Annotated in this window: 69 protein-coding genes, 1 other RNA gene and 1 riboswitch; of the genes, 65 read left to right on the top strand and 5 right to left on the bottom strand. The window is 40.9% G+C overall.

Features of this window, described 5'->3' with window-relative positions; all coding sequences use genetic code 11:
* Nucleotides 1-103 precede the first annotated feature (103 nt).
* A riboswitch (TPP riboswitch) is annotated at nucleotides 104-203 on the top strand.
* A 223-nt stretch (nucleotides 204-426) separates the two neighbouring features.
* From PG418_RS11715 to PG418_RS11635, 17 genes are all read left to right on the top strand, one after another.
* On the top strand, nucleotides 427-1,101 hold the full coding sequence (locus tag PG418_RS11715; protein WP_498837431.1) for a TenA family protein: 675 nt from the start codon (nucleotides 427-429) through the stop codon (nucleotides 1,099-1,101).
* Nucleotides 1,098-1,901, top strand: a complete 804-nt coding sequence (thiD, locus tag PG418_RS11710; RefSeq protein WP_055200142.1) for a bifunctional hydroxymethylpyrimidine kinase/phosphomethylpyrimidine kinase — start codon at nucleotides 1,098-1,100, stop codon at nucleotides 1,899-1,901. The genes PG418_RS11715 and thiD overlap by 4 nt, the downstream gene beginning before the upstream one ends.
* 11 nt (nucleotides 1,902-1,912) lie before the next feature.
* Nucleotides 1,913-2,554 (top strand): thiamine phosphate synthase, encoded by a 642-nt coding sequence (gene thiE, locus PG418_RS11705; RefSeq protein ID WP_055200143.1) that lies wholly within the window; start codon nucleotides 1,913-1,915, stop codon nucleotides 2,552-2,554.
* Entirely contained in the window at nucleotides 2,544-3,200 is a 657-nt protein-coding gene (locus PG418_RS11700; RefSeq protein ID WP_005361145.1) for an HAD family hydrolase, read from the top strand. Before thiE ends, PG418_RS11700 begins: the two co-directional genes overlap by 11 nt.
* A gap of 2 nt (nucleotides 3,201-3,202) precedes the next feature.
* Complete coding sequence (locus PG418_RS11695) at nucleotides 3,203-3,688, top strand: NUDIX hydrolase (protein ID WP_223385983.1); 486 nt, start codon at nucleotides 3,203-3,205, stop codon at nucleotides 3,686-3,688.
* 834 nt (nucleotides 3,689-4,522) lie between these two features.
* A complete protein-coding gene (locus PG418_RS11690; protein ID WP_498837430.1) occupies nucleotides 4,523-6,871 on the top strand; it encodes an ABC transporter permease in 2,349 nt (782 codons plus the stop codon).
* An 86-nt stretch (nucleotides 6,872-6,957) separates the two neighbouring features.
* Nucleotides 6,958-7,650, top strand: a complete 693-nt coding sequence (locus tag PG418_RS11685) for a response regulator transcription factor (protein WP_005361153.1) — start codon at nucleotides 6,958-6,960, stop codon at nucleotides 7,648-7,650.
* The gene (locus PG418_RS11680) at nucleotides 7,647-8,678 is read left to right on the top strand and encodes a sensor histidine kinase (RefSeq protein ID WP_005361155.1); all 1,032 of its coding nucleotides are present in this window, start codon (nucleotides 7,647-7,649) and stop codon (nucleotides 8,676-8,678) included. Before PG418_RS11685 ends, PG418_RS11680 begins: the two co-directional genes overlap by 4 nt.
* A 27-nt stretch (nucleotides 8,679-8,705) precedes the next feature.
* Complete coding sequence (locus PG418_RS11675) at nucleotides 8,706-9,122, top strand: hypothetical protein (protein ID WP_004611616.1); 417 nt, start codon at nucleotides 8,706-8,708, stop codon at nucleotides 9,120-9,122.
* 182 nt (nucleotides 9,123-9,304) lie between these two features.
* Nucleotides 9,305-9,565 (top strand): hypothetical protein, encoded by a 261-nt coding sequence (locus PG418_RS11670; protein ID WP_498837429.1) that lies wholly within the window; start codon nucleotides 9,305-9,307, stop codon nucleotides 9,563-9,565.
* Between the two features lie 5 nt (nucleotides 9,566-9,570).
* Nucleotides 9,571-10,236: an ABC transporter ATP-binding protein gene (locus tag PG418_RS11665; protein WP_002586598.1), complete on the top strand. Its 666-nt coding sequence runs from the start codon at nucleotides 9,571-9,573 to the stop codon at nucleotides 10,234-10,236.
* Nucleotides 10,237-10,250: 14 nt separating this feature from the next.
* Entirely contained in the window at nucleotides 10,251-12,635 is a 2,385-nt protein-coding gene (locus PG418_RS11660; RefSeq protein ID WP_498837428.1) for an ABC transporter permease, read from the top strand.
* Nucleotides 12,636-12,822: 187 nt separating this feature from the next.
* A complete protein-coding gene (locus PG418_RS11655; protein WP_055201459.1) occupies nucleotides 12,823-13,593 on the top strand; it encodes a response regulator in 771 nt (256 codons plus the stop codon).
* 124 nt (nucleotides 13,594-13,717) lie between these two features.
* The gene (locus PG418_RS11650; RefSeq protein WP_055158478.1) at nucleotides 13,718-14,110 is read left to right on the top strand and encodes a winged helix-turn-helix domain-containing protein; all 393 of its coding nucleotides are present in this window, start codon (nucleotides 13,718-13,720) and stop codon (nucleotides 14,108-14,110) included.
* Nucleotides 14,111-14,614: 504 nt separating this feature from the next.
* On the top strand, nucleotides 14,615-15,037 hold the full coding sequence (locus PG418_RS11645) for a hypothetical protein (RefSeq protein WP_015542925.1): 423 nt from the start codon (nucleotides 14,615-14,617) through the stop codon (nucleotides 15,035-15,037).
* A gap of 320 nt (nucleotides 15,038-15,357) precedes the next feature.
* On the top strand, nucleotides 15,358-15,573 hold the full coding sequence (locus PG418_RS11640) for a hypothetical protein (protein ID WP_158564484.1): 216 nt from the start codon (nucleotides 15,358-15,360) through the stop codon (nucleotides 15,571-15,573).
* Between the two features lie 64 nt (nucleotides 15,574-15,637).
* A complete protein-coding gene (locus PG418_RS11635; RefSeq protein WP_005361189.1) occupies nucleotides 15,638-15,853 on the top strand; it encodes a DUF6870 family protein in 216 nt (71 codons plus the stop codon).
* 109 nt (nucleotides 15,854-15,962) lie between these two features.
* Here the strand turns inward: PG418_RS11635 and PG418_RS11630 are convergent, their stop codons facing one another.
* Nucleotides 15,963-17,351 (bottom strand): ISNCY family transposase, encoded by a 1,389-nt coding sequence (locus PG418_RS11630; protein ID WP_498837427.1) that lies wholly within the window; start codon nucleotides 17,349-17,351, stop codon nucleotides 15,963-15,965.
* A gap of 256 nt (nucleotides 17,352-17,607) precedes the next feature.
* Between PG418_RS11630 and PG418_RS11625 the strand changes: the two genes are divergently transcribed.
* The 3 genes from PG418_RS11625 to PG418_RS11615 are packed head-to-tail and all read left to right on the top strand — an operon-like array spanning nucleotide 17,608 to nucleotide 22,412.
* The gene (locus PG418_RS11625; RefSeq protein ID WP_117995169.1) at nucleotides 17,608-19,236 is read left to right on the top strand and encodes a recombinase family protein; all 1,629 of its coding nucleotides are present in this window, start codon (nucleotides 17,608-17,610) and stop codon (nucleotides 19,234-19,236) included.
* Nucleotides 19,237-20,886 (top strand): recombinase family protein, encoded by a 1,650-nt coding sequence (locus PG418_RS11620; RefSeq protein ID WP_117995171.1) that lies wholly within the window; start codon nucleotides 19,237-19,239, stop codon nucleotides 20,884-20,886.
* Nucleotides 20,871-22,412 (top strand): recombinase family protein, encoded by a 1,542-nt coding sequence (locus PG418_RS11615; RefSeq protein ID WP_055156925.1) that lies wholly within the window; start codon nucleotides 20,871-20,873, stop codon nucleotides 22,410-22,412. Before PG418_RS11620 ends, PG418_RS11615 begins: the two co-directional genes overlap by 16 nt.
* Before the next feature lie 33 nt (nucleotides 22,413-22,445).
* Here PG418_RS11615 and PG418_RS11610 read toward each other — a convergent pair whose 3' ends face one another.
* A complete protein-coding gene (locus tag PG418_RS11610) occupies nucleotides 22,446-23,615 on the bottom strand; it encodes a site-specific integrase (protein WP_498837426.1) in 1,170 nt (389 codons plus the stop codon).
* A 332-nt stretch (nucleotides 23,616-23,947) separates the two neighbouring features.
* Entirely contained in the window at nucleotides 23,948-24,583 is a 636-nt protein-coding gene (locus PG418_RS11605; RefSeq protein WP_498837425.1) for a hypothetical protein, read from the bottom strand.
* A 49-nt stretch (nucleotides 24,584-24,632) separates the two neighbouring features.
* Here PG418_RS11605 and PG418_RS11600 point away from each other — a divergent pair, with 49 nt between their 5' ends.
* Nucleotides 24,633-24,830: a helix-turn-helix domain-containing protein gene (locus tag PG418_RS11600; protein ID WP_498837424.1), complete on the top strand. Its 198-nt coding sequence runs from the start codon at nucleotides 24,633-24,635 to the stop codon at nucleotides 24,828-24,830.
* A gap of 293 nt (nucleotides 24,831-25,123) precedes the next feature.
* Here PG418_RS11600 and PG418_RS11595 read toward each other — a convergent pair whose 3' ends face one another.
* Nucleotides 25,124-25,492, bottom strand: coding sequence for a helix-turn-helix domain-containing protein (locus tag PG418_RS11595; RefSeq protein ID WP_173816984.1), 369 nt, complete (start codon nucleotides 25,490-25,492; stop codon nucleotides 25,124-25,126).
* Between the two features lie 541 nt (nucleotides 25,493-26,033).
* Between PG418_RS11595 and PG418_RS11590 the strand changes: the two genes are divergently transcribed.
* The 3 genes from PG418_RS11590 to PG418_RS11580 all read left to right on the top strand — a co-directional run bounded on the left by PG418_RS11590 (nucleotide 26,034) and on the right by PG418_RS11580 (nucleotide 26,550).
* Nucleotides 26,034-26,225, top strand: coding sequence for a hypothetical protein (locus PG418_RS11590; RefSeq protein ID WP_498837423.1), 192 nt, complete (start codon nucleotides 26,034-26,036; stop codon nucleotides 26,223-26,225).
* Nucleotides 26,225-26,291: hammerhead ribozyme type II (locus tag PG418_RS11585), an RNA gene on the top strand. The genes PG418_RS11590 and PG418_RS11585 overlap by 1 nt, the downstream gene beginning before the upstream one ends.
* A 16-nt stretch (nucleotides 26,292-26,307) precedes the next feature.
* The gene (locus PG418_RS11580; protein ID WP_498837422.1) at nucleotides 26,308-26,550 is read left to right on the top strand and encodes a hypothetical protein; all 243 of its coding nucleotides are present in this window, start codon (nucleotides 26,308-26,310) and stop codon (nucleotides 26,548-26,550) included.
* Here PG418_RS11580 and PG418_RS11575 read toward each other — a convergent pair.
* Nucleotides 26,540-26,794 (bottom strand): hypothetical protein, encoded by a 255-nt coding sequence (locus PG418_RS11575; protein ID WP_179960934.1) that lies wholly within the window; start codon nucleotides 26,792-26,794, stop codon nucleotides 26,540-26,542. The two genes, PG418_RS11580 and PG418_RS11575, sit on opposite strands and share 11 nt — an antisense overlap.
* Nucleotides 26,795-26,851: 57 nt before the next feature.
* Between PG418_RS11575 and PG418_RS11570 the strand changes: the two genes are divergently transcribed.
* The 41 genes from PG418_RS11570 to PG418_RS11370 all read left to right on the top strand — a co-directional run.
* A complete protein-coding gene (locus PG418_RS11570) occupies nucleotides 26,852-27,013 on the top strand; it encodes a hypothetical protein (protein WP_498837421.1) in 162 nt (53 codons plus the stop codon).
* Nucleotides 26,991-27,716 carry a phage antirepressor KilAC domain-containing protein gene (locus tag PG418_RS11565; RefSeq protein WP_498837420.1) on the top strand — a complete coding sequence of 242 codons (726 nt, stop codon included), beginning with the start codon at nucleotides 26,991-26,993 and terminating at the stop codon, nucleotides 27,714-27,716. The genes PG418_RS11570 and PG418_RS11565 overlap by 23 nt, the downstream gene beginning before the upstream one ends.
* A gap of 85 nt (nucleotides 27,717-27,801) precedes the next feature.
* Nucleotides 27,802-28,005, top strand: coding sequence for a hypothetical protein (locus PG418_RS11560; protein WP_498837419.1), 204 nt, complete (start codon nucleotides 27,802-27,804; stop codon nucleotides 28,003-28,005).
* The gene (locus PG418_RS11555) at nucleotides 28,005-28,430 is read left to right on the top strand and encodes a helix-turn-helix domain-containing protein (RefSeq protein ID WP_498837418.1); all 426 of its coding nucleotides are present in this window, start codon (nucleotides 28,005-28,007) and stop codon (nucleotides 28,428-28,430) included. Before PG418_RS11560 ends, PG418_RS11555 begins: the two co-directional genes overlap by 1 nt.
* Nucleotides 28,423-28,797, top strand: a complete 375-nt coding sequence (locus PG418_RS11550) for a hypothetical protein (RefSeq protein WP_498837417.1) — start codon at nucleotides 28,423-28,425, stop codon at nucleotides 28,795-28,797. The genes PG418_RS11555 and PG418_RS11550 overlap by 8 nt, the downstream gene beginning before the upstream one ends.
* Nucleotides 28,798-28,801: 4 nt before the next feature.
* On the top strand, nucleotides 28,802-29,491 hold the full coding sequence (locus PG418_RS11545; RefSeq protein WP_498837416.1) for a hypothetical protein: 690 nt from the start codon (nucleotides 28,802-28,804) through the stop codon (nucleotides 29,489-29,491).
* On the top strand, nucleotides 29,491-30,840 hold the full coding sequence (locus PG418_RS11540; RefSeq protein WP_498837415.1) for an SNF2-related protein: 1,350 nt from the start codon (nucleotides 29,491-29,493) through the stop codon (nucleotides 30,838-30,840). The genes PG418_RS11545 and PG418_RS11540 overlap by 1 nt, the downstream gene beginning before the upstream one ends.
* A gap of 254 nt (nucleotides 30,841-31,094) precedes the next feature.
* Nucleotides 31,095-31,457, top strand: a complete 363-nt coding sequence (locus tag PG418_RS11535; protein ID WP_498837414.1) for a VRR-NUC domain-containing protein — start codon at nucleotides 31,095-31,097, stop codon at nucleotides 31,455-31,457.
* 1 nt (nucleotide 31,458) lies between these two features.
* On the top strand, nucleotides 31,459-32,130 hold the full coding sequence (locus PG418_RS11530) for an HD domain-containing protein (protein WP_498837413.1): 672 nt from the start codon (nucleotides 31,459-31,461) through the stop codon (nucleotides 32,128-32,130).
* The gene (locus tag PG418_RS11525) at nucleotides 32,130-32,279 is read left to right on the top strand and encodes a hypothetical protein (protein ID WP_173816964.1); all 150 of its coding nucleotides are present in this window, start codon (nucleotides 32,130-32,132) and stop codon (nucleotides 32,277-32,279) included. Before PG418_RS11530 ends, PG418_RS11525 begins: the two co-directional genes overlap by 1 nt.
* A complete protein-coding gene (locus tag PG418_RS11520) occupies nucleotides 32,272-32,448 on the top strand; it encodes a hypothetical protein (protein ID WP_498837412.1) in 177 nt (58 codons plus the stop codon). The genes PG418_RS11525 and PG418_RS11520 overlap by 8 nt, the downstream gene beginning before the upstream one ends.
* Before the next feature lie 2 nt (nucleotides 32,449-32,450).
* Entirely contained in the window at nucleotides 32,451-33,740 is a 1,290-nt protein-coding gene (locus PG418_RS11515; protein WP_498837411.1) for a DEAD/DEAH box helicase family protein, read from the top strand.
* Nucleotides 33,740-33,880, top strand: a complete 141-nt coding sequence (locus tag PG418_RS11510) for a hypothetical protein (protein ID WP_498837410.1) — start codon at nucleotides 33,740-33,742, stop codon at nucleotides 33,878-33,880. Before PG418_RS11515 ends, PG418_RS11510 begins: the two co-directional genes overlap by 1 nt.
* 23 nt (nucleotides 33,881-33,903) lie before the next feature.
* Nucleotides 33,904-34,368 carry a DUF669 domain-containing protein gene (locus PG418_RS11505; protein WP_498837409.1) on the top strand — a complete coding sequence of 155 codons (465 nt, stop codon included), beginning with the start codon at nucleotides 33,904-33,906 and terminating at the stop codon, nucleotides 34,366-34,368.
* Nucleotides 34,369-34,449: 81 nt separating this feature from the next.
* On the top strand, nucleotides 34,450-36,357 hold the full coding sequence (locus PG418_RS11500) for a hypothetical protein (protein ID WP_498837408.1): 1,908 nt from the start codon (nucleotides 34,450-34,452) through the stop codon (nucleotides 36,355-36,357).
* A gap of 18 nt (nucleotides 36,358-36,375) precedes the next feature.
* The gene (locus PG418_RS11495; protein WP_432333714.1) at nucleotides 36,376-36,840 is read left to right on the top strand and encodes a hypothetical protein; all 465 of its coding nucleotides are present in this window, start codon (nucleotides 36,376-36,378) and stop codon (nucleotides 36,838-36,840) included.
* Between the two features lie 16 nt (nucleotides 36,841-36,856).
* Nucleotides 36,857-38,755, top strand: a complete 1,899-nt coding sequence (locus PG418_RS11490; RefSeq protein WP_498837407.1) for a phage/plasmid primase, P4 family — start codon at nucleotides 36,857-36,859, stop codon at nucleotides 38,753-38,755.
* A gap of 4 nt (nucleotides 38,756-38,759) precedes the next feature.
* Nucleotides 38,760-38,894: a hypothetical protein gene (locus PG418_RS11485; protein ID WP_498837406.1), complete on the top strand. Its 135-nt coding sequence runs from the start codon at nucleotides 38,760-38,762 to the stop codon at nucleotides 38,892-38,894.
* Between the two features lie 145 nt (nucleotides 38,895-39,039).
* Entirely contained in the window at nucleotides 39,040-39,243 is a 204-nt protein-coding gene (locus PG418_RS11480; protein WP_432333708.1) for a hypothetical protein, read from the top strand.
* Between the two features lie 309 nt (nucleotides 39,244-39,552).
* A complete protein-coding gene (locus PG418_RS11475; protein WP_498837405.1) occupies nucleotides 39,553-40,002 on the top strand; it encodes a hypothetical protein in 450 nt (149 codons plus the stop codon).
* Between the two features lie 198 nt (nucleotides 40,003-40,200).
* Nucleotides 40,201-40,710: a terminase small subunit gene (locus PG418_RS11470; RefSeq protein WP_498837404.1), complete on the top strand. Its 510-nt coding sequence runs from the start codon at nucleotides 40,201-40,203 to the stop codon at nucleotides 40,708-40,710.
* Nucleotides 40,700-42,037: a PBSX family phage terminase large subunit gene (locus PG418_RS11465; protein WP_498837403.1), complete on the top strand. Its 1,338-nt coding sequence runs from the start codon at nucleotides 40,700-40,702 to the stop codon at nucleotides 42,035-42,037. The genes PG418_RS11470 and PG418_RS11465 overlap by 11 nt, the downstream gene beginning before the upstream one ends.
* Nucleotides 42,038-42,053: 16 nt before the next feature.
* The gene (locus PG418_RS11460) at nucleotides 42,054-42,368 is read left to right on the top strand and encodes a hypothetical protein (protein ID WP_498837402.1); all 315 of its coding nucleotides are present in this window, start codon (nucleotides 42,054-42,056) and stop codon (nucleotides 42,366-42,368) included.
* 18 nt (nucleotides 42,369-42,386) lie between these two features.
* Nucleotides 42,387-43,889, top strand: coding sequence for a phage portal protein (locus PG418_RS11455; RefSeq protein ID WP_498837401.1), 1,503 nt, complete (start codon nucleotides 42,387-42,389; stop codon nucleotides 43,887-43,889).
* Complete coding sequence (locus tag PG418_RS11450) at nucleotides 43,849-45,477, top strand: phage minor head protein (protein WP_498837400.1); 1,629 nt, start codon at nucleotides 43,849-43,851, stop codon at nucleotides 45,475-45,477. The genes PG418_RS11455 and PG418_RS11450 overlap by 41 nt, the downstream gene beginning before the upstream one ends.
* Nucleotides 45,467-45,679, top strand: a complete 213-nt coding sequence (locus PG418_RS11445; protein WP_498837399.1) for a DUF7675 family protein — start codon at nucleotides 45,467-45,469, stop codon at nucleotides 45,677-45,679. Before PG418_RS11450 ends, PG418_RS11445 begins: the two co-directional genes overlap by 11 nt.
* A gap of 322 nt (nucleotides 45,680-46,001) precedes the next feature.
* Nucleotides 46,002-46,673, top strand: coding sequence for a phage scaffolding protein (locus tag PG418_RS11440; protein WP_441914048.1), 672 nt, complete (start codon nucleotides 46,002-46,004; stop codon nucleotides 46,671-46,673).
* Nucleotides 46,674-46,696: 23 nt separating this feature from the next.
* Entirely contained in the window at nucleotides 46,697-47,719 is a 1,023-nt protein-coding gene (locus PG418_RS11435) for a hypothetical protein (RefSeq protein ID WP_118427120.1), read from the top strand.
* 14 nt (nucleotides 47,720-47,733) lie between these two features.
* The gene (locus tag PG418_RS11430) at nucleotides 47,734-48,258 is read left to right on the top strand and encodes a hypothetical protein (RefSeq protein WP_498837398.1); all 525 of its coding nucleotides are present in this window, start codon (nucleotides 47,734-47,736) and stop codon (nucleotides 48,256-48,258) included.
* Between the two features lie 4 nt (nucleotides 48,259-48,262).
* Complete coding sequence (locus PG418_RS11425; RefSeq protein WP_498837397.1) at nucleotides 48,263-48,679, top strand: hypothetical protein; 417 nt, start codon at nucleotides 48,263-48,265, stop codon at nucleotides 48,677-48,679.
* Between the two features lies 1 nt (nucleotide 48,680).
* Nucleotides 48,681-49,103 (top strand): HK97 gp10 family phage protein, encoded by a 423-nt coding sequence (locus PG418_RS11420; RefSeq protein WP_498837396.1) that lies wholly within the window; start codon nucleotides 48,681-48,683, stop codon nucleotides 49,101-49,103.
* Between the two features lie 2 nt (nucleotides 49,104-49,105).
* The gene (locus PG418_RS11415) at nucleotides 49,106-49,471 is read left to right on the top strand and encodes a hypothetical protein (protein WP_118177839.1); all 366 of its coding nucleotides are present in this window, start codon (nucleotides 49,106-49,108) and stop codon (nucleotides 49,469-49,471) included.
* A gap of 4 nt (nucleotides 49,472-49,475) precedes the next feature.
* On the top strand, nucleotides 49,476-50,060 hold the full coding sequence (locus PG418_RS11410; RefSeq protein ID WP_118427124.1) for a hypothetical protein: 585 nt from the start codon (nucleotides 49,476-49,478) through the stop codon (nucleotides 50,058-50,060).
* Nucleotides 50,061-50,074: 14 nt separating this feature from the next.
* Complete coding sequence (locus PG418_RS11405) at nucleotides 50,075-50,392, top strand: hypothetical protein (protein WP_498837395.1); 318 nt, start codon at nucleotides 50,075-50,077, stop codon at nucleotides 50,390-50,392.
* Nucleotides 50,393-50,394: 2 nt separating this feature from the next.
* Nucleotides 50,395-50,841 (top strand): hypothetical protein, encoded by a 447-nt coding sequence (locus PG418_RS11400; protein WP_498837394.1) that lies wholly within the window; start codon nucleotides 50,395-50,397, stop codon nucleotides 50,839-50,841.
* A 152-nt stretch (nucleotides 50,842-50,993) separates the two neighbouring features.
* Nucleotides 50,994-51,128 carry a hypothetical protein gene (locus tag PG418_RS11395; protein ID WP_441914041.1) on the top strand — a complete coding sequence of 45 codons (135 nt, stop codon included), beginning with the start codon at nucleotides 50,994-50,996 and terminating at the stop codon, nucleotides 51,126-51,128.
* A gap of 3 nt (nucleotides 51,129-51,131) precedes the next feature.
* Nucleotides 51,132-53,246, top strand: a complete 2,115-nt coding sequence (locus PG418_RS11390; RefSeq protein WP_498837393.1) for a phage tail protein — start codon at nucleotides 51,132-51,134, stop codon at nucleotides 53,244-53,246.
* On the top strand, nucleotides 53,239-54,069 hold the full coding sequence (locus PG418_RS11385; RefSeq protein WP_498837392.1) for a hypothetical protein: 831 nt from the start codon (nucleotides 53,239-53,241) through the stop codon (nucleotides 54,067-54,069). The genes PG418_RS11390 and PG418_RS11385 overlap by 8 nt, the downstream gene beginning before the upstream one ends.
* A complete protein-coding gene (locus PG418_RS11380; RefSeq protein WP_498837391.1) occupies nucleotides 54,060-55,028 on the top strand; it encodes a hypothetical protein in 969 nt (322 codons plus the stop codon). The genes PG418_RS11385 and PG418_RS11380 overlap by 10 nt, the downstream gene beginning before the upstream one ends.
* 2 nt (nucleotides 55,029-55,030) lie before the next feature.
* Entirely contained in the window at nucleotides 55,031-55,930 is a 900-nt protein-coding gene (locus PG418_RS11375; protein ID WP_498837390.1) for a hypothetical protein, read from the top strand.
* 93 nt (nucleotides 55,931-56,023) lie between these two features.
* Nucleotides 56,024-56,366, top strand: a 343-nt coding sequence (locus PG418_RS11370) for a hypothetical protein (protein ID WP_498837389.1), incomplete at its 3' end; no start/stop codon positions are given.

The following is a 56,366-nucleotide window of genomic DNA, read 5'->3' as shown; positions in this document are numbered from 1 at the left end:
TTCCCCACCACAACCGCAGCGCAGCACAGAAAAATCCCGTCAATAAGGTTTGCTAACTTGAATTCTATAGACCTTGACTTTCCGGGACTTCTTAACTATAATAATACTCAAGCAGGGGGACTACCTTGTAGTTGAGAAGGTTAAAACCTGACCCTTTGAACCTGTTGGCTAATACCAACGCAGGGAGCTAAAGAATACAGATTCGTATTTTTTGGACATTCTCTGTTTTGGGAATGTCCTTTTTAATTGAATAAGATATGATATGTGTTTGCGAGGGAACTGAACAAGTTGAAAAAGGTAAGACCTGACCTCTGGACCTGTCGGCTAATACCGGCGTAGGGAAGCAATTTCTTACGCTCGTATTGCGTCTGAAAGAGCTTCTAATTGTTTTAGAGGCTCTATTTTTTTATTTTAGGAGGAACAAACATGGCATTTATGAAAGACATTTTAACCCGCAACATCCCCATTTGGGAAGAATGTGCAGCTACCCCATTTGTGCAGGAAGTGCAAACTGGAAAGCTACCTCTTGAAAAGTTCAAGAGATATATGATTCAGGATAGTATCTATCTGAAAAACTATGCCCGTATATACGGCAAGGCAATTTTTCATGCTGATACATTAAGAGAAATTCAGCTTTACTATTCCATGCTGAATTTTGTAAATGATACGGAATCAGAAGTGCGTCTGGATTATCTAAAGCAATTTTGCATGACGGATAATGATATTGAACTGATCGCTCCTCTGCCTGAAAATCAAAATTACATTGATTTCATGTTTGAGATTGCGTCACATGGAAAGAATGAAGAAATTTTAATGGCGGTTCTTCCCTGTATGCTAAGTTACAGCTATATATTCCGCAAATTGGCGGCTGTTCCTACAAGCAGACAGTCAAGATATTGGGACTTTATCAGAGATTATGCGGATGAACAATATGCAGAAAGCTGCAAAGAATGGTCTGCTTTTGCAGAGCATAAATGTGCCGGGTTATCAGTAGCAAATAAAAAGTATCTGGCTGATATTTTTGAAAAAGCAAGTTTGTTAGAGCTTGCTTTTTGGAAGATGGCCTATCGGAACGAGAGAATGGAGGAAAATGCAAAATGAAAAAAGTATTGTCCATTGCCGGATCAGATTGCAGCGGAGGTGCAGGTATTCAGGCTGATTTGAAAACTTTTTCTGCTCACGGTGTATTTGGAATGAGTGTTATTGTTTCTGTTGTTGCAGAGAACACCAGCCGTGTTATCGACATCCAAGATATTACCCCGGATATGATTGAAAAACAGATTGACGCCGTATTTGAAGATATTGAAGTGGACGCAGTAAAAATCGGTATGCTTTCTACACCAGAATGTATGAAAGCGGTGGCAAAGAAACTATTACAATATAAGCCCCAAAATGTCGTAATCGACCCGGTTATGTATGCCAAAAATGGCTGCCCATTGATGAATCCTACGGCGGTTTCCACCTTGATAGACACAGTAATTCCACTGGCCGATGTACTTACTCCGAATATTCCAGAGGCAGAGAAAATAGCAGATATGCAGATTTCCACAGTTTCAGATATGGAGGCTGCCGCAAGAAAAATATATGCCATGGGTTGTAAGGCGATTGTTGTCAAGGGTGGACATCATATAGGAAATGCTGTTGATGTCCTATTTAATGGAGAAAATTTCTACCATTTTGAAACATCCCGCATTGATACGAAAAATACTCATGGGACAGGCTGTACCTTTTCTTCTGCAATCGCTTCCCAGCTTGCAAAGGGAAAAAGTGTTCCGCTTGCAGTCGAATCTGCAAAGGCTTATGTCACAATGGCAATCGAACACTCTCTTGCGATTGGAAAAGGCTGTGGCCCAACGCACCATTTCTACGAATTGTATCAGCATGGTTTATCTAAAGAATAGGCAGGTGCAAAATGAACTTTGATTATACACTTTATCTTGTTACTGATCGTCAACTAATGAGCTGCGATAGCCTGACAGAAGCGGTAGAACAGGCAATTTTAGGAGGCTGCACAATGATACAACTCCGAGAAAAAGAATTGTCCTCATTAGAATTTTACAATCAGGCTGTTGCCGTGAAACAGGTTACGGATAAATACCATATTCCCCTTATCATAAACGACCGGATAGATATTGCAATGGCTGTGCAGGCTACGGGGGTACATATTGGACAGCATGATTTACCTGCGGCTGCCGTCCGCAAAGTAATTGGGGAAAATATGCTGTTGGGAGTATCTGCATCTTCCATTGCAGAAGCAATACAGGCACAACAGGATGGTGCAGATTATTTGGGAGTTGGCGCAATGTTCCCTACTGGAACTAAAACCGACGCTGATTCTGTATCAATGGAGGAATTACAGAAAATCCGCACAGCCGTTTCTTTGCCGATCGTTGTTATTGGCGGTATCAATAAAGGAAATACAGGGCGTTTCAAGCCCATGGGAATTGACGGGCTGGCTGTTGTATCTGCCATCATAGCGCAGTCCGATATAAAAGCTGCTGCTGCGGAACTGAAAGATTTATTTTGCGGAAAGGAAAAGAAACATGGATTTTAATGCGGCAATCTTTGATTTAGATGGAACAATTCTGGATTCAATGGATGTATGGGAGCATATAGATATTCAGTTTTTGAAAAAGAGAAATCTTCCTGTCCCGGAAAATTATGTAACTGAAATATGTGCAAGGAGTTTTGAGGAAGCCGCACAATATACCATTGATCTTTTTGGATTGCAGGAAACGGTAGAGGGAATTATTGAGGAATGGAATAATATGGCGGTCGAGGAATACAGTAACCATGTCGGTCTGCTGCCCCATGCCCTTGATTATCTTCTGCGCTTAAAAGAACATGGAATAAAACTTGCAGTTGCTACGGGGTTGCCGGAAAAGCTCTATATTCCATGCTTAAAGAACAATTCTATTTTAGAATTATTTGACGCTCTATGTTCAACAGATGAGGTTCAGCGGGGAAAAGAATATTCGGATGTCTTTGAATTGGCCGCAAGAAAATTAGGGGTTGCACCTGAACACTGTATTGTGTTTGATGATGTGCTTCCAGCAATTAAAAGCGCAAAGGCAGCCCGTATGTTAGCAGGCGGGATTTATGATAAGTATTCCGCAGATCAGCGTACAGAAATAGAAAGGATTGCGGATATTTACTTACTTGATTTTCGGCAAGCACCGATCCCACACAAAGAGGTATGAAAATGGAAAAATGGGATTTATATAATGCAAAACGGGAAAAGTCTGGAATAACAGTGTGCCGTGGAGAAATCATACCCAAAGGGCTGTATCATTTATCTGTGAGTGTATGGATCGTCAACCAGCAGGGGCAGTATCTTTTATCACAGCGGCATCCGAAAAAGCAATACCCTCTTTATTGGGAATGTACGGGTGGTTCTGTACTTTCCGGGGAAACCAGTTTACAAGGAGCAATCCGAGAGGTAAAAGAAGAATTAGGAATACTGCTTACTCCCGGAAGTGAAAAATTGATTTATCAGAGCAGACGGGAAAATGTGCAGGATTTTTACGATGTTTGGCTATTTCATAAGGATATAAAGATTGAAGAAATGCGTTTACAGGAAACAGAAGTTGTGGATGTTCAATGGGTAAATCCAGATAAGTTATTTGAGATGTTTCGCCTGAAACATCTGCACCCTCTAATTACCTATGTAGATCAGCTAATAGGCTGAAAAAGCGCCGGGCGCATAGGTATCAAAGCCTCTGCATCTGGCGCTTCTTTTTTGTCCTTTTTCCCGCATTTAGAACCCCGTTTTGCAGGGAACAGGATAACTTTATCCACCTGCCTGCCGGCCATGCGGAAAAACCCTTGATTTCCGTGGACTTTTAACGCCCTAAATGCGTAGACAAGGAGGTATCTTTTCCGCTGGCGCTCAGCCTTTTAATTCCGTGTTGCACATGAGGCGGAAATCTTACTGCACCAGACAGCGAAGAATCATTTTGACGAACTGGGAATCAAAAAGCTCCCCTCTGTCAAATCTCTCCGAGAGGAATACACCGATCTTCTGGAACAAAAACGGAAAGCCTATTCTGCTTTCCCCACCACAACCGCAGCGCAGCACAGAAAAATCCCGTCAATAAGATTTGTCTGCTTTTGGTTTTCAGCGTTCCAACGGAACGCGCAGCCATTGCCACCGGCAATGATCTCAGGGGTTTGGGGATATGTCACCAACAAGCATTAGCAGGAATTCCGGAAACGGGATTTCTGCTAAATACGCAATCTTACGTAAGATTGCATTGCTTGCCAGTAGTTTTAAGAGTCTTTGGCAGAGGATCTGTTTACAGTTGCCGCATTGATAAACCTTTGATAACTGCCTATAATAGAATTGTTATTTTGAGTTGCTACAACAGAAAAATGCAAAAAATTAAAATTTTCCGTCCGCTGTAACATTTCGCGGACATTTGAGGTTTACAATGGCCTTATCAAATATGGAGGTGATACAACTATGACATGGCCTTTTGAGAATGACACCAGCGCCATTGTAAAAAAATTAGCAGACCGGAGCATGAAAGCGGATAAAAGACGCAATGCGTTTATTATCATAACGATTGCTTTTGCAGTTAGTTTGATGATGGTATTAGCACTATATAATCTCGGAACAGACCGTGAAAATAGGCTTTATCTGCAAGGACGCTACCAGAGCAGCTTTATTAACAGTACCAGTGCCGTCTTTGAAAAACTGGAACATAACAACCAGATTGAAGCAGTCGGCAAAGAGGCTGCAATGGGAACGAGCCGTATCAATGACTACACTTTGGATGTGTATTACAGAGATCAAAATGCACTTGAACTAAAAGGCGTTACTGACTTGCTGGGAAAAATGCCGGAGGCAGAAAATGAAATCATTGTGGAACAGTCCTATTTGGAGCATTTAGGGCTGCCGGTTCAACTGGATCAGACCGTTACACTGGATATGCCTTTTGGAGAAAATCAGACATATCATGTTTGCGGCATTATTCAAAGCAGAAATGCGTCCCGTATTTATCAAGTCATTGTATCGAATGGCTTATATAGCCGGTATGGAAAAGCAAACTGTTACGATCTTTTGGTTCGCGTGAAAAATACCGAAAATATGGACAGAGAAACTTTGAAACTGCTGATAAACGAAATTGCGGAACAAAGCGGTGTACCTGAACAGTATGTTATGTATAGCTCTACCTACTTTGGATTGGCAGAAGAAAAATCCACGCAGGAGCTATTGGTGATTATCGGAGCAAGCAGTCTAATTGTACTGGCCTGTTCTTTGGTTATTTACAGCCTGTTCTACATTTCTGTTATCGGGAAAACACATGAGTATGGCAGACTGCGTGTGCTGGGGGCTACATCTGTTCAGATCAAGCGTATCGTGCGAAAAGAAAGTTTTTTGTTATCCTGTGCTGCAATTCCTATCGGCGTTGTATTGGGAAGTGTTTTGGGCTATTGTTTCGTGCCGGACGGCTGGCATTGGATGACTACACTGGAATGTGCCGTTGTGATTGCCCTTGTTACAGAAATTGCTTTGAAAATTGCTGTCCATACCCCTGTAAAGAAAGCCTCTATGGTATCGCCTATTGAGGCGCTGCGAATCAATACGACTGATACACCGGCGACAGAAAAAACGCGGATCGAACATCGAAAAATTACGCCATCTTCGCTTGCCCGAATGAGCTTTGCCCGGAACAAGAAAAAAGCTATACTAACCGTATTGTCTTTGGGATTTGCCGGAGTTTTACTGATGTGTGCCGCCACCTACCTTAATTCAACTGATGTAGAAAGCATGGCAAAACAGCAATTTGCAAATGGCGACATTGTACTTTCCCTTGATCCCGCCAACACAAATGCGGAAGATCGCCCCGCCGGGATCAATGCACTTCAAACGAAAAATCCATTGGATGAAGTTTTGGAAGAAACGATTTCAGATATGGATGGCGTAAAGAATATTGAATTTATACAGGGCTGTGTTTCAAATATGGAATTTCCCACTCCTTTCAAGGATGGTAACAGCCATTTCTTTACCCAAATTGGAATCCCCGAAAATCAGTACGAGGCCTTTTCACAAGGACTAATTGAGGGAACCGCAGACCGCCAGAAACTTATCAACGGAAAAGGAGTTATCGTAGATAATTCCGCCAAGCTGTTAAGCGACTATTATAATTACACTCCTCAAATTGGCGATATAGTCAAAGTGGAAACAGCGGATGGACAATGGGAAGAATTTACTGTAATGGGGATTGGGAAAGCTCCTAATCTCGGTGGGGATTCAGCTTCTTTCTATTTTCCGCAGGAACTCTTACCTATGATGAAAGAAAATGTTTCCAACTTCAACATAACCTGCATTGTAGATGTGGAAAGAGATCAGCTTACAGAAGTTGAGAATAAGATTTTCCAGTTGGCGGAAAATCGTGGAGGTATAGAAGTTTTCAGTATCAGCGATATTATTACTTATCTGCAAGAGGAAATGGATAACATAAAAATGCCGTTATACGGATTGGTATTTTTCATTGCTGTTTTTGGGCTAATCAGCCTTAGCAACACGCTAATGACAAACATTATATCAAGACAGCAGGAATTTGGTATTTTACAGTCTGTGGGATTGAGCAGTAAGCAATTCTCCAAAATGCTGCAAACAGAATGTTTCTATTATGTTTCTGGTACGGCTATTTTAACTTTAACGATTGGAACTTTAACAGGATTTGTACTTTGCAAAGTTTTCAATCAGGTTGGGACATTCGGGACATTGACTTATCATTTTCCAGTTTTAGAAATAAGCATATATTTTGTAGCGCTTTTCTTCATACTGGCCGCTTACTCCGTTTTCTCTGTACGATATAGCAAAAGACATCCTGTGATCGAGCGCATTAAAACAATGGAGTAAATTTTCCTTTATCAGAAAATTGTGTTTTCTGCAACAAAGGACATTTGCCTGTTATACTATCTACAAAAAGCAAAGGAAGTGAGGATATGAAGCAGATTTTAATTGTCGAGGACGACAGTTTTTTGAATAAGATGGTGGCCTATAACCTGACCGCAGACGGCTACGGCGTGACTTCTGCCCTAAACGCCAGAACCGCAGCCGAAGCCATACGCCAGCGGGAATTTGACTTAGTGCTGCTGGACATCAACCTGCCGGACGGCAACGGTTTTGAGCTGTGCAAACTGATAAAGCCCCAGCACCCGGACACCATTGTGATTTTCCTGACCGCTAACGATCAGGAGAGCGACCAGATACGGGGCTATGAGGTGGGCGCGGTGGACTACATCACAAAGCCCTTTGTGATCGGGGCCTTGCAGCGAAAAATCAAAGCCATGTTCGCCATGCTGGAACACCACAAACCGGCCAAGGACATTTACGACGACGGGCGGCTGTTTCTGGACTTCTCGGAGCAGACGGCTTCCTTAAACGGCAAGCCCCTGACCCTATCCCCGATGGAGTACAAAATGCTGAACCTGTTCCGTAAAAATCCCCGGCAAGTGCTGACCCGTGGGCAGCTTTTGGAAAAGCTGTGGGATATAGACGAGAAGTTTGTGGACGAACACACCCTGACAACCTCCATCAGCCGGATTCGGAGTAAGATCGAATCCGACGGCGGCGCGCCCTACATCAAAACTGTTTACGGCATGGGCTATCAATGGACGGGAGGCGAGGCAAAATGAAGTTGCAAAACCTCTCGGTAAAGCGGCTGTTTGGCCGGGTAGCAATGGGGCTTGTCCTTTCCATGTCCGGGATCACCATAGCCCTGTTTCTTGTGACAAAACAGACGGCGGTGCTGCTGACGGGCGGGGCGCTGCTGCTGTGCGCCCTTGTGGGGATTTTTGTACTGACGCAGGCGTTTGGAAAGCGGCTGTCGCAGTTTACCGCTGACCTATGCCAGACTTTAGACCACATGATCGCCGGAAATGAAGCGCCCCAGCGGCCAGAGGACAGCGAAACCCAGCTTGCCAGAATTGGACACCGGCTGGCAAGGCTCTATCAGATCATGCAGGAGAACCGCCGCCGGGTGGACGAGGAACGGCAGGAGTTACAGACCCTTGTATCGGATATTTCCCATCAAGTGAAAACGCCGGTAAGCAATCTGAAAATGGCGACGGACACGCTGCTGGAAAAGCCTATGACCAAGGCGGAGCGCACCGACTTTATCCGGGGAATCCGCAGCCAGACGGATAAGCTGGACTTTCTCTTTCAGGCCCTTGTGAAAACTTCCCGGCTGGAAACGGGCGTGATCCAGTTGGATAAGAAACCGGGCCGCCTCTTTGATACCGTGGCACAGGCCATGAGTGGAATTGTGTATGCAGCAGAGAAAAAGGAAATCGTCGTGTCCGTGGACTGCCCGGAGGATTTGACCGTTTTCCATGACAGCAAGTGGACATCCGAAGCCCTTTTTAACCTGCTGGACAATGCGGTGAAGTACACCCCGGCAGGCGGGAAAATCGCTGTGTCGGTGGTGCTGTGGGAAATGTATGTGGAAATCAAAGTAGCCGACACCGGCAAGGGCATTTCCGAAAGCAATCAGGCCGCCATCTTCCGGCGCTTCTATCGTGAGGAAGAAGTACACGAACAGCAGGGCGTGGGCATTGGCCTGTATCTGGCCCGCGAGATCGTAACACGGCAGGGCGGCTATATCAAAGTGGTTTCGGAGCCGGGCAAGGGTTCGGAATTTTCCATTATGTTGCCGACTAAATAAAGCACACTTATAACAGGAGAAAACACCATGAAAAAAATCAATTTTTGCAAAGCAACAACAATCATCTTAATAATCAATGTTATTTTATCTATTGTTTTATTTTTCGTTGTTCCTGATAAAATAGCAATTCAATGGGTAGGTACATCCCCCAGCAATGCAGTAGATTCTTACTATGTATTTTTGGTGCCGGTATTGTCAGTGCTTTTTGCTTTTACGGGAAAACCTATTTTTACAATGTTCCTGTTTAGATTGTGGAATAGAACTAACGAGCATTTAGTGACATACTTAAATTTGTGTCTGCAAGTTGTATTTCTTACTTGTGAAATCTATATCGGATTATATAACCTATGTAATTTTAATGTTGCCATTAGTATAATTCTCATTGTGGAACTTATGATAGATGTGGTGATTGGATTGAAATTATTTCACAATCAATCTATCTAAAAGATTGTGTAGTATGATTCGGCGGACGACCATTTCCGGCTGTCCGCCGTGAATTTTTTTGAAATGTCCGAGCGTTGTAACATTTCACCCCGATTTTCAATGAAATTTTTTGGCCGCTGTAACATTTCGCGGACATTTGGGTTTTACAATACCCTTATCAACAAAAGTGAGGAGGCGACGCAATGGAACTGACCCCGACATTGATTTTGAATCTGACGCTGCTGATCGTCCCGCCCGTTGCCATTGTGCTGGTGTTCCGGCAATGGCTGGCCCGGCACATCCGCTGGACGGTTGCCTTGACTGCTCTCTGTGATGTTCTCCTATTTTGGGATGAACTGTTCTACTATGAGAGCTTCGGCCTGTTCGCTGTGCTGATTCTGGTGCAGTTGGCGGCCACCGGCGCAGCAGCGTTCCGCATTTACAACAAACAAAAAAAGGATTGAATTTTATGAGCATTTTACAGACTATCGACCTGAAAAAGTATTACGGCACAGAGCCGAACATCACCCGCGCCCTTGACGGTGTGAACTTCTCCGTGGAGGACGGCGAATTTGTGGCCGTTGTGGGAACCTCCGGCAGCGGCAAGTCTACCCTGCTTCACATGATGGGCGGGCTGGACACCCCTACTTCTGGCAATGTGATTGTCCGGGACAAAGAACTGTCGAAGATGAACGACGAACAGCTTACCATCTTTCGCCGCCGCAACATCGGCTTTATCTTCCAGAACTATAACCTTGTTCCGATCCTGAATGTGTATGAGAACATCGTCCTGCCGGTGGAGCTGGACGGGGACACGGTGGATCAGAAGTTTTTGGACGAGATCGTTCACCTGCTGGGACTGGAAGATAAACTGAAAAATATGCCGAACAATCTTTCTGGCGGACAGCAGCAGCGTGTGGCTATCGCCCGGGCCTTGATCACCAAACCGGCTATTGTGCTAGCCGACGAGCCCACCGGCAACCTTGACAGCAAGACCAGCGCCGAGGTGCTGGGGCTGATCAAGCGTACCAGTGCGGAGTTCCGACAAACCGTTGTGATGATCACCCACAACAACGACATTGCCCGCCTTGCCGATCGGATCGTCCGCATTGAGGACGGTAAGATCGTGGAGTAAGGAGGTGGCAGGCTATGACATGGCCTTTTGAAAATGATACCAGCGGCATTGTAAAGCGCATATCAAACCGCAGTATATCGGCAAATCGAAAAAGAAATATCTTTATTGTTTTGACGATTGTACTTGCCAGCGCATTGCTATCTGCTATTGTACTCTATGGCTTTGGGGTTATGCAGGAAACGCAAAACCGCAACCAAAAAACAGCGCAGATTATGTATCATGCGATTTCTGAACAACAGGGACAGGAACTATACAAGCAAGAAGAAATTGCGTGGGTTGGAGAATTTTTCAACGCATTTTCTGAACAGGTAAACCATTCAACCGTGAACTTTACTTATGCAAATGCAGATATGCTAACATCCCAAAGTATGCCCTATTCGGGAGATTTACCAGCTTCGGAGAATGAAATTGTAGTGCAGGAATCCTTTTTGGATAGTTTGGGCTATTCAAATGAATTGGGACAGACAATTCAAATCCCCTTTTCTGACGGCACTACCCATGATTTCAAATTGACGGGAATCTTAGATGTGAAAACCGGCGATATTGGGCGCTATACAGCCATTATATCGAAAGAATTAGTAAGACAGCAGTATGGCGACGGAGGCATGATTGATTATTACATTGGGCTGAAAGGCGCTCAAAACATGAGCGAGGAAGAAGCCACCAACTATGCAAACACTCTGGCGCAGCAATTAAAAATTTCCGATGATAATGTGATTGTCCGTTCCACATATTTTAACTTAAAGGACGAAAATCACGGAAGCGATATGCTGTTCTATTTCTTGATCGGTTTTGTAACTTTCATTGGTTCCGGCATTGTGATCTATTCGATTTTTTATATTTCAGTAGCAAGCAGTATCCGTAACTATGGACAGCTTCGCACAATCGGAACTACAAAACGACAGATCAAAAAGATGGTTTACCGCGAGGGGAAATTACTTGCTGCCATTGCTATCCCGATTGGTTTGGTTATTGGAAATGTGATTGGGTACTTCCTGATTCCTGCCGGTTGGTACTGGCTGACTACTTTATGTGTGACGGTCGGGGTTGGCCTTTTTGCATTTATTATTGTGATGATTGCCATTCATACTCCTGTAAAAAGAGCTGCGGCAGTATCTCCGCTGGAAGCATTGCGATATTCCGATTATCAGGGGAAAATGAAAGAAAGTTCCGTGTTGCACCGTAAAATAACGCCTGCTTCACTTGCTAAAATGAATCTGTCCAGACAAAAGGCAAAGTCCACTTTAACAATACTTTCTCTTTCACTCGGCGGAGTATTGGTTGTATTGATTTCGACAATGTTAGTTTCCTATGATGGCGTTGCAGAGGCAAGAGGCAGGGCTTTCCCTGTCGGTGAATTTAACATTCAGCTCAACGCAAATCAATCGTGGGACACTGCTGGTATTTCTTTGTCTGGATTGCAGCAAAAGAATTTTCTAAATGCCGATTTTATAAATGCAGTAGAATCTATTGATGGCGTTACAGGAATCAAGCACTGGTATTACACGGACGCAGAATATCGTGTAAATGGTAATTCTGGAAAATGGATTCAGGGCTTTTGCCGAGATGAACAGCAGAATTTGGAGAAAGAGCGAATTGCGGGAACGACTGATTATGATGAACTGGTGGCAGGCAATGGAATTGTCTTGCTTCAAGAGCGTGCCGATCTCTATGATATTGAGGCTGCGTTGGGTGATACCGTCGAAGTGGACTATAAAACCGAATCCGGCCAAATTCGCACAAAGGCCTATACCGTCATGGGCATTGTAAACGAATATTCTTACTCCAGCTTCTCAAAATGCTTTGCGCTTCCGGAGCAGTTTATGAATGAAGCGACCGGGATAGATTGCACAGGTACGATTTCCGTAATTACCGATATGAAAAAATATGATACGGTAGAAGCTGCATTAAATCAACTGATAGACGGAAATAGCGATTTGGTTATGGAAACCATAAAAGAAAGTATCACTTATTATAGCGGACTTCAACAACTTTCTTTCGGGGTATTGTTGATCGTGGCTGTTATTGTTGTGTGCTTTTCTTTAATCAACCTTGTCAATACGACAATCACAAACTTCTTATCCCGTAGGCAGGAAATTGGAATGTTACAGGCGATTGGTTTGAGTAAAAAGCAGCTTATCAAAATGCTGTGCTATGAGGGGTTAATGTATTCAGTTTTTGCTACGCTGGTAACATTGGTTTTGGGGACTGGACTGGGCTTCCTATCCGTACAGGTCGTTGTGAAAACGATGAATCCATACTTTTACTATTCATTTCCGTGGCTGATCGTATTGATATATTTAGCAATCCTGCTGATTGTGCAATTCACCTTGATTTCTTACACAACTGGAAATCTGAAAAAGCAATCTCTTGTTGAGCAAATCAGGACGATGGAATAGCCATATGGGATCGGCGGGGCGGCGTGTGCTGCCCCGCTTTTTTCGCCATTTCTCAAAGAAATTTTTGAAATGTCCGAGCGTTGTAACAATTCAGCCTGTTTTTCTGTCGAAATCAAAGGCACCTCGGACATTTGTGTAACATTTGTAGTTTATGCTTGTGGTAAATCAATATTGGGGGTGAGGACACATGAAAAAGATACTGCTGATCGACGACAGCGACACCTATACATGGTGCCTGCAAAAATACTTACAGCACCGGGGCTACCCGGTAAAAACGGCTTGTACGCTGAAAGAAGCGCGGACCGCCATCCAAGAGGAAATGCCGCTGGTGGTCTGCTGTGATCTCGACCTGCCGGACGGTTCCGGCATGGACTTTCTGGACGAGGTGCGGGCCGCAGACAAGGAGCTGCCTTTTATTCTGGCGTCCTGTCATGACAAGGACGACTACGAACAGGAAGCTATGCGCCGGGGCGCGACGCTGTGCATGGACAAAATGAAAGGACTGCTACTACAAGATAAGCTGGTGGAATACGCCTACCGGCAGTTATCCGGCGAAAAGGCCCCGACTTTTCACAAGCTGCTCTTTGTCTATGCAGAAGATACCAGCGCCGAAGTGCTGCGGGCTGCTATGCTACAAAAGGGCTTTGACCTGATTCTGGTTTCCTCGATTTGGGAAGCCAAGCGCCGGATTTTTGAGGATAAGGAAATAGAACTGATCTTGTGCGATCTGGAACTGCCGGACGGCACAGCAATGGAGCTGTTTCATACGCTACGGCGGGTGGCGGGGATGTTCCAAATGAAGAATCCCCCTGTCCGGCTTCTGCCGTTCTTTATCCTCACCGAGAACAACGACCCTGCCACGGAATATGAATACCGGCATGAGGGCGTGAACGACTATATCACCGCCCCGGTCAATATCCCGGAGCTGATCCGGCAGGTTTTGTTCTTTGTGGAGTAATTGAAAAATTTTATGGAGGTGATGATGTGATGGGACATTAGCTGTTTTTGATATAGAAGAATCCGGCAAACAGATTGGCGAAAAGTTATTTCTGCTTCTTAACGAGGAACAAAAGAATGCTCTAATGCAATATATTTTGGAGCAAGGAGTCTGTCATGGAACAGTATTCAATTCCTGTCACACTTCTTCCACAGCAGAGAAAAATCCTCTGACAGAAATACAAGAAGGCGAGCTTTATCTATGCCTGGAACACCGTACTGTCAGGGTTCGTGAACGGATTATCAACCTGACAAGTAAGGAGTTTGATATACTGGCATTACTCATTGCCAATCCCAAACGTGTTTTTACTTACGAACTGATTACCGATTTGGTTTGGAAAGAGGATTGTGATTTCTATTCGAGAAAAGCGATTCATAATCATATAAGTAAGCTGCGTAAGAAGTTGCGCTTTGAACCGGATCTTCCAAACTATATTGAGAGTGTCGCCGGGATCGGCTATAAATTTGAACATCTATAACATGAGCCCACAAGGTGTTGTTTCCCCTTGTGGGCTTGCTTTTTGCAGCATATATTCTAAGAGCGGAATATGTAGAAAATTGCGAATATAAAGAGTAAAAAGCGAATATCTGCGGACTGATAAAGGAAACATAACCGATATAATTTTCTCCCAAGGAGGTATCAAGCAGCCGATTCAGGTTCCTCCTTGATGGGAGGAAATGCCTATGTGTCTATGCAACACAGATCTGCAGATAAACTGCTTTACATTCAGTCACCTATACGTCGTAGTCCAGCTCGTATGGATTGCGGCGTTTTTGGTTTCGACAAAGTTTGAGCATTTTCGCTGTCAACCTCCCGGAAAAATTTTATACTGCTGCTTTGGCGCGCCTGTTCTTTGTACGGGCGCGCTTTTTTGTACCCTTTTTTTAATCAGAAAGAGACTTAGACCTTATCGCTGCCGCAGCCCACCCTCTGATTTCGATTTTTGCCATCAACTCAAACATCGAAATTGGAGGAAATTACTATGAAGAAAATCAATCTTCGGGATTATTACCCGTATTATACACAGGACATGATCGTTGAGGTGCCGGATGAAGTTGCTTTGTTGCTTCGGGAATATATGTTGTTGGAAGAAGCCTATCGGATTCGTACATACCGCTATAAAGCATTTTACTCTCTGGATCGAGACGAAGGTATTGAGCGTGAGATATTGCAAAAGCCTCTTAACCCGGCAGAAATTTGGGAACAGCGCCAAATGACGGAGTTGATTTATAAAGGTCTTTCCAAACTTCCGGTAAAGCAGCGCCAACGAATCTATGCACACTTTTTTCTTGGCATGAGCAAAGCAGATATTGCCAAAGCGGAAGGAACACACAAAAGCCGGATCACCCGTTCTATCGAAGCCGGATTGCGTAGTCTGGAAAAATATTTCAAAGAAATTTTATAACAGACGGCAACTTTGCCCCTAAAAATGTACTGAATAGTAGAGGGACATATTCGGCGGGACAAGCTGGACGGGTGTGGTAAGGAAGCATATACATCCTCCCACCCCAACTGCAATATCAATTTGTCTGCCATGCCCCTTGCTTGTTCCTTGACAACCGAATATACGCTGTTACAGGTACTTCATTCTGTGTTCCGAGCGGCAGATGGGGCGGCGCGGTGACAGGCGGCCTAAGGAGGTGATGGATCCAGGCTGTCCGAGCGATAAACGCAACCTACGAAACCGGCTGTGGCAGGCCGGACGCGATAACGACGCAGATCATAATGGTACTTCTTCACAGCTTCCTAAAGACTTGGGGAGAGTTCCTGCGGCGTTTGCTTGCTCTGGCAAAGCGGCGGCGTATGCGGGACTATGATGCGGTGACGCTATCCGCAGCCTGTAACAGCCCCGTCCTTATAACAGAAGGACTTGCCGGGGTGCGTGGCAAATACGGCAGTAAAATCGAAATCAGATATAATGGGCCGGATTTATGTGTGTAATAACCATAGATCCGACCTATTCATGTGGTTTTGATAACACAGTTTTCAGAAGGGAGTTGATACTATGGAATTGAATACCATTGTCAGTGAAGTGGGTACACTGGTAGACATTCGGGATGTCTCTGTCAACAAAGAACTTTCCCGTGATGAACGAATTGCAGAATTCGTTCAGCAAATCAAAAATCCATACCATTTTAAGTGTGGGCGTTTTACTGTACAGGCCAGCTTTTCTGCTGAAGGTGCTACCCTGGAAGAATGTATCAAAGGTATTTTGCGATAGCTGCAATTTTAAGAAAGGGGTGTCAAGCGTTTTTGAAAATGTCCTAAAATAATTGAAGTATTAGCCCCGGCTTTTTGCTGGGGCTTGTTAAATTGATTCGTTTCATTCCTCAGGCAATTTTTGTATCTTGATCATTCTGGTGGTGTTCTTGCTGTTTGACAAACTTTCCAAACTGTTGGCGACGCCAGGGATGATTCATTGGTGGAATGCGGGGCTTCTTTGGTTTTGGCGGAGTATAGTCTATATCTAAGTCTTTTGATTTTGTTTCGTGCTCGGGTATTTCTTCCAGTGCGTAGATGTCTTTGTCATTTACACAGCAGTATTGACTGCCATCAAAAGCCTGAATAAACATTACCTTTGTTCCTTTTCGGTAGTGGACCTGATTGCCTCTGCTGTCAATCATACGGTAGTATTTATTGGAATGCCTTAAACAGTGTCCGGTATCTACCGTTCTTTCGCATAAAACTGCAAGAATCAGGTTAATTTTTTCAATTTGGGGTTGCACTTCGAACACAGACTTGATACCATGAATGGGAAGGGAAAACTTCTCATTGAATTCCTTTATGTAGGAGTTTAGGAATTCATTGGCAGCGTCTATGGTCGTTATGCCTGCAAGTCTTAACTCGACTGGCAGGCGCGACTGTAGCGTCTGGTTCAGGCGTTCTACACGTCCTTTTGCCTGAGGCACACTGCTTGATCCCAGTTCAACCCCCAGCTGTTTACAGGCATAGGCAAACTGTGTATAGGTATCCTTATCGATAGATGGGGAGTTTTTCTTTTTATAGGTGAAAACAGTACGGCGGTCTGTAAAGAACTTGTAGGGGATACCGTAAGTTGTGAGGATCTGATGGAAAACGTGGTAATAGCCATTCAGAGTTTCCTGGGTATCAAACCAACCGCCGGTAATCCTTCCTGTAGCATCATCTATAGCCAGATGCAGATGCCATATCTGACCGGGGATCCATTCGTAGGGAGTTGCGTCCATTTGCTGCAGTTCACCGAAATAAGCGGCTCTGGGACGGCGGGAATGGGCGTCCTCAAGAGCAACAAGATTAATCTGTATCTGATCCGCTTCTTTCTGAGATTTCGCTGCTTTTTTATCGGCTTTTAATTGTTCTTTGATTCTCTTTTTCTTAGCTTTTGTAGCCTTGGGAGAGAGAATGTATTCAGCTTCGAGAATAGACATAACCGCTGAAGGGGAGATGTGGATATCTTCATGTTTTCCTAATAACTCAGTGAAATGCACAAAATTGGCATCATAGTATTTGTTGCGGTATAAATCGACAACAAGATTACGAGTTTCATTGGGGATGGTATTGGCTGGCTTACGTCCTCTGTTGCCATGGATAAAATAGGCTTTGCCATGCTCTTTGTAGCCTTTAAGCATACGGTTAATGTGACGTACAGTACAACCGAGAGTAAGGGCAGCTCTCTGCTTGTTAGGGGCTGGATGATCTGCCAATGATTTGATCACCTCATACTTCTTTTGTTCATCCATTGATAATTCTACCTTTCTGATAATCGTTACCTCCATCTGTTGATGGAAGCATTATACTACATTGGGACATTTTCCTTTGTGGTATATTAGGACATTATCATAAATGGTTCATATGCGATAGCTGCAATTTTAAGAAAGGGGCTGACTTTTCCGTAAAAGCATGGTAGAATAAGAATCGGAAAAGGAATTGAATATGGATTAACCACACTTCTTGAATTGCGGGGATTTTTCTGTGCAACGAAAGGAGTGTTTTTTTATGCAGGTTTACAAAGCGATTAAGTACATCCGTCTTTCTTATACGGATGATAAAACAGTAGAAAGTGACAGCGTTGCTAACCAGCGGCGCCTGATCGATGACTACATAGCCCGACACCCGGAAATTGAGGTTGTGGCAGAAAAAATTGACGATGGTTATAGTGGTGTTTTGTTTGATCGCCCGGCATTTCAGGAAATGATGCGGATGATCGAACAAGGCGAAGCTAACTGCGTGATTGTCAAAGACCTCTCCCGCTTAGGTCGTGAGTACATAGAAACAGGCCGTTATATGCGCAGGGTATTTCCAGCCTATGGAGTGCGTTTTATCGCAATTAACGATAATGTGGACACAGAAAATGACGCTGCCGATGATCTCACGGTTTCTGTCAAAAACATTATGAATGAGGCTTACTGTCGGGATATTTCTGTTAAGACACGGAGCGCCCTGGAAGTAAAACGGCGCAGCGGGGATTTTGTAGGTGCTTTTACCATCTATGGTTATGTGAAAGTCGGCGATAAACACAAGAGCCTGGAAGTAGACGAATATGCTGCCAATGTTGTGCGGGATATTTTCAGAAAACGGCTGGAAGGATTCAGCGCTTCCCATATAGCGGATGAACTGAACCGATTAGGAATTCTTTCACCTTTGGCGTATAAGCGCAATCACGGAATGCCTCATGCAAAAGGTGGCTATACAGACCGAAAGGATTGCAAATGGTCTGCAACTACAATCATCCGCATTTTACAGGATGAAACTTACACCGGAACACTGGTCCAGGGCAAGCAGACAACGCCCCATTTCAAATTAAAAGAGCGTGAGGACAAACCTTCTTCGGAATGGATTCGTGTGGAGGGAACCCATGAAGCGATCATACAAAAGCACGATTTTGATCTGGTGCAACGGCTCCGCAGGATTGACACAAGGACTTCTCCCAAATCGGATAAGGTTTACCTTTTTTCCGGTATTTTGATCTGCGGCTGCTGTGGCTGCCGTATGACCCGCAAGACGAACCGCTATAAAGATAAAGAGTATCACTATTATTACTGCCCGACCGGCAAAAAGAATGGCTGCACATCGTCGGTCATGCTGAAAGAGTCGGATCTGATTGAATGTGTGCAGGACAGTTTGAAAGGACATATTGAAAATGTTGCTTCTCTGGATGCCCTGCTGTCCAGTATCAGTCAGGAACGGATCAACCGGGAATTGGCACAGGAATATGCCGCACAGATCAGAGTAAATGAAAAGCGTGTAGCACAGACCGAGGGCTTTAAGGCAAAACTCTATGAAAATCTGGTGAGTGGAATTCTGACAAAGGAAGAATTTCTCTCTTATAAGCGAAAATACAATGCAGATATTGAACTGTTCCAAAAGGCAATCGCTGAATGGAACGATAAACTTACAGATGTATTGGAAAACCGAAGCGAACGAAATCGTTGGATCAACCACTTTATGAGATTTTCTACTATGGAGGATATTGACCGCCGGGCAGTCATGCAGCTTATCCGAAGCATACGGGTAATGGGTAAAGATGAACTGCATATTGAATTTAATTACCAGGATGAATATCAGAAAGCAATCTCTTTGGCGGAACAGATTGCTACAAAAAATGAAGAAAGGATGGTGGGCTAAATGGCAAGAAAAAGCAGAAAACAGACGGCGGCACCTATGCCGGCACCATCTTTATATGTACATGTAGCTCTGTATATCCGTCTTTCTGTGGAGGATAACAAAAAGCGGGGCTGCTCAGTAGAAAATCAAAAGCTGGTACTGAATGACTTTCTTTCAGATAAACCGGACTTCGTTGTGTATGATACCTATATCGACAACGGAGCGACAGGGACAAATTTTCACCGCCCTGGATTTCAGCAAATGCTATCTGATATTGAAGCAGGCCACATTAACTGTGTGATTGTTAAGGATCTTTCCCGATTAGGGCGAAATTCTATTGACACAGGTTATTATATCGAACAGTATTTCCATGCTCATAATGTTCGTTTCATTGCTGTTACGGATCAGTTTGATACAGCGGATTCCGGAAATCTTCATGGCGGTATCATGCTGCCTTTGAAAAATATGATCAATGAAGCCTATGCTCTGGACATTGGACGAAAAATCAAAGCACAAGCGCGGCAGGCTATGAAAGACGGCGACTATATTGGTGCACGGGCACCTTACGGTTACAGGAAAGATCCTGATAATTGCCATAAACTTCTGATTGATGAAAATACTGCCCCTGTGGTAAAACAGATTTTTGAATGGGCACATGAGCATGTGGCACTGAACCGGATTGTCCGCAATCTAAATGAGATGGGGATTCCGGCACCGAGCCATTATAAAAAGGCCACTGGCGAGATTACCAGTCCGGGTCTGATTGGAAGCGGCAAATGGCAGACCCGTACAGTGATGAAAATTTTAGAAAGCGAAGTCTATACAGGCGATCTGGTGCAAGGAAAAACAAAGATTGTAGATCATCAGCAGGTCAAGGCTGGAGAAGATAATCTGATTATTGCAAAATGCACCCATGAACCGATCATCAGCCATGAGTTGTTTAATGCAGTTCAGGAATACAGAAAACAGATCTGTGAAGAAAGCAAAGCAACTCCAAAACGTCCCTACACACCAAACATTTTCAAAGGTAAAGTGTTCTGTGCTGATTGTGGCAGAAGCCTTCACAGGCAACGCGCCGAGCGCCGGAAAGGACCCGACACTTACTGGTTCCACTGCCTTACAAACAGCCGGGTAGAAAAAGATAGCTGCAAAGGTGCGATGATACAGGAGAAAGAACTGATTTCTACTGTTACGGCTATTCTTGAAAAAGAGCTGACAGTTGCGCTGGGAATGTCGCTGCCACTCTTTCAGTTGGAGGCAAGACAAAAACAGGAAAAAGATAAGCTGAAAATTCAGATGTCGGCCAAACGGCAGGAAATTGAAAAAACACGCCGGCTGATCCGTGGCCTATATGAAAATTTTGTACAGGGTATTTTGACAAATGACGAATACTTTGAATTGAAAGCGGATTATGAACATGCTATCAATGCTCTGTCTGGTGAGATTGAAGTATTTGAAAAATCTATGGACTCCCTGGACAACCAGCTTGCCAGATACCGTGCAATGGAAAAGGATGCAAAAACACTGGCACAGGATCATGTGCTGACTGCGGAACTGATTGAACGGCTCATTGAACGAATTGAGATAGACCACGAGCGGAATATTCATGTGACCTTCCGTTTCAAAAATGAATTTCAGGGAAAGGCGGTGGAACCGTGCGCAACTATGTGATTGCTCTTTATATCCGTCTTTCTGTGGAAGATTTCAAAACTGAAAGTTTGAGCATACCAAATCAAAAACTGATTCTTCGTGAAAAAGCTATGTCTCTGCCGGAATGGGATAACAGCGAGATTTTGGAATTTATTGACAATGGTCATACGGGGACAAACTTTGAGCGTCCGGCGGTGCAGGAACTTTTAACAATGGTTCAGGCCGGAAAAATCAACTGTATTATTGTAAAAGACCTTTCCCGATTTGGACGTAACAGCATTGAAACCGGCTATTTTATTGAGCGGGTATTTCCTCTTTACCACACCCGTTTTATTTCCGTCAGTGATGATTTTGACACAGCTAATTTCAAAGGTGATACCGGAGGGATTGATATTGCTTTCAAGTATCTTATCAGCGAGTGTTATAGCCGGGATATGTCCATGAAAACCAAAAGTGCAAAATACGCAAAAATGAGTCGTGGGGAATATCAGAGTGTCATCTGTCCTTACGGCTATCGCAAGAGTGCAGACGGACGTATGGAACCGGACGAGGATGTTGCCTCGAATGTGCAGATGATATTTCAATGGGCGTCTGAAGGCAACACCGCAGCCGAGATCACAAGAAAATTGTATGCCATGAATATCCCCACCCCTGGGGAATATCGCAAACTTAAAGGCAAGGACTATTACAATGTTTCCCGAACAAACGGCGTTTGGAGTACATCAACGGTCCTGCGTATTTTAGAAGATCAAAGATATATCGGTACCTATGTAATTGGCAAGAGAAAGGTAAAAGAGATTGGCAGCCGACATACACAGTTAAAGGATGAAAGTGAGTGGTTCAAAATCCCGAACCATCATCCGGCTATTATAAGTGTGGATCTATTTGAAAAAGCCAATGCTTCAATTAAGCGTTTCTCTCTGTCAAATAAAAAACCGCGTGATTATCTGCTCCGCGGTAAGGTATTCTGTGGATGCTGCGATCATGCAATGTCTCTACGAAATGGTGCGTGGTTTTATTGCCGTCATTCCGAGGTGGCTGAAACGCTTCCTTGTCATGGTGTGCGCATAAAGATGGCTGATCTGGAGCAGGTTGTATTTGAAACAATTCGGGCTCAAATGTGTCCGGCATTGGGAATTGACAGCAATAAGGATAAATTGGATTTGCAGACAGTCCAGCAGGCCGAACATGAAGAAAAACTCCGTTCTATTCAAGACAGCAAGCGGCATCTTTATGAGCAGTATGCGCTTGGAGAGATTGATTTGGAAACCTATCGAACACGAAAAGCGGTTTATGACACGGAACTGGTACAAGCCAAAAATGTTCATGCTGTCATTACTGCACAGACAAAGCAGATAAAAAGTGATTATGAAATCAAGTTGAAACAACAGGAAATTATGCAGGAAGTCGGAAACGCCAATATGCTGACAAAAGCTCTGATTGACCGGCTTATCAACAAAGTTTACGTCTTTCCAGGAGAGCGGATTGAGATTGAATATGCAACACAGGATTTCTTAGAAACAAAGGAATCTGAAAAGGAGGTATAACCGTGAACACCCATTTGAAACAGCTATGGGCAGCTATGAGGCTGCCCGAAAAACTTCAAAAAAAGTTATAAATTTTTTTGTCGTGGGCTTGACATACGGGTGCCTTAAGCTGTGATAATCAAAAGCAAGATGCATTTCATGGTGTATAACCCTACTGCAATACTTAAATGAATCAGTGGAAGTATACTGACCGTTTTCATCAATACACACCAACCTGATACGCTGTAGTGGACTTTCAACACATTTTTGAATTGGTACAACCCTGATCATGTCATTACCCTTTTCATCAGTTTCAATCTTTTTAACATGAATCGTGTAATATTCACCATACTTCATTTCATTCCTAAGCTGTTCAGCTTTTTCCTGTTTCAATGCCTGATATAGTGTTTCACCAAAAGGGACTTCACGAATGGAAGTAAAGGTTTTTGGTGTAGTAAAGTACCAAGATGAACGCTGTTCTTTCTTACCTTTCTTTTCAACAACCTTTCTTACATCTGCACCAAAGTTACGTTTTACAATCTGCTTATTTACAGATATTTTTCTTTTATCAAAATCAATATCATCCCAAGTAAGACCAAAGGTTTCTGATATTCGTAAGCCTGTATAAAATCCAATCATTAAAGGTATATAGTACCGGGTGTTTTGAAATCTGTCACGAATTTTACACCATTCATCTAATGTCAGTACAATTCGTTCACGTGGTTTTCTTTCAACCTTTGGAAATTTCACATATTGCATGGGGTTAGACTGTAAATAGTGCATTGGTTCAACTGCATAATTCAGTGCAGCACTGAATACAGACAAAATACCAACTAAATGACTTTTTGAATTACCGTTCATTTTAAGTTCAACTGCATATTCCTGTAATACTGCCGGAGTGATTGCTTTTAATCTATACATACCAAATTTTGGAATTAGATGCCCTTGAATGATTCTTAAATACCCTACTTGGGTGTTATATTTAAGGTTGGTCTTACAGTACAGATCAAACCACTGATTCAGGTAATCAGCAACCGTTATTTCTGTCGGTTCAAATACAGTTCCGGCATTATTGTATTCATTCATAGCAGCAGTCAATGCCTGTTCAGCTTCTTTCTTGGTTCTGAATCCACCCTTTTCTTTTTTCTTTCTTTTACCGTCAATTTTTCCAAGGTCAAAATAATATGACCATGTTGTACCTCTTTTTCTTACTCCACCTTGCATAAATAGCACTTCCTTTCATTGAAACCATAAGGAATGAATGCTATAATGGTTTTTGCATAGTCCAAATCATTTCATTCCTTTGGTTTGGTTTTGCTGACCCTGACCGCTGCAACGGTTGGGGTCGTTTTTTTACTGGTTACACTTGGTTACGCTTTAGTTACGGTTGAGGTTACAGTTATATTACCTTGATTTACAAGGTGGTTACACTTGTCTACGGTTCATCACAAGTTCTTTATATAACGCTTATATAAATAAAAAAAATAAAGTATAAAAAGTAAAATATATAAGATATAGATTTTAAGTGTAACCGTAACCAACCGTAACCGCAAAAACTACAATTGAACTGTTATTTTATACGATCTACCTGACTTTTCTCTGTTGATTTTCCCGGTTTCACCCCATTCATACAAAAGTGACTGAATTTCAAGTTTTGCAATAGGGTTAAAATGTTTATATACATCCGATTGTAGAATACCGTTGTTATCGTTAAGAAAATCCATCAAATCACTTGGAAGTGTAGAAAGTAACTTTTGTTTGAGTTCATACTCTTTTTGCATTTCAACCCACTTTGTTGATAAATCTTCTAATTCTTCTTTACGTATGTTGAAATATTCATCCTTTATTAGTATCGTATTACACCAACATTCAAAATTTTTACCTTTAGATGAACACAGCCTTTTTACATCTTCCATATAACGAACAAATGACTTTAAAGCAGAGTACAATTCTTTTGGTGACTTATTTCTTGCATCAATCCAGATGTCCATAAAGTATGAAAATTCTTTTTCTATCGGTTCTATAAATTCTTTATTGTGTGTAACCCAACCGAAAGGAAGATCAGTATCATCCTCTGTGGTATCAGATTCAGGTGTGTCTCCTACCTCTTCCCATTCAATCTGTAGCGATGATGGTTGGTGTTCTGGTTTTTTCTTAGGTTTGTCTTTTTTGAATAAATTTAAAAATCCCATTTCAAAAACCTCTCTTATAATTTTCTTGATATCCGGGAACAATAACCCTATGAAGATATTATTGTCCAAAATCATATACGAAAGAAATTTGTCTGTTCGGCAGCTATCCATCATGTCCGGTGTTCCAAAATCCACAATCCATGAAGACATGAATGAGGATTCAAATCCGAAAATCAAGACACTGGAACAACTCGCCTATGGTCTGAATTGTCGGATAACAGACTTGTTTGAGTCAAATGTAAAATAAATGTCCGGCTAACCGGACGATTATCCTCTGACTGACCTTTTCACACATTAAAGCGTTATAATAAATATAACAAAAAAACGCACAGAAACAGAACAAACGTTCGAGAAAATATTGATTTCCTGTGAATACTGATGTATCATATATTCAGGGTGAAGCGAACGGGTGTTCCGTTTCGGAAGGAGGTCTACATATGGATTACAAAAAACTTATAATTGATATGCTGAACGAAGTAAGTGAAACACAGTTAAGACATGTGTATTACTTCATCAGAGGGATGTTAGGACTGAAATAAATCAGTCCTTTTTTGTCTGTATGGAATCAAGAAAATCTTCCAATACTTTCCATCCGTTATCGTCCAGAGCTGCAAGTCCTGAAATTAACCTTTTTTTAAAAGAATCATCTTCCTCACCCATCACCTGACCGACAAACTGTGCAATCTCATCATCGTAAGACATTTCTACGAACATTTCACCCTCACCGGTTCTCAGCCAGTTTTCATTGACATTAAATTCCCTACATATTGATACGATAATTGCATCAATCGGTGTATTTCTGCCTGTTTCGTAATTTGCTAAAGAGTTTCGTTTTATTCCAATCCTGTCTGCAAATTCCTGTTGAGTCATATCTAATTCTTTTCTTAATTTCTTAAGACGTTCGTTCATTTTCTCACCTCTCTTTCTGTTACTAATTATACCGCATTCTTATAAGAAATACAATAGAAAAATGTGCTAACAGCAACAAAAAGTGCTAAAAACAACAAAAATATTGTTGACAAATGTCTGTATAGCACATATAATAGTCTCATAAGCAACAGAGCAAGCAGGAAAAACCGGGTGAAGCGATAGGGCTACACACAAGTAACATGGTAGTTATGCTGACAAATGTATCAGACAGAGTGTGTGAAGAATAAACATGACCCGGCAAAACAGTTGAAGAAAGTAGGAACTGTAGGACAAGAAAGCAAAGTGAGCTGTACTAATTGAAGAAAACAGTTTAGCACTAGCCAATAGTGACTTTACTCCTTAACCAAGAAGCAGTTAAACGGAAGAATCAACGAGCGAGAGGACACAGTACTTTGTTGTTTATGTAACCAGCTTCCGGTCACTCAGACCATCCATTGCCTGACCGGAAGTATAAAAAAGAGAATGAAATGATAATTGGAAAAACCAAAGGAATGAAATTTATATAAGTGAGGTGTGCGGAATGAAGAAGTATTTGATTATTTTCACAGAACGGTTTCCTGAATGTTATGAAGGAACAAGACAATATTGCAAGACTGTTGACACTAAAGCAGAGGTCAAAGAAGAAATCAGAAAGTTGGAAGAATCACCGTTTACAGTTTCTTTTACAGTGTATCAAATTGGAGAATATGGACTGATGACGGTTGTTGAATAAGCCGAAACGGTCAGCAATGACCGTCTGCCGGGAATGACCACCCGGTACTGATGATGGCAGGTCAGAAAGGATGGTGAAAAGAATGGAGAGGAATGATTATCTTGTGGAACTACTTGGGAAAAAGGAAGCCGCAAGACTGAAAGAAGCCTTGAGAAGTGGAAAAACAATCGTTGTCAAAGGAGAACAGAAATCAGGAAAAACAACATTGACAAAAGTGTTGAACAACGCTGGATATCATGCAGTAGAGGACTTTGCAGTACATGAAGTCATTTTAAAAGAACCCATTAAAAACATGATACCCAACATGTCAGGGACTATTTCCTAAAGGCTGGTGACCGGCTGGAAATATTGAAAATCCAATTAATATCGTTTGGATTTCTCACTTTAAAACCGTGTTCAACCATGACTTCTTTGAAATCGTCATTGGTGACATAGAAACCACATTCATCTGCTTCAAAGATATGTTTCAAACCGTAGGAAGTTTTTCTATCGTTGAAGGATTTAATGGGAATCAGGTTAAAAGTAATCCAGTCATACAAAATGTCATGTTCTCTTTTGGTTAGTTCCATAACAACACCCCCTCTCTAACAGAGAGTATATCACAACAATGAAAGGAAGTGGAATATATGTCAGAAGAACAGAAGAAGATCATCAAAGACCTTGCAGATAAGTTACCATCCATGACAGAGCGTGAACGTGGTTATCTGGAAGGAACGATTGCAACAGCAGCCGCAATGAGTAAGAAAGATAAAGAAGGTGAAAAGAATGAATGTGTTGATCCCCATTAACTACGATGGCGAACAGCCAACCGTGTCAGCCAGAGCCTTACATACCGGTTTGGAAATCAGTAGAAGATTTTCAGTATGGTTTGAGACAAACTCACAAGGATTCGTGGAAAATGAAGATTATACAAGTGTACTTTCGGGTACGGTTGTAAATAACGGTGCTCACAGAGAAATTCAGGACTATTCCTTATCGGTTGATATGGCGAAGCACATCTGTTTGATGAGTCGAACCGAAAAGGGTAAACAGATCCGTCAGTATTTCATTGATCTTGAGAAAGCATGGAACACACCGGAACAGATTTTTGCAAGAGCATTGAAGATGGCTGATAGAGAAATCGAAAAGTTGAAATCCAACAATGCATCCTTGATTGAAGATGTTCAGAGGATGAAACCTAAGGAAATCTTTGCAGATGCAGTTTCAGCAAGCAATACTTCTATCTTGATTGGAGAACTTGCAAAACTGTTGAAGCAGAACGGTATTGAAACCGGACAGCGTAGATTATTCACTTGGATGCGTGACAACGGATATTTAATCAAAAGCGGTTCAAGTAAGAATATGCCAACGCAAAAATCTATGGAACTCGGTCTATTAGAAATCAAAGAAGGCTCTTATATCAATGGTGCAGGTGTAAATGTTACTACTAAAACACCAAAAGTTACCGGAAAGGGACAGCAGTATTTTATCAATAAGTTCCTTGCAGCATAAAAATAAACCCCATAAGAACTGGTACTTCTTACAGGGTATAGCAAATAACTCAGCTACATAGTAGCAGAAAGTGAGAAAAAATACAATGAAAAAGATTTTAGAGGCTTGCATTGAGCAGATCTTACAGTTTGACAGTGAAATGGAATGGATTGCATTTCATCACAATCTGAAGACTGGAAGAAAGGCTTATGAGGTTTTAAGTGAGGAAAAGCAGATAGACGGTTCAGTCATCGTTCATATTAAAAAACAGTATAACAATAATAAATTTCCGGAGAGGAGTGTTTCTTGATGACATTCAGCGAGAAATTGAAACAGGCTATGCAAGAATTACACCTGAATCAGCGTCAGGTGTGCGGTATGACTGGAAAAAGTAAAGGTTCTGTCAGTCAGTACCTTTCAGGTAAACAGATACCGTCAGATGATGTTCAGAGTGCTATTGCAGTAGCACTTGGACTTGAATCAGATTACTTTTCAAAATCTGATGAACAGGTGGTTGTACTTCCAACTGATGAATTAAGAAATGGGGTAATCCCCCGGTTAGATGTGGAAAAGGCTGCAAAGCTGTTACAGATGAATCACAACACAGTTCGCAAGGGTTTACAGCAAGGGGTTTTCCCTTGGGGTTACGGTATTCATACATCTGACAACAGATGGGTGTACTTCATCAACGCAAAACGTTTTGCAGAGATCGAAAGGGTGGTTGTTGATGACTAAAGAACAAAAACTTCAAGCGTATGCAATGCGTCTTGATGGGTGTACTTATCAAGAAATTGCAAATAAATTTGGTGTCACTAGACAGTGTATTCAACAAAATATTGGTACAGTTGGTGTCACGAGGGATAACAGACGTCAGGTATTGCGGTTGTCAGAAAATTGCATTTATACCGGATTGGCAAAATTCATAAAAGAAAATGAGATTAGTTCTACAGTACTCGCTGATGTTATTGGAGTTTGTAGACTAGCTGCTTATCAGAGAATTGTTGGAGAAAGAAATTTTAACATATCGGATATATACAAAATTCTTAATTATACAGGTATGACGTTTGAAGAATGTTTTGAATTAAAAGAAAGTGAGGTTTAATAACATGAAAAAATTTGAATTTACAGGAGAAACCAAGACAATAAGTTTACTTTTTAGAACGGCTACACTTCACAGAATCAGAGCGGTAGCAGAATTTGGTCTTGTCAAAATCGGTGATCTTGGCGGCTGGATTGAGAAAGAAGAAAATCTTTCCCATGAAGGAAAGGCTTGGGTTTGGGGCAATGCCAAGGTTTGGGGCAATGCCAAGGTTTGCGGTGATGCCAAGGTTTGGGGCAATGCCAAGGTTTGCGGTGATGCCGAGGTCTTTTCTGCAAGTCATGTGTTAGTGATCGGTGCTATTGGTAGCCGGGACGATTTCACAACATTCTTTAGAGATAAAGACAATGAGATCACCGTCAAATGCGGTTGTTTCCTCGGAAAGATTGATGAGTTCTTGAAAAAGGTTGCAAAAACACACAAAGATTCAAAATATGCATTTGTGTACAGAGCCGCCGTTGAAGTCGCAAAATTACAAATTGATCTCAGTCTGGAGAAACCTTTAGAAGTGGGTGATAAGGTCAAAATTATTTCACCAGAAGAAAATGATCCGGAAAAGAACTGGAACACGGAAATGAGTCAGTATCTCGGTACTATTATGACAATCAAGAAGGTTTGCAGAGGCGGCTACTACATGGAAGAAGATAATGAGAAATGGTACTGGAACAATTACCGGATTGCAGGAAAGGTCGAATAATGAGTGATCTTCACTTTATGCCCCATCAGGAAGAGGTGCTGAACTTGACTGATGATAAAAACAGGTGCGCCTACTATCTGGATATGGGGCTTGGTAAAACATTTGTCGGTGCTGAAAAAATGTATCTCCTGAATAACAATGTGAACCTGATCGTATGCCAGAAGTCAAAGATTGAGGACTGGGTTGACCATATTAGAACATTTTATCCGGAATATTGGGTGATGGACCTGACCAATAAAAACGATAGTTCGGTATTCCGGAAGATCATGGAAAGCAAGGGAATTTATGAATTTACGAGTCAGATTGTCGGTGTGATCAACTATGATTTGATATTCAGGCGTTCATATATTGCCCATATAACAGATTTTACATTGATGCTTGACGAGAGTTCGCTGATCTGTAACGAGAACGCAAAACGGTCAAAATTCATTCTGAAACTGCATCCGGAAAGCGTGATCCTGTTATCCGGCACACCAACAGCCGGGAAGTATGAAAGACTATGGTCACAGCTCCGTCTACTCGGTTGGGATATTACAAAAAAAGCTTTTTATGCTTCCTATGTTCAGACTGAGTGGGTGGAACAGGGTGATTTTAAACGGGAAGTGATTACAGGATATAAGCACGTTGAACACCTGAAGAAAAGACTGGCACAATTCGGTGCAGTGTTTATGAAAACGGAAGAAGTGCTTGAACTTCCTGAACAGACCGAACAAAAGATTTTCCTGAATGTTACCAATGAATATAAGTTTTTTATCAAGCATGACTATCTGGAACTGGATACCAAAAATTTAGTCAGATTTAAAGATGATTCGGACTATTACGGTGAAGATGTAACGCCAAGGGTTGAGCTGATCGGTGATAACAGCCTGACGAAAACACTGTATTGCAGACAGTTGTGCGGACAGTGGCATAAAAGTAAGCAGGACGCTTTCCGGGATTTGCTGGAATCTACGGAAGACCGAGTTATTGTGTTCTACAACTTTAATGAAGAATTAAGCAGACTGACCAAAATCTGTGATGCACTGGAAAGACCATATTGTGCAGTAAACGGTCAGTGCCGAGACCTTAGAGCGTATGAAAAATACGACAATTCAGTAACGTTTGTGCAGTACCAGGCTGGTGCAATGGGGTTGAATTTACAGAGAGCAAACAAAATCATATATTTCACGCTGCCACTCGGAAAGGGATCTTGTGACTTGTGGGAACAGTCAAAGAAACGTATACACCGTATAGGTCAGAGTAGACCATGTTTCTACTATTACCTACTGGTAAAGGGAAGTTTTGAAGAAAGGAATCTTGCAGCATTACGGGAAGGGAAGGAATTAACCGATGACTTATTTGAAAAATAAAGTGCTTTTAGGTATGGCAAAGCTGAATATTTTATCATTTCTGATTTCAGCGTGCTTTGTAGATGGACAATCATGGATCCCCTTTTATATCTGTTGCGTAAATACAACCTGGCTGACATTATTCGGTTATGCAAACAATTGGTTTGAAAGTGGTGATGAATTATGACGTGTGGTGATTGTGTAGAAAAGAACCGGTGTATGGAGCGATCACGGGATTACTGTTGTACATCATTTAAAAAGAAGAAGGTGAGTGAATGGCAGCAGAAAAAAACTTTGAAAACAAAGTAAAAAGATACCTGGATGATTATGGTTGCTGGTGGCTAAAATACTGGGGTGGTGCAGCTTACACAAAAAGCGGTATTCCTGACATACTGTGTTGTTCTGATGGTATGTTCCTCGGTATAGAGGTAAAAGCTCCAAACGGTAAGCCGAGCCTATTACAGTTGTATAATCTGCAAGAAATAAGGGCGTCCGGCGGTTATGGGATTTTACTATATCCAAAGGATTTTGAAAAGTTCAGAGAGTTCAATGAACACAAAGAACAGGATAATGCTTGGTATCTCGAAAATATAAAATACCAGTCAGACTGGAAAAAGAAGTTAGAAAAGGAGAGTTAAAATGGCAAGAACAGAACAGATTAAATATTTCCGTAAAGTGATGCTTTCCACGGAAAGAGAGGGAATGGAAGATCTACTGGGTTTCATGCAGGAGCTTGGATTTTATGACGCTCCGGCGTCTGGTGGGAATCATTGCTGCAAAGACGGCGGCCTTCTGGAGCATACAGTAAATGTTATGCAGTATGCAGAAAAAATCGGTGTGACATTACTCGGAGGTGAGGCATACAACAAAATTCATGATAGTGTGATCATTGCGGCCGGATTGCATGATCTCGGTAAATGCGGTAGATATGGAAGTCCGTATTATGTGGAGAACATGATCCAGGACGGAAGACCAACCAAAAAAAATCCGGAACAGAAGTATAAGAGATCTGAAGCAAAACCTTTTAAAGTCAGCCCGGATTTATGCCACATTGACCACCCGCTCAGATCAGTAGAGCTGGCAGCACGTTACATAGATCTTACTGAGGAAGAGGAACATGCTATTTTCTACCATGACGGGGCATATGGCAGTCTGGCATATGATCTGAAAGGTCATGAAGAACCGCTACAGATTATTGTACACTTTGCAGATTTCTGGGCGGCTCAGTTCCTTGAACCAGGAAAACTCGACAGATTCAATGAAACAGGTGTACCGGAAGAATCAGGTACTGTGAAAGAAGGTGATGAATAATGCAGTATCAGGTATACAAAGAAGATACCGGAGAAATGGTTGCATGGATTGATCCAGAGAGCATAGTGCAGATTGTCAAAAATGGGTATGCAATCAAATGTGGTGAAAATTTAAAAGCTAATGAAAGTGAGGATGAAGAAAATGAGTAGTGCAAAGAAACACAAACAGAGAAGTCACAGAAGTTACAGAAACAATGTCACAATCGCTGAACATTTTCATAACAGACAGATCCTGAAGGTGTCACAGCAGAATGTGATGAAAGAAAAGGGTAATCTTTTCACGAAGTTAATGGGATTATTTAAGAAAGGGGAAAAATAATCATGGCACAGAAAGTTTTAATTATGGGTGAATCAGGTACAGGTAAAAGTACAAGCCTTAGAAATTGTGACCCGGCAACAACAGCGGTTATAAATCCAGTAGGTAAACCGTTACCGTTCAAGAACCACTTTGAAATGCTGAACAATGAAACAGATGCAAGAAAAATTGTGAAGTACATGAAAGAACAGTGTACAGCAGGTAAGAAGCTGTTGGTGGTTGATGACTTCCAGTACATTCTTGCAGTACCGTACATGAACCGTATCAAAGAAACAGGGTGGGACAAGTACAATGATTTTGGTGCGAACTATTTTGAAATCATAGATTGTTGCAAAGACCTGCCTGATGATGTTGTAGTCGTTTATATGACCCATTTGGAAACTTTGGATAATGGTCTTACAACTGTTAAGCTGATCGGTAAGCTGTTGCGTGAGAAGATCACCATTGAAGGACTGTTTACCGTTGTACTTAGAACAGGGGTAAATGAAGCAAAGTATTACTTTTACACACAGAACAGCGGAAAAGATACCGTAAAATCACCGCTTGGAATGTTCACTACATATGCTATTGACAATGATCTGAATTATGTTGTTGACAAGATCAGAAATTATTATGAACTTGGTGATTACAAGTCAGATGATGAAATGAATGCTGCTGATCAGGCGGTTGCATCTGATCTTGAAAAACCTGACAGCAAAGGCAGAAGAACAAGAGGTAAAAAAGCTGAATCTGCAACACCAACCGATGCACCGGAAGAAAAGACTGGAAGAACACGTAAGAGTAGGGCAGAAGTTCAGGCAGAAAATGAACAGAAGATTGCTGATCACATGGATGAAGTTGACAAGGCTATTGATCAGGCTTTTCCGGGACAGGAAGAAGTACCGTTTGATGAAGCAATGGATGTTGCCGATAAAGTACCGAAACCGGATTTACAGAAACCACCAAGAAGAACACGTAAGGAAAGAAATGCTGAAAAGTCTGAACCTGTTCAGGACGGTACAACGAACACTGATTCTGAATCTGTCACACTGGAAGCAGATGCATATTTCTATGTTCCGGCTGATGATAACTATGTAATGAAGCATAAGGGTGATACGGTTGACCTGATTGTTGATGGTGTTGAGGTTATGAAGGTAATCACAAGAGAAGAATTTAATGCAGGAATCAAAAGACTTGCACAGGAAAACAACCCTGTACCTGTTGACGCACAGACCCCGGCTGAACCTTTAGACGGTGCTATGAACCCACCTGAACAGCACGTCAGAGGTCAAAGACGAAGAAGAACAAGATCATAATGGAATTAACACAGTTTCTTTCAACCATGGCAGCAATAACTTCTGTTTGCGTAGTGGGTGCAGACAGTAAGAATAAGGCAAAATACACAGTAATGTTTGTTATCTGCATTATTGCAGTTACAATAATAAATTTATTTTAAGAAAGGTTAAATGGTGAAAAATTATGGCAGTAGATTTTAGTGCATTCGATGAACAGGTTGATCTTAACGCATTACAGAAAGAGGTTCAGGAAGCAGACGATTCACAGTTTGAAGATGTACCGGATGGGGATTATGATGTAAGTTTTGATAAAATGGAGATCAAGCCAACAAAGAAAGGAGACAAGCTGATGTTTTCCGTACAGTGTAGCATCTTGGAAGGTAATCAGAAAGGTAGAAAAATTTTCTTCAACCGTACTATTTCCGGAAACACTTCACAGAAGTGGACTAATGGCATGGCAATCAAATCTGTTTGCACATGGCTTGATAAACTGGAAACAGATACAGTACCGGAGTTTGTCAACTACGGTGATTTTGCTGATTGCGTACTTGATATTTTTCAGGAAGTACAGGGTAAAGTTGGTGCAGCAGTTACTTATAAAGCTGATGATTTCAACCCAATCACAATCAACGAAGCGTTTGATATGTAAAAATTTTTAGTTAAAAGTAGATAACACTTAAGGCGGTGTGTAAAACGCACACCGCTTTTCAAAAAGTGGGTGATTTAGTAAATGATATTCTACGATTTTGAGGTTTTTGAAAAGGATTGGCTTGCTGTATTCATTGATGTGACGAATAAAAAAGAACACGTGATAATCAATAGCCCTGATAAACTAAAAGCCTTATATGAAGCAAATAGAAAAGATATATGGGTAGGATTTAATAACCGTCACTATGATCAGTACATCATGAAAGGTATTCTGCTTGGTATGAATCCTAAAAAAATCAATGATTGGATTATCGTTGATAATAAAGAAGGTTGGCAATATTCAAGAGCATTCAATAAATTACCCATGATCAACTATGATGTAATGCCAAGCAATGATGAAACCATGAAAACGGTCGGACTTAAAACAATGGAAGGTTTTCTTGGTTCAAATATCAAGGAAACTGATGTTGATTTCCGTATCAAAAGGAAACTGACACCGGAAGAAATAGAACAGACGGTTAAATACTGTAGGCATGACGTAGAACAGACTATCAAGGTATTTCTTGAAAAAGTCAGTGAGTTCAATGCAGTTCATGGAATTATACAGGCATTCCCAAAGGAAACGTCACTGTATGACATTGGTGACAGTGAAGCCCGGATAACAGCAAAGGTTCTTGGGTGTTCAAAAACTCATTTTGGTGATGAATTTGATTTCTTTTTTCTTCCATGCCTGAAACTGAAAAAATACAAATACGTTCAGGAATGGTTTGCTGAGAAAAGAAAAGAAGCCCTTGAAATGGGATTACAAGATTTTGACAAAAAAGATAAAAAGACTTGGTACAAGTCACAGAACTTTGAAACAGTCGTTGCCGGAATACCGCACACATTTGGCTTTGGTGGTTTACATGGTGCATCTGACAAACCAATACATCGGAAAGGTCAGATTCTTCATGTTGATGTAAACAATTACTATCCGTCAATGCTGATTGCTTGGGGACTGGTTACAAGGGCAGCAACCAATAACAATTTCAAAATGGTGTATGACACACGAAAAGCTATGAAGAAGAAACAGGTTGCAGCAGCTAAAGCCGGAAGAAAAGCAGAAGCAAAGCAGTGGAAAAAAGCACAGTTGCCATATAAGAAAATGCTGAACGCACTTTCAGGAGCAATGAAAGATGAAACCAATGCTGCATACGATCCACGCAACAACAACTGTATGTGTATCAACGGTCAGTTAATGTTGCTTGACTTAATCGAGCATTTGGAAGTAGTGCCGGGACTTGAACTAATTCAGTCAAATACCGATGGTCTGATCATTTGGATTCCTGACACTGATGAAGCCTTTGAAACGGTTGATGATATTTGTTGGGAGTGGGAACAGCGTTGTTCTACTGAACAATGTTCAATCTTGCTTGAACTTGACAATATATCAGAAATCTATCAGAAGGACGTAAACAATTACCTTTGGATTGGTACTGATGGCGGTGTTGAAAGAATTGGTGCTTACGTCAAAGAACTTTCTGCTATTGATAATGACTTACCAATACTGAATAAAGCGTTGGTTGACTACATGGTGAAAAAGATACCTGTTGAACAGACAATCAATCAGTGTGATGACTTGATTATGTTCCAAAAAATAGTGAAGCTGTCAAACAATTATAACTGGGTTGAGCATGAACAGGGAACTGGTCAGATCATTAAGACAACAAAACACCGGGACGGTACACGAACAGAAGTGTGGTCATATCCTACCACACAAAAATATACTTATAAATCTTATCGTGTGTTTGCTTCCAATCGTGTTACAGACGGTAGGTTGTTAAGACGTAAGGTTGTAAAACCAAAGGGTGAAAAATTTGGAAACACACCTGATCACAGTTTCATTTATAACGATTCTGTAATTGGGGTTAAAGTACCACCGGAATTAGATAAGCAGTGGTACATAGATTTAGCAAGAAAAAGACTGAAACAATTTGGTATTGCAGCATAATACCGGAAAGGTGGGAACATGACAGACATTACAATCAAATATGATCATGGTCAGATGCTTATTCACTTAGATAATTTTTTATCTGATGGAAAAATTGCAAAGGTTAGAAAACTGTTGAAGCTGATCAGACAGAGTTATACACCTGAATGTGAAGAACAAATAAAAGAATATTTACAGTGTGTAACAGATAAAGACAAATTTCATAACAATCAGGTAGCACTTGCAGGTAAGATTACAAACATTGAAAGTAATATTTATATTTTAGAAAATCGCTTAAAAGCTGCAACGTTTAACCGTAATATGTTAAAAAAATCCACACCTGTTCATAAAAATGAAGATTGGGAAAAGTGGAATGAACAGGTTAAGGATTGTAGGGAATCATTAAAAGAATCAAAGAAACTTCTTACAGCGGTGAACCGGGAATACAAGCAGAATATTAAGAACAGGGTATTTTACCAAAAGGTGATGCAAGAATTTAGTTAAAGGATGGTGAAACAGGATGTTGTACAAAGGGTACATAAAGACAAAAGGCAAGAAAGCAATCGAAGCATTCAAAGACCGGACAAAATACCGCACTTATGACGAAGTGAAGAATCTTGAAGGGTTCGGTGGTGTTCTTGCTGATGATACCATCCTGATAGATATTGACGATGCTGAACAGTCTGAAATTTTAATGAACATTGTGGAAGAATATCAGCTTGATTGCCGGGTGTATTGTACAAGCCGGGGCAGACATTTTTTATTTAAGAATCATAGTATTACAAGGAACAGGACACACGTACCGCTTGCGGTTGGTCTGACTGCAGATATAAAACTTGGTACACGTTCATCATATGAAGTAATCAAGATTGACGGTGAAGAACGCTTTATTGAGTGGGACATTGAAGAAGGTGGAACATATCAGGAAGTTCCAAAATGGTTGTTCCCGGTTCGTACAGCGGTTGACTTTCTTGATATGGATGCAGGTGACGGACGCAATCAGGCATTATTCAATTATATCCTGACACTTACATCAAATGATTTTAGTGTTGATGATACAAGAGAATGTATCAGGATTCTGAACAGATTTGTTCTGAAAGAGCCGTTATCTGATGATGAACTGGAAGTGATTCTTAGGGATGAAGCATTTCAAAAACCTGTATTCTTTTGTGATAAGACATTCCTGTTTGACCGTTTTGCAACATGGCTTAAGAACAATGAAAATGTAGTCAGTATAAGTAATCAGTTACATATCTATCAAGATGGGATTTATCAGGTTGGGTACAAGGCTATTGAAACAGCTATGATCAATCAGATACCTAACCTGAAAAAGACACAGCGAAGAGAAGTATTAGAGTATATGGAACTTATAGCTGATGAAAAAGCACAGGCAGATGCACGTTATATAGCATTCAGGAACGGTGTATTAGATATTGTGACAGGACAGATGCAACCATTCAGCCCGGATTTGGTTATTACCAATCAAATACCTTGGGACTACAACCCGGAAGCCTACAGTGAACTTGCTGATGATACACTGAACAAATTAGCTTGCGGTGATCAACCGATCAGGGCATTACTGGAAGAATGCATTGGCTATTGCTTTTACCGCAGGAATGAACTTGGCAAGGCATTCATCCTGACAGGTGACAAGTCCAATGGTAAGAGTACATTCCTTGATTGCGTCAAAGCAATTCTTGGTGATGGGAATATATCAGCACTTGACCTTAAGGAATTAGGGGACAGGTTCAGCACATCAATGATGTTCGGAAAACTGGCAAATATCGGTGATGATATTGGTGATGACTTCCTGCAAGGTTCACAGGTAGCAACATTCAAGAAAGTAGTTACAGGTAACAGAATCAAAGCAGAAAGAAAAGGGCAAGACCCTTTTGAGTTTAACCCTTATGTGAAGCTGCTGTTTTCAGCAAATGATATACCAAGGATGAAAGATAAGACAGGGGCAGTTCTTAGACGTTTGGTGATTATTCCATTCAACGCAAGATTTACAAAGTATTTATCAAGTGGTGAGATTGACCCCGATTACAACCCTTATATCAAGTATCAGTTGGTTGAACAAAGTTCAGTTGAATATCTGATCAGGGTAGGTGTAGAAGGACTGAAAAGAATCATTGAAAACAATGAGTTCACCAAGTCTGAAAAAGTGGCTGAACAGATTGATGAATATGAAAATGAAAATAACCCAATCAAGGCATTTATTGATGAATGCGGTGTTGAAATGATTGAGGATGAACCAACAGGTGACATATACAGCAGGTATCAGGTGTTTTGTGCTGATTGTGGTATGCAGCCAATGTCAAACATCGTGTTCAGTAAGCAGATCAATAAGCGGTTGGGGTTTGAAACAGTAGTAACTAAGGTAGGTGGTAAATCTATCAGGATATTCAGAAAGGTGTGACAGTATGGAAAAGTTAGTATTAACAGATACAGTTTGTTTTTTCGTTGGTCTTACGGTTGGGTTAATCCTTGGTGCTGTAGTGATGGCATTAGCTGCAACAGCTAAGAAGTATAAACCAAAGACAAAAAGAAATTTATAATTGTTGGGGTTGTTTCGGTGCTACAAATGGTGATTGTGATTACTGCCCGGTAAAGGACGGTGATGATGTACAAAAACAGGGTTCACTACATTTGAACTTTGCTGAACACATAATGAACAGATTCATGGAAAGGATATAAAAGATTATGACCTATAGAAATAGTGAAGGATATGTCGATCCGACAGCAGGTGCAGCAATGGCAACAGTTAAAAGGGAAGAAAATGCAGAACTGAATGACCGTAACCACAGACTGATTCAAGTGATCAGGAACATTGTTGACATTGCAGGGTTTGAAATTGTTGGAAGGGTGACATTGAAACATAAAAAATCAGGTAAGGTGTTTCATTAGTTCGATGCACCAATCAGTGCTGTTGTGGTAGTGGTTACGGTAAAGTTACAGTTTGTTACGGTTAAGGGTTACGGTTGAAACCCTTGTAAATACTGGCGGTTACGGTTGTCTACGGTTAAAAGTACATTCTTTAATAATTAGTATTTTATGATAGTATAGAACTTAGTAAAAATAAGAATATATAGAGAATAGAGTTTTAACCGTAACCGTAGAAACCGTAACTTCCTTGATTTATAAGGGTTTGAAGCACTTTTTATGCTATTTTTAACCGTAACCGAAGTGTAACCAACCGTAGAAAGTGAGGAAAAAATGAGTGATCAGAAGAAATTAAGTGCAAGGGAATATCTGAAACAGCTTGAAGTGTTAGATATGCAGATAAATGATGATATTGCCACGCTGTCAGATATGAAAATGAATGTATGCAGTGCAGGCGGTATTGATTACAGCCGGGACAAAGTGCAGACTTCACCTGTAGGTGATAAGTTATGTAAGGACGTAGTGAGGTATACCGTGTTTGACCAACACATCAATGAAGAAATAGATCAGTTTGTTGATGCAAAGAAGCAGATCATTAAGGAAATCCGGGGATTGCGTGACAAGAATATGATTCAGATTCTTACAAAAGTGTATGTGCAGTTTAAAACAGTCAAGGTTGCTTCACAGGAAATGAAAAAATCTTATTCATATACCGTAGAACTGCATAATAAGGCACTTTCAGCGTTTGAAGATACCTATAAAAACCTTACATATCTGACATAAAACCAATTATTTCATATTTGACAAATACAAGCTGACCTTTTATAGTGTATGCTGTATAAAAATTTTTGCAGGTAATTTATTACCTGCAATTTTTTATGCAAAATTATATTGCTTATTGTCTTATGTGCTGTAAGGTGGGAGGTTTTAGCACCCTTGCAGCACTTTTTGTTATAAAAATGATAGAAAGGCGGTGTTGTTATGGCAAAAAAAGGCAAATTAACTGAAAAGCAGCAACGTTTTGTTGATGAATACCTGATTGACCTGAATGCAACACAGGCAGCTATTAGGGCAGGTTATTCAGTAAAAACAGCGGATGCAATCGGATGTGAAAACCTAACAAAACCTAATATTCAACAGGCTATTGCTGAACACATGGCAGAATGTAGTAAAAGAACAGGAATCAATCAGGATAGAATTGTATTAGAACTTGCACGTATTGCTTTTGTGAACATTGATGATGTTGTTGATACAGAAACAGGGAAAATTCTTCCAAATGCATCAAGGGATGATCTTGCTTGCATTGAAGGCATAAAATACAAGGAATCCGATAATCAGTTTGGTGGAAGTGTTGAAAGAGAAGTCAAGGTTGCATCAAAACTGAAAGCCATTGAATTGCTTGGTAAACATTTAGGTATGTGGAATGATAAGTTAGATGTGAATGTGACAGCCCCTATAGTTATTTCAGGAGCAGACGCACTTGAGGACTAAATACAGGCAGCCATCAAGTCAATATGTATTTGGTTATCAGAAGTTCATTCTGATGCCGGAAGATTATAAGCCTACAAAGTCCGGTAAGGTTAATGTGAAATTACCGGAAGTAGTCGGTAAGGGTTACGGTACATTTTGGCGGTGGGAAGGTAGATATCGGGCAGTCAAAGGTTCACGTGCATCTAAGAAGTCAAAGACTACAGCATTATGGTACATCACCAATATGATGAAGTACCCTGATGCGAATACCTTAGTTGTCAGAAAAACTTACAGAACACTAAAGGATTCCTGTTTTACTGAACTGAAATGGGCTATACATCGACTTGGTGTTGATGCTTTTTGGGATATAAAAGAATCACCACTTGAAATGACGTATAAGCCAACAGGTCAAAAGATTTATTTCAGAGGACTGGATGACCCACTGAAAGTAACATCAATCACTGTTGATCAGGGTGTATTGTGTTGGATGTGGATTGAAGAAGCCTATGAGATCAGCAGTGAAGATGATTTCAATATGCTTGATGAATCTATTCGTGGTGCAATCCCGGAAGGTTCAGACCTGTTCAAACAGATCACCGTAACATTCAACCCTTGGAATGAACACCATTGGTTGAAGAAACGGTTTTTTGATAACCCTGATGATGAAACCCTTGCACTTACAACCAATTACAAGTGCAATGAATGGTTAGATAAAGCCGATCTTAAGGTTTTTGAAACCATGCGGAAACAGAACCCAAGACGTTATGCAGTGGCAGGTCTTGGTGATTGGGGTATTGTTGATGGTCTTGTATATGAGAATTGGCATGAAGAAGCCTTTACATTGGAACAGATCAGACAGCAATACAAGATTGATTCAGCCTTTGGTCTTGACTTTGGTTATACAAATGACCCATCTGCATTGTTTTGTGGATTCATTGACACGAAGAACAAAAAGATATTCGTGTGGGATGAAATGTATAGTGCAGGTCTTTCCAATGAGCGAATATATCAGAACATCAATGATATGGGCTATGCAAAGGAAAGAATCACAGCGGATTCAGCAGAACCAAAGTCTATTGATCAGTTAAAGGGTTATGGTCTTAGGGTCAAAGGTGCTGAAAAGGGTAAGGACAGTATCAACAGCGGTATTCAGTTTATTCAGGACTTTGAAATCATCATACACCCAAGATGTGTGAATTTCTTGACGGAGATCAGCAACTATACTTGGGACAAGGACAAGTTCGGTAATAAACTGAACCGCCCTATTGATGACTTCAATCATCTTATGGACGCAATGCGATATGCATTGGAAAAATATATCAAGAAAGGTAACGGCTGGTTATTTTAGCCGGGAGGTATACAAAATGTTAATTTTAGGTACAGAATATGGTCTGATCAGAGATGATGAGACACTGGAAGAGACATTGCATGACGGTGAGTGTGCAATCTACACGAAGCTGATAAAGATTAGAGCAATGGAGAAAATGCTGGAACTGTCAGCATCAGAAGAAGATAAGAGAACCAGATACAATGAAGTGTTAAGGCATGAAGTGATTCATGCTTTTTTTAATGAGTGTGGACTTGCGGAATACTGTAATGATGAACAGCTGGTACAGTGGATTGCGGTACAGTTCCCGAAAATCCTGAAAGTATTCCAGGGACTTAACTGTATAGATTAACAGGAAAGAGGTGATAAGGTGCTTACAGTTGATGAAATCAAGATGTTCATTGATGAAGATGCTGCATCAATGAAAAAGCATTTTGCAAGAATAGGTGAACGCTATTTTGACGGGGATCACGATATCAAAAATTACAGAATGTTTTACTACAATTCCGATGGTCAGCTTGTGGAAGATACAAGCCGGGCAAATGTAAGAATACCACACCCATTTTTCAAGGAACTGACAGAACAGGGTACACAGTACACCCTTTCAGGTTCAGATGATTTTGTATTCAGTGATGTGCCTGAACTACAGAGTGAACTTGATGCAAGATTCAATAATAACGATGATTTTATTGATGAACTGTCAGAAACGCTTACAGACTGTCAGACAAAAGGTTTTGCTTATATGTACGCCATGAAAGACAGCACTGACAAGCTGAAATTCACGTGTGCTGACAGTATCGGTGTTGTAGAAGTAGAAGCACGATTTGCAGATGACGGAAAAGACCATGTAATTTACTGGTATGTTGACCGGGTTGACAAGGAAGGTCACAGAATCAAGAAAATCATGGATTGGGATGATGAACAGGTTGTTTATTATGTTCAGACAGATGAAGGGGAAATACAGCTTGACGATAAAGCCAAGGTAAATCCAAGACCACATATACTGTATCAGGTTGACGGTGATGATAACACCTATATTGATTCACTTGGTTTCTTGCCATTCTTCCGGTTGGATAATAACAAGAAACAGTTCAGCAACCTGAAAGCAGTAAAAGACCTGATTGATGATTATGACCTTATGGCATCCAGTCTTTCCAATAACCTGATTGACTTTGACCATCCATTATATGCAGTCAAAGGGTTTGAAGGTGATAACCTTGATGAATTGCAGCAGAATCTTAAGACAAAAAAGATTGTTGGTGTTGGTTCAGATGGCGGTATTGAAGTACATACAGTAGATGTACCGTATGAAGCCCGGAAGGTTAAATTGGAACTGGATGAAAAGAACATATATCGTTTTGGTATGGGGCTGAACTTGTCAGGTCTGAAAGATACATCAGCAACAACCAATATTGCAATCAAGGCAGCCTATTCACTGCTTGATCTTAGATGTAAACACCTTGAAAGGAATATCAAGCGGTTCTTGCGTAAGATCGTGGCAGTGTGCATTGATGAAATCAATCAGCAGAACGGTACAGATTATCAGATCACAGATGTTTATTTTGAGTTCACCCACGAAGTAATGAGTAATGAACAGGAAAATGAACAGAATGAACTTACAGAAGCACAGAAACAACAGGTACAAATTAACACCCTGTTATCACTGGCACAGATTTTTGGTGATGATCTGATTATTCAGTATATTTGTGATGTTCTTGATGTTGATTATGAAAAGGTGAAGGACAAGTTGCCGGATAATGAAGCTGATAAGGTGCAGCAGGTGCAAGATGATCTTGATTCTATTATACCGGATGATGAAGGCGGTGGAATAGGTGAACAAGGCACAGAAGGAAGTACAACAGGCACAGCTTAATGATGAAAAGAAAGTAATCAAGCTGTTAGAAAGAGTATATGAACAGGCGAAAAAGGATTGTGAACAGAAAATCAGGGAATTGTCTGCAAGGACAGACCTTGAAAATCTGCAAAGTATAGTATACCAAAAGGAATATCAGCAAATGATGGTTGATCAGCTTGAAGCAATGCTTTATGACCTACATGAAGGTCAATTTACAACCATTGCTGATTACTTGGAACAGTCATATATCAACGGTTACGTTGGTATGTTCTATGATTTGCAAAGTACAGGTATACCGCTTGTAATACCGATTCAGCAAGATCAGGTTGTCAAAGCATTGAAAACCAACAGTAAACTGTCAAGCGGTCTGTATAAGCGTTTAGGTGAAGATGTTGATTATCTGAAACGTTCAATTCGTGCTGAACTTTCAAGGGGAATCAGTAGCGGTTCAACATGGAATGAAATGGCATTAAGAATTGCCAAGGGTATGAACAGTCCTTTTCGTAAAGCATATAACAATGCAATACGGATTGCCAGGACAGAAGGACATAGAATACAGAATGAAGCAGCCCTTGACGGTCAGCATGGGGCTAAGAAAAAGGGTGCTGATATAGTCAAACAGTGGGATTCCACACTTGACGGACGGACAAGGGATGAACACCGGGAATGTGACGGACAGATCAGGGAAATTGATGAACCATTTGATGTTGGCGGTGAGAAAATGCAAGCACCGGGTGTTGGCGGTTCTGCAAAGAACGTTTGTAACTGTCGGTGCTGTTTACTGCAACGTGCAAAATGGGCTTTAGATGAGGATGAGCTGGAAGAACTGAAAGAACGTGCTGCATTTTTCGGACTGGATAAATCAAAGGATTTTGAAGAATTTAAGCAGAAATATTGTCAGTTGCCGGAAGATGCTGATACAATGGAAGTACCAAAAGGACATTCAGAGGCATATGAGTCACTGATGGAAGGACTGAAAGTGAATAAAGTAACTTGCCGTGAAGTTAAGGATTTAGAAAAGCCATTAACGCCGGATGAGATTATTGACAGATTGGCCGGTGGTGATAAGACAAGAGGTTCGTGTTCTTCACTCGGTTTTGCATATATAGGCAATAAAGCAGGATTGGATGTATTGGATTTCAGAGGTGGTAGCTCACAGTCTTTCTTTTCAATGAACACTAATATCAAAAAAATGTTAGATTTGCCGAATGTAAAGGGTGAAATACTCAAGGTGAAAAAAGAGGCATCCGACACAGCAAAAATTCTCCGTGACTTAGAATTAAACAAAGAGTATTATATGAGCGTTGGTAGGCACGCTTCAATCGTCCGGAATACGGAAGATGGTTTACAATACCTTGAACTTCAGTCTGCAATAAAGAATGGGTGGATGCCGTTTGAAAGGTACGGTTCCATTGTGACCACTTTGCAGAAAAGATTCGGGTGTAGAAAGACTGTTGATAGATTTGCCGGAAAAGTATGGGAGAAAGAAGTGGTTCTCATGGAAGTAGATTCATTTAAGGCGAATAGCGAATTTAAAGAACTTTTGGGGTATATAAATACCGCGACCAATAAACAAAAGAAAGGAGTGACAGGGAATGTCAAGTGATGATAGATGGTATAAAAACAATACAGACGATAAGATTTGGTGGAAAGATACCGATTCAGTAGGCGAATGGTTATTCAGCTTTGACAAAAAGCAGGTGTTTAACATGTTTGCTGATTATCCACACAACCTGACACCAGAACAGAAAAAAATCTTTGATGAAGAGAATCCTGAATGGGTTGATTTCTTCAAAGACAGGCAATAAAAAAGCAAAGGTAAAGAAGTGTACACCTTTGCTTTTTTATTACCTATATGACCGTTATATAAGGTCAGAAAGGGGGATAAAAGGAACATGAAAGCGTTACACACTCACTTGGTATTGTAGAAAGGTTTGGTGATCCTGATTATCTCCCAACTATGGGTTAAATAGTATTTTAAGGCATCCGCAAGGGTGTTTTTATTTTGTCCGAAAAAGGCTTATGACGTTTAAACTGCTGCTGAAATGACCCCTGCAACATGGGATATAAACTGTTGACCGTTCCCGGTGACACCGGATATAAAAACATGACGGAGAAAGGAAGAAGAACATGGAATTTTTAAAAGCATTTTTTGGTGATAAAGCTATTACCTATGATGAACTGGTACAGGCAATTAATGCCTATAACGGTGATGAAAAGAACAAAGAGAAGCTGATCAAGATGGTCAATCTTACTGATGGCGGTTATGTGTCTAAGGACAAATACACCAATCTTGAAACTGACCTTTCCGGTAAGACTACAGAACTGACCAAGGCAAACAACCTGATTGAAGAACTGAAAAAGTCAGCCGGGAAAGACGAAGAAACACAGCAGAAAATCACTGCATATGAAACAGAGATTGCAGACCTTAAGAAAGAGAATGCAGAACTGAAAACAGAAAATGCATTGAAATTTGCGTTGGTTGCAGCAGGTGCGGTTGATGTTGATTATCTTGTATTCAAGGCAAAGGAAAAAGGTGAAATCAAACTTGGTGATGATGGAAAAATCAAAGGTGAAGATGATCTGATTTCAGGTCTTAAAACACAGCATCCTACCATGTTTGAAGCATCCAACAGCAATCAGCAGCAGAATGGTAACAGAAGAGTTCTTGAAAACAACCTGCCGGGTGGGGATAAAGACAAGACAGTTACCAAAGAACAGTTCCTTAAGATGGGTTACAACGAAAGAATGAAACTCAAAGAGGAAAACCCGGAGTTATTCAAACAGTTAAATGTACACTAAGAAAGGTTAAAATGGTGAATTAAATGGCAAGAACAGGAAATTTTGGCGGTTTTGCTTTTGATGAAGAAGTATTTACCGGAATGATGCAGGAAGCTGACTACTGGACTACACCAATCATTGCTTCCGGTATCGTGCAGCAGGACAGTTCTATTATGGACTTAATCGGTGAGCATGGAAACGTGGCAACAATTCCAATTTATAAACCGATTGACGCAAATGAAAGCGGTATGGAAGCACTGAACAACGATGGTGAAACAAACAACACACCTGTTGAAATCAGCGGTGACAAACAGACTTGTATGCTTATTCAGAGAATGAAAGCATTCAAGGCTAAAGACTTTACAAAGGAATTAACTGGTGCTGACCCTATGACACTGATCAGAAATAAGATTGCAGGTTATTATGGTCAGGTTTGGGAAAAAGAACTGATGAACATTGCACAGGCAGTATTAGCGGTTGCAGCACTTAGTGATCATGTACTTGATCTTACTAAAGGTACTAAGACAAACATTGAAGCAGGTACTATTTACGATGCAGAACAGGCAGCACTTGGTGATATGGCAGGTGGTCTTGGTCTGATGGTTATGCATTCCATGATCTTCAAAGAGTACAAGAAAATGGAAATGGTTGACTATGATAAGTATGTTGTCAACGGTGTAATTCAGAAAGAAATTACATTGCCAACTATCGCAGGTAAACACGTACTTGTAACTGATAGATTTACAGCTACAGGAGCAGGTGCAGATGCGGTTTACAGCACATATCTGTTTGGAGAAGGTGCATTTTTATCTTGCGATAAGAACAACTATGAGAATCAGTATACAACCAACTATGACCCGGAAGCATCCGCAGGTATTGACAAGTTCTATACAAAGCAGGGTAAGGTGCTGCATCCGAATGGTCTTTCTTTAGCAGTTGATCAGATTGCAAAAGAATCACCGACTTATGCAGAACTTGGTAAGTCTGCAAACTACAGCCTTAAGTTCAATACAAAGAACGTTAAGATGGGTCTTATCAAGTCCAAGGTTGGTACAGCAGTTGTCTAAGAAAGGGTGATCTGATGATATTAGCAGTTGATGATGTAATGATATTACCTGAATTTGCTGTGCAAAATGAAAAGGTGATTGAAGAAAAACTGAACGCTGCTGAACTTATGATCAGAGCATACACAAACAACAATTTTCAGAATCGGTTTGTTCGATTTACCGCTGATAGTTTGGGTAATCGTTTGCTTAGAACATCAGATTTCTTAAAAGTGGGTGATACAGTTCAGATTTCACAGTCAATGGTGAACGATGGACTGTATACCATTACGGAAATTGGTGATGATTTCATCAGAGTTAATCAGGAGTTGTATAAAAGTACAAACCTGATCACTAAGGTGGAATATCCGGCTGATATTCGTGCAGGTGTGCTTGAACTGCTTAAGTGGGATATTAAGAACAGACCGAAAACCGGGGTCAAGTCTGAAACGCTGTCAAGATACAGTGCAACTTACTTTGATCAGGACGCTAACAATCAGGTTATGGGCTATCCTGTTGCCCTACTTGGATTCTTAAAGCCTTATATAAAGGCTAGATTCTGATTATATGAGCGTTGGCGGTAACATTCAAGCATTGTTACAGGTAAAAAAGAACGGTGCTAAAAATGCCATAGGTGAGCGTGTAAACACATGGGTTGATTGTACATCAATACTAGGTTGGTTGGACTTATCAACAGGTGATTCAAAGCATACAACTTTTTATGCCAAGGTTCAGGAAAGTACACACATTTTCTTGTGTGACTTTACCAATCTGAAAAACCTATCTACTGATTGGGTTTGGAATCCATTCAGTTTTCTGACAGGTGTAATCAGTAAGACGGATGAACAGGAAACCGTTGATGTGACAAGTGACAATGCAAGAATGGTTGTGAATGGTGAAGTGTATGAAATCCTTCTGATTGATGACCCTATGAATATGCATGATCATTTAGAAATCTATTTAAGATTTATAGGGGGTCAGTAGTATGTCAGTTGAATTTACAGATAATACAGCAAAAATTAAAGCTGCATTATCGGAAGGGGTTATTGGATTCCTTCACGAAGCAGGTGGTGAAATACAGGCACAGACCAAAAGAAATAGCCGGGTTGATACCGGACAAACAAAGGGGTCTTACAAATATATGGTTGATGAAGGAAAAGATGAATCAACTGTTGCTGTAGGTTCAGACCTTGAAAATGCGATTTGGGAAGAATTTGGTACTGGTGAATATGCACTACATGGTGACGGAAGAAAAGGCGGTTGGGTTTACAAGAGTAAGAAAGACGGTAAATTTTACCATACTTACGGAAAAACACCACGACAACCACTCACTAAAGCATTTCAGAGTGTAGCCCCAAAGATAAAGAAACAGCTTGTAAATGTCATTAAACAGAATTTAGGGGGTTAATTATGGTTGATATGCTTGGTTTTATTTCTGATCAGCTTGATCAACTTGGTATTCCCTATGAATTTGGTGAATGGACGGGTGAAATTAGCTATCCTTACTTTGTCGGTTCGTTCAATGAAACTGAACACAGATTAGAGGACGGATATACAGGCGGTGTGTTTACACTTGACGGTTGGTCAAGGGGGTCAAAATTACCGCTTGCAGAAATAAATGACAAATTAAAAAAAGCATTTGAAGATTTAAGGGCAGTTCAGGAAGGAACTGCTTTTTTTATTACCTATTGGAACGGTTTAATGATTCCAACAGGTGAAGAGGATCTATTTAGAATAACAATCACACTCAATACAAATGAGTGGAAAGGAGCATAAAAGAATGGGATTAAAAAAACATGGCATCACGTCTGAAACTATCAAGAACATGATCTTGGGTGCAGGTGTCATTTACAAAAATCTTAAGTATGAGAAAGCAAGCAGCGGTTGGACTGGTACACCACTTGGTGCAACTTCCGGTGGTCTTAAGTTCAACTATGAAGCACAGTGGTTAGATGTTGAGGTAGATGGTGCAACTGTACTGATCAAAGGTGTCAGCAAGCAGAAAGTTGGTGAATCTGCAACACTTGAAGGTCAGATGACAGAACTTACAGAAGATATTCTTGTAAATGCATTACACCTTGTAAAATCCACTTCCGAAGATACAACCTATGTCAAGTATGTATCTAAGGAAAATATCACAGAAGCAGATTATCTTGAAAATGTTGCATATGTTGGAACACTTTCAAGCGGTAAAAATGTAATTATTATTTTACCGAACGCACTCTGTACAGAAGCATTTGAACTGGAAACAAAGAACGCTGAACAGACAACATTTGCTGTCAAATTTGAGTGTACAGCTGATCTTGAAAATGACAGCTTAAACAAGTTGGATATTGCTATTTACTATCCAAACGCTGTTGTGTAGGGGGGGTGTGAATTATGCGAGTTGTAGTAGTAAGAGAATATACAGACAAGTACACAGGTGAAGGTCATGTGATTGGTGAAAAACTGGATATGACAGAAGAAAGATTTGCAGAAATTCAGGACAAAGGAATGTTTGTGGTTGATATTTCTGATGAAGTAGTGCAGCAGGAAACACCTGCTGTATCTGCTGAACAGGTAGAAGATCAGGAACAAGAAACAGTAAGTGAACAGACTGAACCTGTTGAACATGAAGAAACATCTGCACCAAAACAGGATAAACCTGCAAAAGGTGGTAGAAGAAACAGATCGAAAAAAGAAAGTGAGGATAAATAATCATGGCAGATTTCAAATTTAAGGATTTAACAGTTGATAACGCATTTGACTTTTGTGAGGTTCTTGCAGTTATCGGAGTAGAACAGGTTATTGGTGCATTTGACAAAGACGAGATTCAGCAGTTGCAGGAATCCGGTACAGATATGAAAGAAGTTGGTATTGTCATTGCTATGAAGGTGTGTGGCATTCTGATCAAGAACATTTCAAAAGCAAGAAATGAAATCTGTAAGTTTTTTGCTAACTGTATGGAGTGGGACAACGGTACAGCGGTTACTGCTGATGATGTGAAGAAATTCAAGCTGAAACAGTTTGTTGTCATGGTGAAAGATTTTGCTAAGAAAGATGATCTTATGGATTTTTTCGAGGGTGTTGCCGAATTAGTGGGTACGGAACAGAACGATTTGATGAATGCTGCAACCGTAGATATGGTAACCCCTACAGCTATTTAGATAAAGCAATCAGCCGGGGGAAGTTAGACGCTACTGTTAGAACAGTCCTGAAACAGGACAATGAAGATAAACAGTGGGACTTATACTGTGCAATCACAGCAAACCCACTTGCTGCTGATGTTGGAAATTTTGAAGAATTTAAACAGCGGTTTATGAGTACAGCACCGAAAGGTGGAAATACTGAACAAACTGAACCGACAATGAACAATGCACAGATTAAGTTACAGGTGGAAAAAGCAAATAAAATTCTGAATGGATTCGTGCCACCGTTGAAAGGGGGTGGCTAATCGTTGGATATTTTTTCGTTGGTCGGAAAAATAACGATCAATTACGCTGATGCGGTGAACAACATTGAAAGGGTTTCAAAGTCTGCAAAGGACACAGCTGAAACACTGGAAGATGTTGACAAAAAGGCAGATGGTGCAGGTGATTCAGTAGAAGATGCCGGACAAGCTGCCAAGAATGCAGACAGTGGATTTACAATATGGAAAGCCACGCTTGCGAATTTAGCATCTACAGCAATCACAAAAGTAATTTCAGGATGTACACAGTTAGCTGAAAAAATGGCAGATGTGACAAAATCAGCGGTTGGTCACTATGCTGAATATGAACAGTTAGTTGGCGGTGTTGAAACATTATTCAAAGACAGTTCCGGTAAACTGATTGATTATGCTGAAAAGGCATATAAGACAGCCGGGATGAGTTCAAATCAGTACATGAATACAGCAACGTCATTTGCTGCTTCACTGATTCAGGGTCTTGGCGGTGATACTGCAAAAGCGGTTGAACTGACCAACCTTGCTATCACAGATATGTCAGATAACGCTAACAAGATGGGTACTGACATAGGTTCTATACAGGACGCTTATCAGGGTTTTGCAAAGCAAAATTACACAATGCTTGACAACCTAAAGCTAGGTTATGGCGGTACTCAATCGGAAATGATTCGATTGATAAATGATTCAGGTGTACTCGGTGAAAAGATTGATAGTTTGGATAACGTAACGTTTGACCAAATGATTGAAGCTATTCACAAGATTCAGGATAACTTAGGTATAACCGGAACAACAGCACTTGAAGCAGGTACTACAATATCAGGTTCATGGAGTTCAGTACAGGCATTGTTTGAAAATATCCTGACAAAAGTAGGTTCAAAACTTGCACCTACTGTTATGGGATTTTTACAGCAGTTGTCGGACTGGATGGAAACCGTTGACTGGGATGCGTTTGCAACGTCTGTCGGTGATGCCCTACAAAGGGTATTTGACTGGATTCAAAAGATTGATTTTACAACATTCTTTGAAAAAGGAATGGACGGTGTTGAAAACTTCCTTGAAAAACTAGGTGGTCTTATTGAAGATATGCCTAAGATTATTCAAACGTTCAAGGATTGGTCACCTCTTATAGCCGGAGTTGCTGCCGGGTTCGTAACCTTAAAGGTTGCAATGGCAATAGCATCATTGATTAGTGCAGTGAGTACAGCAATCGGAATTTTAACAGGTGTGGAAGAAACTGCAACAGTAGCACAAACCGGATTGAATACAGCCATGCTTGCAAATCCTGCTGTATTTATTATATCAATTATAGCCGGGCTTGTGGTTGCCTTGATTACATTGTGGAACACCAATGATGGATTCAGAGAAGCAGTCACAAATATTTGGAATGCAATCAAAACGACTGTAACCAATGTAATCAATTCGATTAAGTCAGTAATCAGCAGTGTGTTCAATGCAATTAAGTCTACTATTTCAAGTATACTGAACAGCATTAAATCAACCTTTACAAGTGTTTGGAACAGTATCAAGTCAACGGTATCTAATGTGATCAACGGTGTGAAGTCCACTATTTCAAGTGGTCTGAATGCTGCCAAATCTACGGTGAGCGGTGTACTGAATAGCATTAAGGCGGTTTTTTCAAATGTGTGGAATGGGTGCAAATCTGTTGTATCGAATGCGATTAATCACATAAAATCAATCATGCATTTTTCATGGTCATTACCACATTTGAAACTTCCTCATATTTCAATTAGTGGTTCTTTTAGCTTGAAACCTCCAAGTGTTCCACACTTTGGTATTGAATGGTATAAAAAGGCAATGGATGATGGTATGATCTTGAATCAGCCGACTATTTTCGGTTACAATGCGAAATCTAACAGGTTCCTTGCTGGTGGTGAAGCCGGAAGTGAAACAGTAGTTGGTACACAGAACTTGATGGACATGATTCAGGAAGCTGTGAATAACAGCGGAAACAGGGATGACGGAGCAATCCAGGCATTGCTAGAAGCCATCTATAATTGGATGCGTAACGGAGGACTGTACACACTGTTAATTGATGCACTGACGAATGGTGTAGAAGTTGAATTTGATAACAGAGAAATTGCAAGGTTGGTGAAAAAATATGCTTGATATAGCAAAATACGTGAACCATCTGAACCAAAGTATTGACTTTGGTTCGTGTGGTATTTTTATTACATCTTCTGAATTAAGGGATTATGAATGGAAATATGATACGGATTATGATGAGATTACCAACTTTCATAAAGGTGTCAAGGAAAAGAAAATGAAGATCATCATTTCGGCATCTTCCGAGGAAGAGGGGATTGCAAAAAGAAATGCTATCTTCCAGATCTTTGAATCTGATATTCTTGCGGAACAGTCAGGAAGATTGTATCAAGATGGCTATTACCTTAATTGCTATATCGTAGCATCGAAGAAAGCAAAGTGGTATTTGACAAAACGGTATCTGGAGATTGAAGTCACCATTGCAACAGATCATCCGGACTGGGTACAGGAAAGAGAGTACAATTTCCTGAAGACAGAAGGCGCGACGATTGAAATGGATAATCTGAAGAAATATCCATACAAATACGGATATTATTATCTGAATCAGGTATCATCTTCCTCGATCAATAATGTTAGTATCACGGAATCAGATTTTGTGCTGCGGATATATGGTTCCGTATCAAAACCGCTTGTGAAGATTGGAGACAATACCTATCAGGTCAATGTTTCTTTAAATGCCGGTGAACGATTAGAGATTGATTCACGGAGAAAAACGGTTAAATTGGTGCATACTGACGGGTATGCTGAAAATGTTCTTTGGTCAGCCGTAAAAGAGTATTATATCTTTGAGAAAATTGTAGCTGGTACGCAGATCGTTGCGTGGAATGGTAGTTTTTCTTTCGATCTAATCTTGATTGACAAAAGGAGTGAACCATTGTGGAAGTAATGTATACAGACGTAAACAGGCTTCCACAAGGGAGCCTTGAAAAATATTCCGTTGATCTGGAACTCGGAGGCAATAATGACTTTGAGCTTCAAATGAATGTGAAAAATCACTGCATGAGTGCCGGATGCATCTGGTATGTAAAAGACGAAGAATACGGCGGTATTGTGGATGATGTAAAAGTCGACACAGAAAAATCCAAGGTATATTATTCCGGAAGAAGTTGGCGTGGTGTTCTGGAAAAGAAAGTGATCCGACCGGACACCGGAAAAGATTACCTGACAGTATCCGGTGATGTACATGATATTCTTGCATTGCTGATAAAGCGGTGTGATCTGGTAGATATGTTTGCTGTTCCGGATACGTCTTCCGGAATACAGATAAGCAATTATCAATTCCCGAGATACGTCGATGCTTATTCAGGCATTGTAAAAATGCTGTCTGCTGTTGGGGCAAAGCTGAAAATAATTTACAACGACAAGGATTCTTGTGTGAATATATCAGCTGTCCAGATCGAAGATCTGTCGGAAAAATATGAGTATTCCGATGACTACGGAATGAAGATCATAATCGAAAAGAAAACCGGAGGGGTGAATCATCTGATCTGTCTCGGAGCTGGCGAATTGGCAGCCAGAACAGTGATTGATTTGTATGTAGATAAGACAGGAGAGATCAGTGAAAAACAGTCATATTTTGGAGAATATGAGATTGCAGAAACATATGATTATGGAAATTCTGAATCTGCTGCAGAGCTGAAAGAAAAAGGAATTGAACATCTGAAGGAACTGAAAAGTTTGGATTCTGTCTCAGCATCATTCAGTAAATTGGATGTAGATATCGGTGATATTGTTGGTGGAAGAAACCGGGCGACAGGAATTGTTCTGAAAGAACCGGTTACGCAGGAGATTGTAAAAATAAAAAATGGCATAGAAACTATAACATATAAGGTTGGTGAGGAATAACAATGGCAACAAATTATTTAGATACAGGAGATACAGGACGTGCAGTTAGTGCAGAATCTGACGGTGCACTATTTGCCGGGATTTTTGGAAGTGCAAAATATGTATTAGAAAACGGCAGCCAGTTCAAGGCAGAGGTACAGTCCAATAACATTGTAAAAATCTCTGATGGTGATGCAGTTATGTACGGACGACACGTAAGGATTCCGGCAAATGACAGTGCACTGGTGACGATTAACAATGGACATTCTGGAACAAACAGAGTTGATCTGATCGTGTTCCGGTATACAAAGGATAGCACCGGAAAAGAAACGGTTGATCTGGTTGTGATCCAGGGAGAAGATTCTACCGGTACGGCTACAGCACCGACGGCGGTGGATGGAAATATACTGACCGGTGCAATGCAGTCAGACTTTCCTCTGTATACCGTGGAACTGAATGGAATCAACATTGTAAAGGTGAATCCACTGTTCAATGTGATCGGTAATATCAGCAAGTTAAAGGAAGAGCTTACTGAATTAAATAGCAAATTAAAAAATGCAGAGACAACAATAAACAATAATTTAATGAGTATAAACACATATCTCGTGACACTTAATACTTCTAACGTAAAAATGTCCGATTCATGGATTGAGTGCAATAGAATTGGGAATTTGGTGATGGTCAATGGATGCACCAAAATCACAAAAAATGTTAATGTATATGCTGGCCTTAATATTGCAAGTGGAGTACCTGCTCCATGCTGTGATAAACAGCTTTATATTGGAGCAATAACACAAGATAATACATATTCCAGTTGCCTTCTTAGTGTTAGTAAGAATGGTGAAATCGATCTCTATGTCAGATGGCAAAAAGCTTTAGCAGGAGATGTTTTTTATTATGAGTTCTGCTATATATGTAAATAGTCATTGTTTTACAAGAACTTCAATCAATTCGATTAAAATAATTGCTATTTAGTTCAGAATCCCTCTAAAAAGAAGAAAGGGGCAAACAGAAAAATGAAAATCACATTCAATGACGGTCAGGAGTTGCAGATCCAGCAGGCAGCAGTCCAGTCAGACGGTGCACTTCTGATCAAGACAATCTCGGCAACGGAAGAGCAACTGAAGACAATCTTCTCTGATACAATGACAACCAAGAGAATGACCGTCCAGGAACGCGGAACAGAAGATGTTGTGTATGAAAACTACACAAAGCTCGATGCAATCGTGAAGTACACGGCCGGCATTCTTGGTGTGTTAATGTACCGGGAAGGAGAAGATCCGGACAGCCGGATAACAACACTGGAGGCACGACTTAAAGAAGCAGAAGAGAAAAATACGAACCTGCAGTCAAGAGTCG

It is taken from the genome of Bariatricus sp. TF06-38A (genome assembly GCF_027690675.1).
In the GTDB taxonomy this organism is placed as follows: domain Bacteria; phylum Bacillota; class Clostridia; order Lachnospirales; family Lachnospiraceae; genus Allocoprococcus; species Allocoprococcus comes.
The sequence above is the reverse complement of the archived record's forward strand: the minus strand, read 5'-3'. Positions and strand labels throughout refer to the sequence as shown.

Coding starts and splice junctions, on each gene's coding strand:
- PG418_RS11715 (WP_498837431.1), top strand. CDS start 427: ATGGCATTTATGAAAGACATTTTAACCCGCAACATCCCCATTTGGGAA.
- thiD (WP_055200142.1), top strand. CDS start 1,098: ATGAAAAAAGTATTGTCCATTGCCGGATCAGATTGCAGCGGAGGTGCA.
- thiE (WP_055200143.1), top strand. CDS start 1,913: ATGAACTTTGATTATACACTTTATCTTGTTACTGATCGTCAACTAATG.
- PG418_RS11700 (WP_005361145.1), top strand. CDS start 2,544: ATGGATTTTAATGCGGCAATCTTTGATTTAGATGGAACAATTCTGGAT.
- PG418_RS11695 (WP_223385983.1), top strand. CDS start 3,203: ATGGAAAAATGGGATTTATATAATGCAAAACGGGAAAAGTCTGGAATA.
- PG418_RS11690 (WP_498837430.1), top strand. CDS start 4,523: ATGAAAGCGGATAAAAGACGCAATGCGTTTATTATCATAACGATTGCT.
- PG418_RS11685 (WP_005361153.1), top strand. CDS start 6,958: ATGAAGCAGATTTTAATTGTCGAGGACGACAGTTTTTTGAATAAGATG.
- PG418_RS11680 (WP_005361155.1), top strand. CDS start 7,647: ATGAAGTTGCAAAACCTCTCGGTAAAGCGGCTGTTTGGCCGGGTAGCA.
- PG418_RS11675 (WP_004611616.1), top strand. CDS start 8,706: ATGAAAAAAATCAATTTTTGCAAAGCAACAACAATCATCTTAATAATC.
- PG418_RS11670 (WP_498837429.1), top strand. CDS start 9,305: ATGGAACTGACCCCGACATTGATTTTGAATCTGACGCTGCTGATCGTC.
- PG418_RS11665 (WP_002586598.1), top strand. CDS start 9,571: ATGAGCATTTTACAGACTATCGACCTGAAAAAGTATTACGGCACAGAG.
- PG418_RS11660 (WP_498837428.1), top strand. CDS start 10,251: ATGACATGGCCTTTTGAAAATGATACCAGCGGCATTGTAAAGCGCATA.
- PG418_RS11655 (WP_055201459.1), top strand. CDS start 12,823: ATGAAAAAGATACTGCTGATCGACGACAGCGACACCTATACATGGTGC.
- PG418_RS11650 (WP_055158478.1), top strand. CDS start 13,718: ATGCAATATATTTTGGAGCAAGGAGTCTGTCATGGAACAGTATTCAAT.
- PG418_RS11645 (WP_015542925.1), top strand. CDS start 14,615: ATGAAGAAAATCAATCTTCGGGATTATTACCCGTATTATACACAGGAC.
- PG418_RS11640 (WP_158564484.1), top strand. CDS start 15,358: ATGGTACTTCTTCACAGCTTCCTAAAGACTTGGGGAGAGTTCCTGCGG.
- PG418_RS11635 (WP_005361189.1), top strand. CDS start 15,638: ATGGAATTGAATACCATTGTCAGTGAAGTGGGTACACTGGTAGACATT.
- PG418_RS11630 (WP_498837427.1), bottom strand. CDS start 17,351: ATGGATGAACAAAAGAAGTATGAGGTGATCAAATCATTGGCAGATCAT.
- PG418_RS11625 (WP_117995169.1), top strand. CDS start 17,608: ATGCAGGTTTACAAAGCGATTAAGTACATCCGTCTTTCTTATACGGAT.
- PG418_RS11620 (WP_117995171.1), top strand. CDS start 19,237: ATGGCAAGAAAAAGCAGAAAACAGACGGCGGCACCTATGCCGGCACCA.
- PG418_RS11610 (WP_498837426.1), bottom strand. CDS start 23,615: ATGCAAGGTGGAGTAAGAAAAAGAGGTACAACATGGTCATATTATTTT.
- PG418_RS11605 (WP_498837425.1), bottom strand. CDS start 24,583: ATGGGATTTTTAAATTTATTCAAAAAAGACAAACCTAAGAAAAAACCA.
- PG418_RS11600 (WP_498837424.1), top strand. CDS start 24,633: ATGAAGATATTATTGTCCAAAATCATATACGAAAGAAATTTGTCTGTT.
- PG418_RS11595 (WP_173816984.1), bottom strand. CDS start 25,492: ATGAACGAACGTCTTAAGAAATTAAGAAAAGAATTAGATATGACTCAA.
- PG418_RS11590 (WP_498837423.1), top strand. CDS start 26,034: ATGAAGAAGTATTTGATTATTTTCACAGAACGGTTTCCTGAATGTTAT.
- PG418_RS11580 (WP_498837422.1), top strand. CDS start 26,308: ATGGAGAGGAATGATTATCTTGTGGAACTACTTGGGAAAAAGGAAGCC.
- PG418_RS11575 (WP_179960934.1), bottom strand. CDS start 26,794: ATGGAACTAACCAAAAGAGAACATGACATTTTGTATGACTGGATTACT.
- PG418_RS11570 (WP_498837421.1), top strand. CDS start 26,852: ATGTCAGAAGAACAGAAGAAGATCATCAAAGACCTTGCAGATAAGTTA.
- PG418_RS11565 (WP_498837420.1), top strand. CDS start 26,991: ATGAATGTGTTGATCCCCATTAACTACGATGGCGAACAGCCAACCGTG.
- PG418_RS11560 (WP_498837419.1), top strand. CDS start 27,802: ATGAAAAAGATTTTAGAGGCTTGCATTGAGCAGATCTTACAGTTTGAC.
- PG418_RS11555 (WP_498837418.1), top strand. CDS start 28,005: ATGACATTCAGCGAGAAATTGAAACAGGCTATGCAAGAATTACACCTG.
- PG418_RS11550 (WP_498837417.1), top strand. CDS start 28,423: ATGACTAAAGAACAAAAACTTCAAGCGTATGCAATGCGTCTTGATGGG.
- PG418_RS11545 (WP_498837416.1), top strand. CDS start 28,802: ATGAAAAAATTTGAATTTACAGGAGAAACCAAGACAATAAGTTTACTT.
- PG418_RS11540 (WP_498837415.1), top strand. CDS start 29,491: ATGAGTGATCTTCACTTTATGCCCCATCAGGAAGAGGTGCTGAACTTG.
- PG418_RS11535 (WP_498837414.1), top strand. CDS start 31,095: ATGGCAGCAGAAAAAAACTTTGAAAACAAAGTAAAAAGATACCTGGAT.
- PG418_RS11530 (WP_498837413.1), top strand. CDS start 31,459: ATGGCAAGAACAGAACAGATTAAATATTTCCGTAAAGTGATGCTTTCC.
- PG418_RS11525 (WP_173816964.1), top strand. CDS start 32,130: ATGCAGTATCAGGTATACAAAGAAGATACCGGAGAAATGGTTGCATGG.
- PG418_RS11520 (WP_498837412.1), top strand. CDS start 32,272: ATGAGTAGTGCAAAGAAACACAAACAGAGAAGTCACAGAAGTTACAGA.
- PG418_RS11515 (WP_498837411.1), top strand. CDS start 32,451: ATGGCACAGAAAGTTTTAATTATGGGTGAATCAGGTACAGGTAAAAGT.
- PG418_RS11510 (WP_498837410.1), top strand. CDS start 33,740: ATGGAATTAACACAGTTTCTTTCAACCATGGCAGCAATAACTTCTGTT.
- PG418_RS11505 (WP_498837409.1), top strand. CDS start 33,904: ATGGCAGTAGATTTTAGTGCATTCGATGAACAGGTTGATCTTAACGCA.
- PG418_RS11500 (WP_498837408.1), top strand. CDS start 34,450: ATGATATTCTACGATTTTGAGGTTTTTGAAAAGGATTGGCTTGCTGTA.
- PG418_RS11495 (WP_432333714.1), top strand. CDS start 36,376: ATGACAGACATTACAATCAAATATGATCATGGTCAGATGCTTATTCAC.
- PG418_RS11490 (WP_498837407.1), top strand. CDS start 36,857: ATGTTGTACAAAGGGTACATAAAGACAAAAGGCAAGAAAGCAATCGAA.
- PG418_RS11485 (WP_498837406.1), top strand. CDS start 38,760: ATGGAAAAGTTAGTATTAACAGATACAGTTTGTTTTTTCGTTGGTCTT.
- PG418_RS11480 (WP_432333708.1), top strand. CDS start 39,040: ATGACCTATAGAAATAGTGAAGGATATGTCGATCCGACAGCAGGTGCA.
- PG418_RS11475 (WP_498837405.1), top strand. CDS start 39,553: ATGAGTGATCAGAAGAAATTAAGTGCAAGGGAATATCTGAAACAGCTT.
- PG418_RS11470 (WP_498837404.1), top strand. CDS start 40,201: ATGGCAAAAAAAGGCAAATTAACTGAAAAGCAGCAACGTTTTGTTGAT.
- PG418_RS11460 (WP_498837402.1), top strand. CDS start 42,054: ATGTTAATTTTAGGTACAGAATATGGTCTGATCAGAGATGATGAGACA.
- PG418_RS11445 (WP_498837399.1), top strand. CDS start 45,467: ATGTCAAGTGATGATAGATGGTATAAAAACAATACAGACGATAAGATT.
- PG418_RS11440 (WP_441914048.1), top strand. CDS start 46,002: ATGGAATTTTTAAAAGCATTTTTTGGTGATAAAGCTATTACCTATGAT.
- PG418_RS11435 (WP_118427120.1), top strand. CDS start 46,697: ATGGCAAGAACAGGAAATTTTGGCGGTTTTGCTTTTGATGAAGAAGTA.
- PG418_RS11430 (WP_498837398.1), top strand. CDS start 47,734: ATGATATTAGCAGTTGATGATGTAATGATATTACCTGAATTTGCTGTG.
- PG418_RS11425 (WP_498837397.1), top strand. CDS start 48,263: ATGAGCGTTGGCGGTAACATTCAAGCATTGTTACAGGTAAAAAAGAAC.
- PG418_RS11420 (WP_498837396.1), top strand. CDS start 48,681: ATGTCAGTTGAATTTACAGATAATACAGCAAAAATTAAAGCTGCATTA.
- PG418_RS11415 (WP_118177839.1), top strand. CDS start 49,106: ATGGTTGATATGCTTGGTTTTATTTCTGATCAGCTTGATCAACTTGGT.
- PG418_RS11410 (WP_118427124.1), top strand. CDS start 49,476: ATGGGATTAAAAAAACATGGCATCACGTCTGAAACTATCAAGAACATG.
- PG418_RS11405 (WP_498837395.1), top strand. CDS start 50,075: ATGCGAGTTGTAGTAGTAAGAGAATATACAGACAAGTACACAGGTGAA.
- PG418_RS11400 (WP_498837394.1), top strand. CDS start 50,395: ATGGCAGATTTCAAATTTAAGGATTTAACAGTTGATAACGCATTTGAC.
- PG418_RS11395 (WP_441914041.1), top strand. CDS start 50,994: ATGAGTACAGCACCGAAAGGTGGAAATACTGAACAAACTGAACCGACA.
- PG418_RS11385 (WP_498837392.1), top strand. CDS start 53,239: ATGCTTGATATAGCAAAATACGTGAACCATCTGAACCAAAGTATTGAC.
- PG418_RS11375 (WP_498837390.1), top strand. CDS start 55,031: ATGGCAACAAATTATTTAGATACAGGAGATACAGGACGTGCAGTTAGT.